Raw genomic sequence first — 56,515 nt, 5'->3', positions numbered from 1 at the left:
AAATAGTTAAGCCGCGTAAATCGACCCTCGTTTCTGCGCCTGTTGCGGCGATGGATTCCTCTCAAGATCCGGCGCATGAAAAGAAGTCGCTATCCGTGCGCCGCTTTTTCAGCGTGCCTGCCAGTCGCGTGGTGAAATACCTGACGGTGTTCGCCTCGTTACTGGTTATTTCACATTTTTCATATGTCCTGGGCAACCAAACCCGTCCGCCGGTGATCAATGATATTCAGAACAACACGCGCGTGGTGTTGACGCTGACGCTGAATAATCCCCATACCAACAGCCCGCAAACGCTGTTCTGTCTGTACCAGGGAGAGAACATGGATCAGGCCACCATCGAATGTGTCGATCCTAAACAAGGCCAGCTGAAATTGCCGGTAAAATATGAGACCTCTTCCTCCACCGGTAAAGGTCGGATTAATCTCATATTGCCGAATAAAACCTTGCAATATCAAGTTGCTTACGATGTTAAAAATTAGCGCTGAATGAGGTTTTATCTATAGCGATAATTTTACATTTGATGAAATCTTTTATTTCATTATTTGTTATTTGAAAGCCAGGTTCGATTTGTCCAGTCTGGAACTCATTACCTAACGCGTATTAGCGCCTGTCCCAATCGGGTGACGGGAATAATGAGAACCTGCTGAGTGACAAATTATGGATAAGCGTAAAGTAGCTATTATCGGGGGTTCCGGTTTTATCGGAACACGCCTGGCGAAACGTCTCAGTAAGCGCGATGATCTGACATTGGTCATCGTCGATAAGCAACCCAGTGCACATTTTCCATCCCTTTATCAGTATGGCGATGTGACTCAACCTCAGACTTTGCAAGAACCGCTGGCGGGCTGTGACGCCATCATTAATCTGGCGGCGGAGCATCAGGACAATGTCGATCCCATTTCGCTCTATTATCAGGTCAATGTCGAAGGCGCACGTCATGTCTGCATGACCGCCTCTGCATTGAATATCCGCCAAATCATTTTCACCTCCTCGGTCGCCGTTTACGGGTTCGTCAAGCAGGAAACCGGCGAAGAAGGGCGTTTCGAACCTTTCAACCATTACGGCAAGTCCAAGCTCGAGGCGGAATATGTTTATGAGGCCTGGCGCAAGGCAGACGCCGCAAATAAATTGACCATCATCCGTCCGACGGTGGTGTTCGGCGAAGGCAACCGCGGCAACGTGTATAACCTGTTCCGCCAGATCGCCAGCGGCCGTTTCGTGATGATTGGCAGCGGCAATAATATGAAGTCGATGGCTTACGTCGAGAATATTGCTGCACGGCTGGAGCATGCGTTGGATCAGCAGTCCAGTTATCAGGTCAGCAACTATGTCGATAAACCGGACTTTACGATGAATCAGCTGGTCGACGTTATTTCCTCTTCATTGGGCAGGGAAAATAAGACGATTCGCATTCCTTACGCCTTGGGAATATGCGGCGCAACCGCATTGGATGTCGTGAGTAAAATAAGTCGCAAGAAATTTCCAATCAGTCGCGTCAGAGTGCAGAAATTCTGCGCCAGAACGCAATTTAAAAGCAATGTGCAGAATAATTTCGTGGCGCCGGTCGAACTTGATTCGGCAATCGAAAGAACCATTAAACATGAGTTTTCTGATAGATAACTTAATCGCACGCTGACGTTATTTCGATATTTTCGCTGACAAGCGGATAAATCTGCATTTTCAGGATTAGCGCATGCTGACTTATATCCTGGCCGGATCAATTTTGTTTTTGTTAATAGCGCATTGGGAGCTGTAACTCAAGGGCGGTAGCGTGCTTATTCGCTGGAGGAACGATGTTATATCAACTGAGCGTGATATTTGTGCTGGCGGTGGCGTGGGTGCTTATTGCCCGCCGCGCCGCCTTGGTGGTGGGGTTAGTGGATAAGCCCAATGCGCGCAAGCAACATCTGGGGCACATTCCGCTGGTCGGCGGCATCGCCGTGTACCTGACGCTGATGCTGATGACGCTGTGGCAACCCGCCTGGCTGCCCGAAAGCACGATCTACCTGCTGTGCATAACGGCGCTGGTGGTGTTGGGCGTGCTGGATGACCGCTTTGATCTGCCCGTGGCGCCGCGCGTCATGGTGCAGGGAGGGATCGCGCTGGCGATGATGCTGGCGGCAGGGATGCAACTCTCCTCGCTGGGTTATGTCTGGGGGCATCAGGAAGTGATGCTCGGCTATGGCGCGTTGCTGCTCACGCCGCTGGCGGTATGGGGAGCGATCAATGCCTACAACATGGTGGATGGCATCGATGGGCAGTTGGGCGCTTTGTCCTGCGTCACCTTCGTCGCGCTGGCCATCGTGTTCGGGCTGGGCGGCCGGGAAGACCTGGCGCTGTGGTGTCTGGGCCTGATCGCCGCTCTGGCGGCTTATCTGCTGTTCAACCTGAGTCTGTTCGGTGCGCGTAGCAAGATCTTTATGGGGGACGCCGGCAGCATGGTGATCGGCTTCAGCGTGCTGTGGCTGGTGTTGCTGGCGACCCAGGGACCGCAGGCGGTGATGCGCCCGGTGACCGCGCTGTGGCTGATCGCCATTCCTCTGATGGACATGGTGACGGTGATGGTGCGCCGCCTGCTGCGCCGCCAAAGCCCATTCAAAGCGGGGCGCGATCATTTGCACCATATTCTGATGCGTCGCGGACTGAATGCGCGCCAGGCGCTGGCGATGAGCACCATGCTGGCGGTGACGCTGGCCAGCATCGGCATCTGCAGCGAAGTGCTGAAACTGCAAGAGAGTCTGATGCTGGTGGCGTTTCTGCTCTGTTTTTGCGGCTATTTCGCCCTGTTGCGTGAGCCGCGTCAGGCGACGGTGTTCAGCGATAATCCGACCGTCGGCCGTTAATCCCCTCACGGGCTGCGGCGGCAGCCCGTTTATCACGGTACTTCCATGAATTTTCATTTGCCTCTTTTGATGCCGTTGGCCTTTACCTCCGCGCTGTTGAGCGGGTGTACGGTGATTCCCGGCTCACATTTACCTACCAGCGGAAAAGCCGTCGTCGTGCAGCAAGACGACGGTTTTGATTTGAATAACCAGGTGCAGGTCTACCGCATGTCGCCGATGTTGCTGCAGAAAATGCGGCGCGTAGAACCGGTCGCCCGGCCGAACCCGGCGCTGGATCAGCGGCTGCAGAACTATCAATACCGTATCGGCGTCGGCGACGTGTTGAACGTCACCGTCTGGGATCACCCTGAGCTGACTACGCCGGCCGGGCAGTACCGCAGCGCCAGCGACACCGGTAACTGGGTCCATGCCGATGGCACGATTTTTTATCCCTATATCGGGCGAGTGGCGGTGGTGGGCAAAACCGTCACCGAAGTGCGCAGCCTGATCGCCGGCCGTCTGGCGCAGTATGTGGAAAGCCCGCAGGTGGATGTCAGCATCGCCGCTTTCCGTTCGCAGAAGGCTTATGTGACCGGTGAGGTGAAAACCTCCGGCCAGCAGGCGATCACTAACGTGCCGCTGACCATCCTGGATGCGATCAACGCCGCCGGCGGCCTGACGGAGAACGCCGACTGGCGCAACGTGGTGCTGACCCATCAGGGCAAGGATCGGGCCATCTCGCTGCAGGCGCTGATGCAGCGCGGTGACATCAGTCAGAACGCGTTGCTGCAGCCGGGTGACATCCTTTACGTCCCGCGCAATGACGAACTGAAAGTGTTCGTGATGGGCGAAGTGGGCAAGCAAGCGACGCTGAAGATGGATCGCAGCGGCATGACGTTGACCGAGGCCCTCGGCTCTTCCGAAGGGATCAGCCAGACGGTCGCGGATGCGACCGGGGTATTTGTGATCCGGCCGAGCGGCGGCAAAACGCCGCAGCGGCTGGCGACGCTGTATCAGTTCGATCTTTCCGACGCCAGCGCGCTGGCGATGGGCGCTGAATTTCAGCTGCAACCTTACGACGTCGTGTACGTCACTGCGGCGCCGGTCGCGCGCTGGAACCGTTTGATCAGCCAGCTGGTGCCGACCATCAGCAGCTTTAACGATCTCAGCGAGGCTACCTTGCGCGTGCGCAACTGGTAAATCCGCAGGATGAATAAGGAACAGAAGATGAAGAACAATGCGCTGTCCGTGATGGTGGCCGAACAAGATGAAAAGCTGGAGTGGGAGCGTCTGGTAGGGCCGCTTTGGGATAACCGCTGGCGGATCGCCGTCGTAACCGGCGTGGCCGGCGCGCTGGGCGTCGCCTATGCCCTGTTGGCGACCCCGGTGTATCAGGCCACGGCGGTGGTGCAGGTGGAGAAACAGCTGTCCGGCGACTCGCTGCTGCGCGAAACGCTGGACAGCTCGATGGGGCAGAATTCGGCGACGCAGGATGAAGTGACGCTGGCCAAGTCGCGCTACGTGCTCGGCAAAACGGTGGATGCCCTTGGCCTGACGGTGCGCGTCGAGCCGGACTATTTCCCGGTATTCGGTAAAGGTTTTGCCCGACTGAGCGGCGAAAAGGCGCCGGTGCTGGATATCGCCACGTTAACGACGCCGCCGGAAATGGAGGGCGAAGCGCTGACGCTGACGGTGCGCGATGGGCGGCATTACGAGCTGAGCCATGACGGCGCCAAACTGTTCAGCGGCGCGGTCGGGCAGCCGGTGGCGCAGGGCGGATGGAACATGGCCGTCTCGGCACTGGACGCGGCGCCGGGCGCCAGCTTCACGGTGGTCAAAGTCGCGCGCCAGAAAGCGGTGGACGATCTGCGCAAAAATCTTGACGTAGTGCCGGGCGGTAAAGACAGCGGCATCATGACCTTTACGCTGCCGAGCGAAGATCCGCAGCGCGCCGAGGCGGTGCTGAAGAACATCACCGACAACTACCTGCAGCAGAACGTGGATCGCAAAACGGAAGAGGCGCAGCGAATGCTGGCGTTCCTGCAAGAGCAACTGCCGCAAACGCAAACCTCGCTCAACAACGCCGAAACCCAGCTCAATCAGTTCCGTCAGCAAAACGACTCGGTGGATCTGTCGCTGGAAGCCAAATCGGTGTTGGACACGCAGGTGCAGCTCGAAGCGCAGCTCAATGAACTGACCTTCAAGGAAGCGGAGATCTCCAAGCTCTATACCCGCGCGCACCCGGCTTACCGGGCGCTGCTGGAAAAGCGCGCCACGCTGGAAGCGGAAAAGGCGCGGCTGGGCAAACAGGTGCAGACGCTGCCGAAAATGCAGCAGGAGATCCTGCGTCTCACCCGAGACGTGCAGGTGGATCAGCAGGTTTACATGCAGCTGATGAACAAGCAGCAGGAGCTGAGCATCAGCAAGGCCGGCACGGTAGGCAACGTGCGCATCATCGATGAAGCGGAAACCGCCATTCGGCCGATCCAGCCGCAAAAGATGCTGATCGTGCTGTTGGCGCTGCTGCTGGGCGCCGGGGGCGCCGCCGCGGTGGTGCTGTTGCGCGCGGCCTTCCACCGCGGCATCAATGATATCGATACGCTGGAGAAGCGGGGCATCAACGTCTACGCCACCGTGCCGCTGTCGCCGTGGCAGGTGAAGCGCAACCGCGAGCAGCGTCATCTGTTGCCCAAATCCGGCGGCCGGCGCCTGCCGATCCTGGCGGTGGCCGAGCCGACGGATCTGTCGGTGGAGGCAATCCGCAGCCTGCGTACCAGCCTGCATTTCGCCATGCTGGAAGCCAAAAACAATATTCTGATGGTCTCCGGCGCCAGCCCGGAAAGCGGCAAGAGCTTCACCAGCACCAACCTGGCGGTGGTAGTGGCGCAGGCCGGGCAGCGGGTGTTGCTGATCGACGCGGATATGCGCAAAGGCTTTCTGCATCGCTGGCTGGCCGAGGATGGACATCGCGGTTTGTCCGACATGCTGGTGGGCGACGTGATGGCGGAACAGGCGGTGCGAAAAACCGCCATCGCCAACCTGGACTTCGTGCCGCGCGGCCAGGTGCCGCCGAATCCGTCCGAACTGCTGATGCATCGCCGCTTCGCCGACTTCCTGCGCTGGGCCGGGCAAAACTACGATCTGGTGCTGATCGATACGCCGCCGATTCTGGCGGTGACGGATGCGGCGATCGTCGGTCATCACGCCGGCACCTCGCTGCTGGTGGTGCGTTTTGAAGTGAACACCGTCAAGCAGATCGAAACCAGCATGCGCCGTTTCGAACAGAATGGGGTGGCGATCAAAGGCGTGATCCTCAACGGCATGGTGAAAAAATCCGCCGCCGATGCGGGTTACTACGCCTTTGCCTATCCGAGCCATCAGGAAGAAAAGGTGCCGTAAGCGCATGAAAGCGATGCTGATGAACTCTTTGTGGCTAATGCTGGAGCGGGTATCGCTGAGTCTGTCGGGGATTTTCGTTTCGGTGTACGTCGCGCGCTATCTCGGGCCGGCGCAATACGGTTTGATTAACTACTTGCTGTCGGTGATCGCCATCGCCGTGCCGCTGGTGCAGCTGGGGGCGGACGCGGTGCTGTTCAACCGCGTCGCCAAACGGCGCCGGAGCGGCATGCGGCTGATGCTGGCTTCGATGCGCATCCGCCGCCAGCTGTTTGCGCTGATCGCGCTGCCGCTGATGGCCTGGACGCTGTTGACGCAGGATCGCACCAACCAAATCATGATGCTGCTGATGTTGATCAGCGCGTATTTCTCCGTGCAGGACGTCTACAAAATCTATTACGACGCGCTGCTGAAGTCGAAGTTGAACACGTTGATCAACAACGTTGCGCTGTTGCTGTCGATCGTGATGCGGCTCGGCCTTGTGTACGCGCAATTGCCGCTGGTGTGGTTTGCGCTGCCCTATGTGCTGAGCAGCCTGCTGCCTTATGCGGTGCGCTGGGTGCTGTTCCGTCGCGAGCAGGCGCAGATGCCGGCGATCAGCGGCAGACACAAACGGCGCTACGGCCGCTACCTGTTCAGCGTCGGCTTGCCGCTGGCGATCTCCAGCCTGTCGATCGTCATTTATACGCGCATCGATCAGATCATGCTGGGCAACTATTTGGGAGAACACAGCGTCGGGCTTTACAGCGCCGCCATCACGCTGAGCCAGGGGTGGGTATTCGTGCCCATCGCGCTGATCATGTCGATGATGCCAGGCGTGGCGAACGCCGGTTCGGAGCAGGAACAAGAGGCGCGCATTCGCCAGCTGTATCTGATGGTGCTGGTGCTTTCGATGCCGGTGATCGCGGTGCTGTCGCTGTTTCCGCAGCAGATAGTCGCGCTGATGTTCGGCGAAAGTTACCGGCAAACGGCGACCATTTTGGCGCTGTGCTCGGTGACGTCGCTGTTCTCGGTGATGGGAACGGTGTCTTACCGCGCCATCGTGCTGTTCAGCGGCTATCGATTCATCGCCATCAAAATGCCGCTGGCGGCGTTGGCCAACGTGGTGATGAATTTCATCCTGATCCCGCGCTACGGGATCATGGGCGCGGCGATATCGACGTTGATCACGGAGTTTATTTCATTCTTTGTGCTCAACAGCTTTTTCAGAGGAGGAAAAATTACGCGTTTGCAGGTGACTTGCTATCGGTGTTTTCCGCAATTAATAGGGAAGGTACGAGAAATATATGTTAAATAATCTGGTGAAAGGGTTATACCGACGTATGCCCGATGCAATATATCATCAGTTAAAATACGCAATGTTTTTCCGCAAGGTGCCGCATCTGGCCCATCCGGTGGGGTACAGCGAAAAACTGATGCGTAGGAAAGTTTATCCACTGGCGATATATACGCAGCTATCTGATAAATATCGGGTGAGAGAGTATATCGAACAGCTATGGGGTAAAGAGTATTTGATCGATCTTTACGCGCACGGCAACGAATTTACGGAAGAGATGTATCAGCAGCTGCCCGAGTCGTTTGTGATTAAAGCCAACCATGGCAGCGGATATAACAAGCTGGTATTTGATAAAAGCCAAACCGGTTATAACGAACTGCGGGTGTTGACCAACAGTTGGCTGCGGCAAAGTTTTTATCAGGTTTATCGCGAGCGGCATTATAAAGATATTCCACCTTGCATCATGGTGGAAAGAATGCTGATCGACGAAGGGCAAATACCGAACGACATCAAGATCCACTGTTTTAATCTTGACGGTGAGGTGCGCTTCTTTATTCAGATCGATTATCAGCGCTTTATCGATCATCGCCGCGATTTCTTTGATGCGGACTGGAACCGCACCGAGATCCGCATGGGCGTGCCGAACAGCGACGTGCCGATGTCGCGCCCCAGCGGGCTAAAGGAGATGCTGCGGCTGGCGCGCCAGGTGGCGGAACAATTCTCGTACGTACGCGTCGATTTTTATCAGGTGCAGGATCGCATTTATTTTGGCGAGCTGACTTTCACCCCGGGGGCCGGATTACAACGGCTGATGCCAGAAACAATTGAACAAGAATGGGGAGGGTATTTTCATACGTAGCTGAAACAGGCCGTTGGCTGCGCGTACTCGACCCGAGGCGGGGGGATAACCGGGCAGGGATATGCTGCGATAACAAACTTTTTCTCTGGCATCAGGCTGCACTCGCCAGTTGATAATAGCTTTTGAGGTATTAAATGGACTTATCAATTGTTATTCCCGCTTTTAATAATTCAAACCATCTCGCCGCCACGCTGGCGCGCATGACCCATTATTGCGCCGGTTTTGATTATGAAATTATCGTGGTCGATTATTCATCGGAAGCCGGTGAGTCGGAAAAGATACACGGACTGTTGGCGGCGAATCATCGCGCCAGACTGCATGAAAGCCGGGTGCGCGGCAATATCGCCGTCGCCTGCAATATCGGTTTTCGCCTGGCGCGTTCTGAGGTGGTTTTTTTTCTGGAACCGGAAGATATGTTTGGCACCAATTATATCATCCGGCGCTTGAGACGGCATGAGGACACGCGGATCGATATCGTGTTCGGCAATTACACCACGGTCAACGACAAGAATGTGCGCAGCTACGTGTTTAATTATCAAGAGGGCGTGGCCGGGGAAGATTTCTTATTTATCGAGATGGGGGATATTCGCACCTCGACCATCAGCGTGCGCAAGAAACAAGACCGGCGGTTTTTATTTCCGGAGTTTTTGGCCCGTTACCAGGACTGGGGGTTTTTGGTCAACGCCACCAACCTGGGCGCCCGGGTGGTTCACGATCAGGGCGGTGGGGTGTTCATCCGCTGCGGCGACGAGGATCTGAACCGCTGCCGATTGAACATCGACGCCAGCGAACGCTTTATCGATACCTATCTGCAGGCCAGCGGCCGTTATATCAGCGGCTTTGCCTGTAAACACCTGCTGGCTTCGCTGTACAGCGAAGATCTGCAGGCTTTCAACTACTACTCATCGCGCATGGAGCGCCACACCCTGAGCGGCAAATTCAAGGCGATCAAGCTGTATGGCGACTGTCTGGCCAGGCTGGGACTGTTTCCATTGGGGGGGAGGCTGCTGCGCACGGCCCGCGAGGGATTACGGAGGTGACATGCAACCGCGGAAAATCGCAATTGTAATCGAAGACATCGGCGGCAAAGGCGGCACCGAACGGGTGGCCAGCAGCCTGGCCAATGCGCTGACCACCCGCTTCGGCCACCAGGTCGAACTGATATCCATCTGCGGGGATCGGGCGTTCTATCCGCTGGAGCCGGCGGTGACGCTGCGCTTCATGCGCGGCAAGACGCTGCTCTGGCCGTGGCGCCTGGCGCTGTTCTTACGCCGCGGCCGCTATGACGCCATCATCACCGTCTCGATGGGGAAACTCTCGGTGATCATGGTGCCTTACCTACGGCTGTTGTGTCCCGGCAGCCGGTTGGTGCTGAGTGAACATGTCAGTTTCCACCAGTATCCGTGGCCGATGAAGTGGCTGAAGGTGCTGATCTACCGGCTGGGCGATCGCACCGTGCTGCTGACGCAAAAAGATCTGGCGAATATCGGCCGCTGGGTGCCCGCCCGCAAATGTCGGGTGATTGAGAACGTGTCGCCGTTTCCGCTGCGGGCGCCGCATCCGGAACAGCAACAGCCGGTGGCGCTGGCGGTCGGCCGACTGTGCCACCAGAAAGGCTTCGACCGGCTGATCGCCGCCTGGCGGCAGGTGGCGCAGCAGGCGCCGGAGTGGCGGCTGCACATCGTCGGCGATGGCCCGGATCGGGCGGCGTTGCAACGGCAGATCGCCGATTACGGGCTCGACGAACGGGTGCAGCTGCTGCCGGCCACCGCCGATATCGCCGGGCATTACCGGCAGGCGAGCCTGTTGCTGATGACCTCTCGCTACGAAGGCCTGCCGATGGTGCTGATCGAAGCCATGAGCTTCGGCCTGCCGCTGGTGGCTTTCGACTGTCTGACCGGCCCGGCGGAGCTGATCGACGATCGCGAAAACGGTTATCTGGTGACGGACGGCGACGTCGACACCTTCAGTCAGCGCGTCCTGGCGCTGATCGGCGACGGCGAACTGCGTCGCCGCTTCTCCCACCGTGCGTTGGAAAAGGCGCAGCGGTTTGTGCCTGAACGTATTTACCCCCAGTGGCAAGAGCTTATCGTCTGAGGTAATCATCATGGAAAAAGTGTCCGTCATTATGCCGGCTTATAACGCCGCCGGTTTTATCCGCGAGTCGATCCTTGGCGTATTGAATCAAACTTATCAGGACTATCACCTGTATGTGATTGACGACGCCTCCACCGACAACACCGCTGAGGTGGTCAAGCCGTTCATTCACGATCGGCTGACCTACATCCGCAACAACGCCAATCAGGGGGTGGCCGAAACGCGCAATATCGCCATCGAGGCGGCGCGCGGCGACTACATCGCGTTTTGCGACAGCGACGATGTTTGGCACCCGAATAAGCTGGCCCGCCAGGTCGGCATCCTTAAAACCCAGCGTTACGACGTGGTCTGCTCGCACTATTACACCTTCGAGAATGACCTGGCGCAGGTGAAAAATTACCGCGGCGCCGGGGAGATCATCGCCTACCGCGACATGTTGAAAAGCAACTGGATCGGCAACCTGACCGGCATGTACAACCAGCGCCGGGTCGGCAAGGTCTACCAGCGCAAGGTCGGGCATGAAGACTACGTGATGTGGCTGTCTATTCTGGAGCGCGCGCGCAATCGCCTGGCGTACTGCATTCCGGAGCCGCTGGCGTTTTACCGGCTGTCCGCCAATTCGCTGTCCGGCAACAAGATCCGCGCGGCGGACTGGCAGTGGCAGATCTACCGTCGTCATCTGGGGCTCTCTTATCAAAAATCCTGCTATCTGTTCTTCTCCTACCTGTACAGCGCGGTGATGAAAAGACAATGACCAGCAAAATCTTGAACGCAGCCTGCGTGCTGATCGGATGCGGGCTGGCGGCTCAGGCCGGGGCGGCGGGCTGCGAGACCAATCTGCTGACCAACCCCGGCTTTGAGCAGGGACAGACGGGCTGGTCGCTGCCGCCGGCCAAGGTGGTCTCCGGCGGCCGCAGCGGCCGTGCCAGCCTGTACTACAGCAATCCTGACCCGGCGGAGTATCACCAGATGCTGCAAACGCTGCAGGTGAAAGCAGGGCAGACGATCGCGTTCGGCGTGTGGGTGCGCGGCGATAACCTGCGCGGCAAAGGCGATCAGCCGGGCGCCGGGGTGTACGTCGAAAGCTATGACGCCAAGGGGCGCCACCTGGCCGGCAGCTACCCGCAAGGCCTGCTGGGCAGCAGCGGTTGGCAGCCGGTGGAGGGCAGCTTCACCGTGCCGGCAGAGGCCACCACCACCGTACTGGGGCTGTATATGCGCAAGGGCACGACCGGCAACGCCTGGTTCGACGATGCCTACGTTTGCAGCCAGCCGACGGCGCCGGCGTTGTATCAGATGCGCGCCGGCGGGCAATCGGCCTCCAGCCTGATTGAAGTGCAGCAGCCTCAGGAAGTGCAGGTGGAAAGTACGCTGCTCGATAGCCAACGCACCGCCGTGCGGCAGGAGAGCCGCCGCTACCATGTCGCCGAGCGTCAGCGCGTAGAGTTCTCGCTGCCGGCCAACCTGGCCGCCGGCGAGTACCGCCTGCAGCAGCAGGTGACGGACGTGGCGTCGAAGCACAGCCGGAGCAGCGAAATGCCGGTCAGCATCGGCGAGGCGCCGCCGAAAGTGGCGCTGGACGAGCAGGGCTATACGCTGCGGCAGGGCAAGCGCTTCTTTCCGCTGGGCATCTACATGTACGGCAACATGGCGACCGATGAGCATCTGGCGCGCATCCGCGACGCCGGTTTCAACACCGTGCTGAATTACAACTACGGCGCAGGGCGCGACCCGTACGCCTATTTCCGCAAAACGCAGCAGTACGGGCTGCAGGTGATTTTCTCGCTGAAGGATTTCTACCCCGGCCTCGACTCTGCGCCGAAAACGCGCCTGAGCTACCCGCAGGTGACGGCGTCTTATGTGGAGAAGTTTAAAACTCAGCCGAACCTGCTCGCCTGGTACATCAACGATGAGCTGGCGCCGAAGTACGCGCCGCAGATAGAGCAGATGCATCTGCAGGTGAAGCAACAAGACCCTGACCATCTGACCTTTCAGGCGCTGAACCAGACCGGCGCGCTCAACGCCTATTTCAACAGTTCCGATGTGTTGGCCAGCGATCCTTATCCGGTCGGACGCGATGCCGATATGACGCGCACGCTGGAATACTCGCGCCTGACGGTGCAGGTGGCGCGTCAGGCGAAGGGCGCCTGGCTGGTGATGCAGATCATGGATCACGCCGCCTATGAGCCGCACCGCAAGCCGCGCCAACCGAGCGAAGCGGAGATCCGCAACCAGGCCTGGCTGGGGCTGATCGGCGGCGTCAAAGGGCTGCTGTTCTACTCCTATACCGACCTGTTCTACAAGCGCCGCAGCGGTGATTTCAACCAACAGGAATTCGACGGTATTTGGCAAGGGGTTGCCCGCGTGGCGCAACAGATCGACAGCTTCACGCCGTACCTGCTCTCGGGCGAAAGCGCGACGCTGTCCGGCAACAACACTGCCGTACCGGCGCGGCTGTTTATCGACGGCGAGCGCGGCCTGGTGCTGATCGCCAACCCGTACTATCGGCCGATGGCCGCCCGTTTTGACCTGCCGCCCGGCTGGCGCTGGCAGGGGCAGCCGCAGATCGACGCCAAATTGCCCGCGGTGGGCAGCAGCGCGCTGTGGGTGCAACGAGACACTAGCAATCAATAAGGATACCCGTTCATGACTATCACGCTAAGCCTGATCGTCCCGGTGTATAAGGTGGAAGCCTACATCGAAGCGTGCCTGGACTCGGTGCTGAGTCAATTGCCCGACTGGGCGGAAGTGATCCTCGTCGATGACGGCAGCCCGGACGGCTCCATCGCCGTCGCGCAAGAGGTGCTGTGCCGTTATCCGGCGTTGAAAACGCAGGTCAGCATCCTGCGCCAGGATAACCAGGGGTTGAGCGCCGCGCGCAACGCAGGGATCGCCCATGCCGAAGGCGAATATCTCGGTTTTCTGGACTCCGACGACGTGCTGCTGCCGGGCTATTTCAGCATTTTGGGGCGCCTGCTGGCGGATAACCCGCAAGTGGAGATCGTGGCGTTCAACGCCCAGCGCTTCTCGCGGCTGAAAAACGGCAAGATAGAACCGGATGGCCTGATGGCGATCGTGCCCGGCAACGCCGCGCCACAGGAGCGCGAGCCGCATATGGCGCTGCTGGCGGACAGTTTTAACCGCAGCCTGTGGTACGCCTGGGCGCGGATTTATCACCGTTCGCTGTTCAACGACGCCGCGTTTCCGGCGGGGCGCAACTTCGAGGATATCCAGCTGATCCCGCAGCTGTATCTGAAAGCGAACCGCATCGTGGTGTGCGACACGCCGTTGGTAGGATATCGCGCTAACCCCAACGGCATCACGCGCGCGCCGAAGCGGCGGGATTTGGACGATCTCGATTACGCCATCGAGCGCGCTGACAGCGGGCGTCGCCGCGAGGGGGGGAAGGGATTCCACTCGGTGCTGTTCGTCACCACGCTGAAGGCGCGCCTGCTGGTCGGGCTGGACTTCTTCGGCCTGCGTGACGCGCTGCGGGAAACCGCCGAGCTGAAACGGCGCTATGCCCGGCTGCGGGCGGAGGAGCGGCAAATGCTGAGCCGCAAGAACCGCCTGTTCTACCGCAGTCCGCTGGTCTACTACCTGATGGCCAGTCTCTACAACCGTTTCGGGTGAATCTGACCGTGCCCGAACGAAGATAAACCCGTGTGGAAGCCCATTATGAGTATCAAAGTCAGCGTCATTATTCCGACCTATGGCCGCAGCGAACTGCTGGCGCGCGCCATCGACAGCGTCCTGGCGCAAACCCATCAGCCGGTGGAGATCGTGGTGGTGGACGATAATCCGCCGGACCATCCGCAGCGCCAGGCCACCCGCGAACGGCTGGCCGGCTATATTGCCGCCGGGCAGATCGTCTATTGCCCGCGCGCGCGCAACGGCGGCGGGGCGCGGGCGCGCAACAGCGGCATCCTGCGCGCCACCGGGGAATACCTCACTTTTCTGGACGACGACGATTACTACCACCCGGAGAAGATCGCCCGTCAGCTGGCCTTTATGCAGCGCGGCGATTACCCCGTCAGCCTGTGCGATATGGATATTCTGCAGGATGGCCAAATCAGCGCCGAGCGCTATTACCGCGCCCGCTGCCACGGGCTGGAGGACTTCATGCTGGCCGGCGTCGCTTACACGCCGATGATCATGCTGCGCCGCGAGGCGGCGATCGCGGTGCGCGGGTTCTTCAATACCCCGCGTTATCAGGATCATATCTTCATTTATCGCCTGCTGGCGGCGGGCATGCGCATCGGCACGTTGCACGAGCGCCTGGCGGTGCATAACGATCACGACGGTGAGCGTATTACCTCCAGCCCGAAAGGCATCATCGGCTATCACAACAAAATGCAGTTCGAGCGCCGGTTGATGCCGCAGATTTCGCCGCGGGCGCGCAAGGTGATGCGGCTGCGCCACACCTGTATCACGTCGCGCATCATCACCGACAGCCGAAGCCGTCTCGGCGGCGTGCTGCACGGCATGAAGGGCATCATCTACGTCAACAGCGGAGTTATGGCCGGCGTTTACATGAAGAACATTCTGCGCAACGTCTTCTTCCGCGGCGTCCCTTTCTGAAACCCGACGCGGGGTTTTCCCCCGCGTCCTACCCCCAAATACCCCGTCTTGCCTCCCGCCCGTTCGCCTTCATCTTGATATTCTGATTTATTCATTTTAATTCAAACAATTAATCCTATTTCTCACCCCTATACTTTGGTGGTATTTCCCGCCCGGCGCACGCGTCGCCCGCCGCTTTCTCTTGATCGCAATCAATTTGCCGCCGGTTGGCCGTCAGTAGGCTGGCGGCAGATTGAGCATGTCTTCTTATAACGACAAGAGCCTTCAGGAGCATTCCGGATGAGCAAATTTTTAGACCGTTTCCGCTATTTCAAGCAGTTGGCGGAGCCTTTTTCTGGCGATCACGGCCAGACCTTGAACACCAACCGCGACTGGGAAGACGGCTACCGCAGCCGTTGGCAGCATGACAAAGTGGTGCGTTCCACCCATGGCGTGAACTGCACCGGTTCCTGCAGTTGGAAGATCTACGTGAAGAATGGTCTGGTGACCTGGGAAACCCAGCAAACCGACTATCCGCGCACCCGCCCCGATCTGCCCAACCATGAACCGCGCGGCTGCCCGCGCGGCGCCAGCTACTCCTGGTACCTGTACAGCGCCAACCGGCTGAAATACCCGCTGATGCGCAAGCGGCTGCTCAAACTGTGGCGCGAGGCGAAAGCGCAGCACAGCGATCCGGTCGAGGCCTGGGGATCGATCGTCGGCGATGCGGAAAAAGCCAAAAGCTACAAGGTGGCGCGCGGCCGCGGCGGTTTCGTCCGCTCCAGCTGGCAAGAGGTCAATGAACTGATCGCCGCCGCCAACGTCTATACCGCCAAAACCTTCGGCCCTGACCGCATTATCGGCTTCTCGCCGATCCCGGCGATGTCGATGGTGTCCTACGCCGCCGGCGCTCGGTACCTGTCGCTGATCGGCGGCGCCTGCCTGAGCTTCTACGACTGGTATTGCGATTTGCCGCCGGCTTCGCCGATGACCTGGGGCGAGCAGACCGACGTGCCGGAGTCCGCCGACTGGTACAACTCCTCCTACATCATCGCCTGGGGCTCCAACGTGCCGCAGACGCGCACCCCGGACGCCCACTTCTTTACCGAAGTGCGCTACAAGGGCACCAAAACCGTGGCGGTGACGCCGGACTACGCCGAAGTCGCCAAGCTGTGCGACCACTGGCTGAATCCGAAGCAGGGCACCGACAGCGCGATGGCGCTGGCGATGGGCCATGTGATGCTGAAAGAGTTCCATCTCGATCGCGAAGTCGGCTACTTCCGCGACTACGTGCGCCGCTATACCGACATGCCGATGCTGGTGCTGCTGGAGCCGCGTGAAGGCGGCCACTACGCCGCCGGCCGTCTGCTGCGCGCCGCCGATCTGGTGGACGGACTGGGCCAGGAAAACAATCCCGAGTGGAAAACCGTCGCTATCGACAGCCGCAGCGGCGAGCTGGTGGCGCCGCAGGGCTCCATCGGTTTCCGCTGGGGCGAGAAGGGCAAGTGGAACCTGGAGCAGCGCGAAGGCAAGTCGCAACAGGAAGTCGAGCTGCAGCTCAGTCTGCTGGGCATGCATGACGACGTTGCCGAGGTGGGCTTCCCGTACTTCGGCGGCGCCGACAGCGAGCATTTCAACAGCGTGGCGCTGGACGAAATCCTGCTGCACAAGCTGCCGGTGAAACGACTGCGGCTGGCGGACGGCAGCGAAGCGCTGGTGACCAGCGTGTATGACCTGCTGCTTGCCAACTACGGCCTGGAGCGCGGGCTGGACGACGCCAACTGTGCCGCCGACTATGACGAGGTCAAGGCTTACAGCCCAGCCTGGGCCGAGCAGATCACCGGCGTGTCGCGCCACAACATCATCCGCATTGCCCGCGAGTTCGCGGAAAACGCCGAGAAGACCCACGGCCGTTCGATGATCATCGTCGGCGCCGGCGTCAACCACTGGTATCACATGGACATGACCTACCGCGGCCTGATCAATATGTTGATCTTCTGCGGTTGCGTCGGCCAGAGCGGCGGCGGCTGGGCGCACTACGTCGGCCAGGAAAAACTGCGGCCGCAAACCGGCTGGCTGCCGCTGGCGTTCGGCCTTGACTGGCAACGCCCGCCGCGCCATATGAACAGCACCTCGTTCTTCTACAACCATTCCAGCCAATGGCGCTATGAAACCGTCAGCACCGATGAGCTGCTGTCGCCGCTGGCGGACAAATCGCGCTTCGGCGGCAGCCTGATCGACTTCAACGTGCGCGCGGAGCGCATGGGCTGGCTGCCGTCGGCGCCGCAACTGGGCGCTAACCCGCTGCGCCTGGCGGAGCAGGCCCGCGCCGCCGGCCAATCGCCGGTCGAGTTCACCGTCGACAGCCTGAAGAGCGGCGCGCTGGGCTTTGCCGCCGAGCAGCCGGACAATCCGCAGAATTTCCCGCGCAACCTGTTCGTCTGGCGCTCCAACCTGCTGGGTTCTTCCGGCAAGGGCCATGAATACATGCTCAAATACCTGTTGGGCACCGAGAATGGTATCCAGGGGAAAGATCTCGGCCAGCAGGGCGGCGTGAAGCCGCAGGAAGTGGAATGGCGCGAGCAGGGCGGCGAAGGCAAACTGGATCTGGTGGTGACGCTCGATTTCCGCATGTCGAGCACCTGCCTGTATTCCGACGTGGTGCTGCCGACCGCCACCTGGTACGAAAAAGACGACATGAACACCTCCGACATGCATCCGTTCATTCATCCGCTGTCGGCGGCGGTCGATCCGGCCTGGGATTCGAAGAGCGACTGGGAAATCTACAAGGGCATCGCCAAAGCCTTCTCCGAGGTGTGCGTCGGCCATCTGGGCCAGGAAACCGACGTGGTGACCTTGCCTATTCAGCACGACTCCGCCGCCGAGCTGGCGCAGCCTTACGGCGTGCAGGATTGGAAGAAAGGCGAGTGCGAACTGATCCCCGGCAAAACCGCGCCGCACATCATCGCGGTGGAGCGCGATTATCCGGCCACCTACGAGCGCTTTACCTCCTTGGGGCCGTTGATGGACAAACTGGGCAACGGCGGCAAGGGCATCAGCTGGAACACCCAGACCGAGGTCGATTTCCTCAAGCAGCTTAACTACGTCAAGGCCGATGGCCCGGCGGCGGGGCGGCCGAAGATCGAGAGCGCGATAGACGCGGCGGAAGTGATCCTGTCGCTGGCGCCGGAAACCAACGGCCAGGTGGCGGTGAAAGCCTGGGAAGCGCTGAGCAACGTCACCGGCCGCGATCACCGGCATCTGGCGCTGAACAAGGAAGACGAGAAAATTCGCTTCCGCGACATTCAGGCGCAGCCGCGCAAAATCATCTCCAGCCCAACCTGGTCCGGCCTGGAAGACGAGCACGTCTCCTATAACGCCTGCTACACCAACGTGCACGAGCTGATCCCGTGGCGCACCCTCAGCGGCCGTCAGCAGCTGTATCAGGATCACGAGTGGATGCGCGCCTTCGGCGAAAGCCTGCTGGCGTATAGGCCGCCGATCGACACCCGCGCCGCGCAGCCGCTGCTCAACAGCAAACCGAACGGCAACAAGGAGAAGGCGCTGAACTTCCTGACGCCGCACCAGAAGTGGGGCATCCACTCCACCTACAGCGACAACCTGCTGATGCTGACGCTGTCGCGCGGCGGCCCGATCGTCTGGCTGAGCGAAGACGACGCCAAAGATCTGGGCATCGCGGACAACGACTGGATCGAGGCCTTCAACGCCAACGGCGCGCTGACGGCGCGCGCGGTGGTCAGCCAGCGTATCCCGGCGGGGATGACCATGATGTACCACGCGCAGGAGCGCATCGTGAATCTGCCCGGCTCGGAGATCACCAGCCAACGCGGCGGCATCCACAACTCGGTGACCCGCGCTTGCCCGAAGCCGACCCACATGATCGGCGGCTATGCGCAGCTGGCCTACGGCTTCAACTACTACGGTACCGTCGGCTCCAACCGCGACGAGTTCGTGGTGGTGCGCAAGATGAACCGTATTGATTGGTTGGACGACGAAGGCAACGACTACGCGCAGGGCAGTCAGCAGGAGAACAACAAATGAAAATTCGTTCGCAAGTCGGCATGGTGCTGAATCTGGACAAGTGCATCGGTTGCCACACCTGTTCGGTCACCTGCAAGAACGTCTGGACCAGCCGCGAAGGCATGGAATACGCCTGGTTCAACAACGTGGAAAGCAAACCCGGCGTCGGCTATCCGCACGCCTGGGAAGATCAGGAGAAGTGGAAGGGCGGTTGGATCCGTAAAATCAACGGCAAGCTGGAGCCGCGCATGGGCAGCCGCGTCGGCGTGCTGGCGAAAATCTTCGCCAACCCGGACGTGCCGGCGCTGGATGACTACTACGAGCCATTCGATTACGACTACCAGCACCTGCACACCGCCAAACAGGGCAAACACCAGCCGGTGGCGCGCCCGCGCTCGGTGATCACCGGCCGGCGCATGAACAAGATCGAAAACGGCCCGAACTGGGAAGAGATCCTCGGCGGAGAGTTCGAAAAACGTTCGCAGGACAAGAACTTCGACAACCTGCAGAAGGTGATGTACGGCCAGTTCGAAAACACCTTCATGATGTATTTGCCGCGCCTGTGCGAGCACTGCCTCAACCCGGCCTGCGTCGCCACCTGCCCGAGCGGGGCGATCTACAAGCGCGGCGAAGACGGCATCGTGCTGATCGATCAGGACAAGTGTCGCGGTTGGCGCATGTGTCTGACCGGTTGCCCGTACAAGAAAATCTACTTCAACTGGAAGAGCGGCAAGTCCGAGAAGTGCATTTTCTGCTACCCGCGCATCGAAGCCGGGCAGCCGACGGTCTGTTCGGAAACCTGCGTCGGCCGCATCCGCTATCTCGGCGTGCTGTTGTACGACGCCGATCGCATCGAGCAGGCGGCGGCGGTGGAAAACGACAAGGATCTGTACCAGAGCCAGCTCGATATTTTCCTCGATCCGCATGACCCGAAGGTGATTGCTCAGGCGCTGGCGGACGGCGTGCCGCAGGGCGTAATTGAAGCCGCTCAGCAGTCGCCGGTGTACAAAATGGCGATGGACTGGAAGCTGGCGCTGCCGCTGCATCCGGAATACCGCACGCTGCCGATGGTGTGGTACGTGCCGCCGTTGTCGCCGATTCAGTCGGCCGCCGACGCCGGCGAGCTGGCGCACAGTGGCGTATTGCCGGACGTCGAGAGCCTGCGCATTCCGGTGCAGTATCTGGCGAACCTGCTGACCGCCGGCGATACCGAGCCGGTACTGCTGGCGCTGAAACGCATGCTGGCGATGCGCCACTACAAACGGGCGGAAACCGTCGACGGCGTGGTGGACATCAGCGCGCTGGAGCAGGTCGGTCTGAGCGAAGCGCAGGCGCAGGAGATGTATCGCTACCTGGCGATCGCCAACTATGAAGATCGCTTCGTGGTGCCGTCGAGCCACCGCGAGCTGGCGCGCGAAGCCTTCCCCGAAAGCAAAGGCTGCGGTTTCAGCTTCGGCGACGGCTGCCACGGCAGCGACGGCAAGTTCAATCTGTTCAACAGCCGTCGTATCGACGCCATCGACGTGACCGCGAAAACCGCGCGGTCGGAGGATGCCTCATGATCAGCCTGAAAGTGATCGCCCGCCTGCTGGATTACCCGGAGCAGGCGCTGTTTGACCATCAGCAGGCGCTGATTGAAGCGCTGGAACCGGCCAGCGAGCTGGATCTGCACCACAGCGCGCTGCTGATTCTGTTTATCCGCCGCCTGTGCGCGCGCCCGTTGCTGGACGCGCAGGCCGACTATTGCGAGCTGTTCGATCGCGGCCGCGCCACCTCGCTGCTGCTGTTTGAGCACGTGCACGGTGAGTCGCGCGATCGCGGCCAGGCGATGGTTGACCTGATGGCGCAGTACCGCGCCGCCGGGCTGGAGATCGACAGCCGCGAGCTGCCTGATTTCCTGCCGCTGTACCTGGAGTATTTGGCCAGCCGCAGCGCGGCACAGGCGCGGGAAGGGCTGCAGGACATTGCGCCGATCCTGGCGCTGCTGGGCGCGCGCTTGCAGCAGCGCGAAAGCCCGTACGCGGTGCTGTTCGATCTGCTGTTGGCGCTGTCCGGCAGCGATGCGCAGGCGCAGGCGCTGAAGACGCAGGTGGCGCAAGAGGCGCGCGACGATACGCCGCAGGCGCTGGATGCGGTATGGGAAGAGGAGCAGGTCAAATTTCTCGGCGAGCAGGGCTGCGCCTCCGCCCAGCAGACGGCGCACCAGCGGCGATTCGCCGGCGCGGTGGCGCCACAGTATCTGGACCTGACGGATGCGTTAACCGGAACCAAAGGACGCTAATTATGCAATTTTTGAATCAGTTCTTCTTCGACATCTACCCTTATCTGGCCGGCGCGGTGTTCCTGATCGGCAGCTGGCTGCGCTACGACTACGGGCAGTACAGCTGGCGTGCCGGCTCCAGCCAGATGCTGGATAAAAAGGGCATGCGGCTGGCGTCCAACCTGTTCCACATCGGCATTATCGGCATCTTCGCGGGCCACTTCCTCGGCATGCTGACGCCGCACTGGATGTATGAGGCCTTCCTGCCGATCGACGTGAAGCAGAAGCTGGCGATGATCGCCGGCGGCGCCTGCGGCCTGATGACGCTGATCGGCGGCGCGCTGCTGCTGAAGCGCCGGTTGACCAACCCGCGGGTGCGCGCCACCAGCAGCGTCGCCGACATCCTGATCCTGACATTGCTGGTGGTGCAGGTGTGCCTGGGGTTGCTGACCATTCCGTTCTCCGCCCAGCATATGGACGGCAGCGAAATGATGAAGCTGGTGGCCTGGGCGCAGGCGGTCGTGACCTTCCACGCCGGCGCTTCTGCGCACCTAGAAGGCGTGGCGCTGATCTTCAAGCTGCATATGGTGCTGGGCATGACGCTGTTCGTGCTGTTCCCGTTCTGCCGCCTGGTGCATATCTGGAGTGCGCCGGTAGAGTACCTGACCCGCCGTTACCAGCTGGTGCGCAACCGCCGCTGAGCCTGACCCCGCCGCCGCCGATCGCCAGCGGCGGCGCTATTCCGATAATTCCCCCGCCGTCTGCCCATTCTCGTCGCCTTGTCGTAAACTCACTATCTCAGTTATGTTACGTTTATGCTTCCGCCGACGGACGTCGGCCTGTGGTAGCCGATAACAAGAGATACCGCCTTGATGAAAGGCATTTTGGGACATAAAAACCGGGGATGATCCGTGTGGCCTGCGCGCCGTACGGGAGAATCGCTTTATGGATAGTCAGGTTAATCAATAACAATAATGACCACACAATTACGCTCACCCGAGCTGCTGCCTCTGAAAATCATCGCCACCGGGGCCGCGTTGCCGCCTAACCGCGTGGCGTCCTCTGCACTCGACGCTCGGCTGGGGAAACCGGCCGGCTACGTTGAAAAACGCTCGGGCATCGTTTACCGCTATCACGCCGCCGACGATGCCAGCCAGGCTGAACTCGCCGCCGCCGCGCTGCAAGATGCGCTGGCTCGCCGCGCCATGCCGGCGGACTCGATCGATCTGCTGATCTCCGCCTCGGCGATTTCGGTGCAGGCGCTGCCGTGCACCGCCGCGCACATTCTCAAGGTGGCGGGGCTGGCGCCGGGCACGCCGGGCTTCGACATCAACAGCAGCTGCGTTAGCTTTATCTCTGCGCTGCAGGTGGCGGCGGGGCTGCTGAACGCCGGGACGTATCGACGCATCGCCATCGTCTCGGCGGATCTCGCTTCACGCGGCATCGACTGGCAGCACGAAGAGTCGTCGCTGATCTTCGGCGACGGCGCGGCCTGTGCCATCGTGGAGCGCGGCGACGGCGGCAGCGGCATCCTCGCCAGCCTGGTGGAAACCTACCCCGCCGGCAGCGAACTGTGCGAGATCCGCGCCGGCGGCACGCGTCGCAACCCGCGCGCCGGCATGTGTGAGCAAGACTTCCTGTTTCATATGCAGGGCAAGCCGCTGTTCCGCCAGGCGTCGGCGCTGATTGAGGGTTACCTCGATCGGCTGTTGAGCGCCAGCGGCCTGACCCTGGCGCAGATCGCCACCGTGGTGCCGCATCAGGCCAGCCATCTGTCGCTCGAACATATGCGCAAACGGCTGCACGTCTCCAGCGAGGCGCTGGTCGATATCTACCGCCATCATGGTAATCAGGTGGCGGCGTCTATCCCGACGGCGCTGCATGCCGCCGTGACCACCGGGCGCTTCAATCCCGGTCAGCCGGTGATGCTGATCGGCACTGCCGCCGGGCTGGCGCTGGCCGGCATGGTGTTGCTGCCATGAGGGTGCTGGTCACCGGGGCGACCAGCGGGCTGGGACGCAACGCGGCGCAGTGGTTGCTGGAGGCCGGACATCAGGTGCGCGCTACCGGCCGCGATGAACGGGCCGGCGCAACGCTGCGTCAGCTGGGCGCCGAGTTTTGCGCGCTCGATCTGGCGCAGGCCACGCCGCAGCAGTGTCGGGAGCTGGTGACCGACTGCGAGTGGGTCTGGCACTGCGCGGCCAAGTCTTCGCCCTGGGGCGGCAAAGCGGAGTTTCACCGCATCAACGCCGCGGCGACGGATAAGCTGGCGGAGGCGGCCGGGCGCTGCGGCGTGCGGCGCTTCGTGCATATCTCCACGCCGGCAATCTACTTCGATTTTCAGCCGCATTACGACCTTGACGAAGGTTACCGGGCGCGGCGCTTCGCCAATCACTATGCCGTCAGCAAGCACGCCGCCGAACAACGCCTGTTGGCGCAGGCGAAGATCTATCCGCAAACCACCTACATTATGCTGCGGCCACGCGGCCTGTTTGGCCCGCACGATCGGGTGATCGTGCCGCGGCTGTTGCAGCAGCTCGAACGCGATCGCGGCGTATTGCGATTGCCCGGCGGCGGACAGGCGCTGCTGGATCTGACCTTTGCCCCCAACGTGGTGCACGCGATGGATCTGGCCAGTCGGCAGCGCGGATTGCCGTCCGGCGCCGTGTACAACATCACCAACCACCAACCGCAGCGGCTGGCGGAGATGCTGGATGCGCTGCTGCGTCAGGAGCTGGGGCTGAGTTACCGGCTGCAGGCCGTGCCCTATCCGCTGCTGCATACGCTGGCCGGCGGCATGGAGCTGTGGGCGACGCTGAGCGGCAAGGAACCGCTGCTGACGCGCTACAGCGTGGCGGCGGTGCATTTTGACATGACGCTGAACCAGACTCGTGCGATCGAAGAGTTGGGCTATCGGCCGCGTTATTCGATGGAAGAGGGCATTCGTCTGACCGGCGAGTGGCTGCGGCGGCAAGGAGGCGGACAGCATGGCTAAGGTCACCGTGTTTGAAGTGGGCTATTGCACGCATATCGGCTGCATGGCGCTGCGCGGCGCCGGATTCCGGGTGTGCAAATTCCCGGCGCGCGCCTATCTGCTGGAGGTGGGGGAGCGCCGCTGGCTGTGGGATACCGGCTACGCGCGTTATTTTCAGCAGCACACGCAGTCGGGGCTGTTCAGCCTTTACCGCCGCATGACGCCGGTCTATTTCGATCCGGCCGAGTCGTTGGCGCATCAGCTGCGCGAAGCCGGTTATGCCGAGGGGGATATTCAGGCGCTGATCGTCTCGCATTTTCACGCCGATCACATCGCCGGGCTGCAGGATTTCAGCCAACTCGACTTTATTTGCTCCGGCGAGGGCTGGCAGCAAACCCGTGGGCTGCGCGGTTTCGCGGCGCTGAAGCGCGCCTTTATTCCCGGCCTGATCCCGGCGGATTTCGAGAGCCGTCTGCAGTTTATGGAGTCTTTTCCTGCGGTGGCGTTGCCCGCGCTGTTGGCGCCGTTCGATCGCGGTTACGCGCTGCCGGGCAGTGAAGGGCAGATCGTGCTGGTGCCGTTGCCGGGGCATGCGGCCGGCCATATCGGCGCCTTTATTCTCACCGACGCCGGCTGGACGCTGCTGGCCAGCGACGCCGCCTGGTCGCCGCAGAGTTACCAGACGCTGCGCGGGCCTTCGCGCCTGGCCAATCTGGTGATGGACGACGCGGCGGCTTACACCCGCACCCTGGAGCGGCTCAACCAGCTGTGGGCGGGCGGCCAGGTCAACATTTTGCTGTGCCACGAGGGAGACCTGTGATCCCCTTCATGACCCTTTGGCACTATTTCCGCGCCCGGCGCCTGCGCTTTGGCGATCGTGCGGCGCTGGAGGCGCATCAGGCCCGACAGCTTGAGGGTTTTGCCCGCCGGGTGCTGAGCAAGAGTCCCTATTTTCAAGGCTTCAGCCGCCGGCCGTTCGCCGAATGGCCGCAGATGGACAAGGCGCTGATGATGGCGCAGTTCGACCGCATGAACACCGCCGGGTTGCGGTGCGATGCGGTGCTGGCCTGCGCGCAGCGCAGCGAGGCGGATCGCGATTTCACGCCGAAGATCGGGCGCTACAGCGTCGGATTGTCGTCCGGCACTTCCGGGCAGCGCGGCGTGTTTGTCGTCAGCCCGCGGGAACAGCAGGTGTGGGCCGGCGGCATGCTGGCGAAAATGCTGCCGGACGGGCTGTCGGCGGGCGAGCGCGTCGCACTGTTTCTGCGCGCGGACAATAATCTCTATCACAGCGTGAACAACCGTTGGCTGAGCCTGGCGTTTTACGATTTGCTCGCGCCGTTCAGCGGCCATTTGCCGGCATTGGAACGGCAGGCGCCCAGCATCATCGTAGCCCCGGCGCAGGTGCTGCGCGCATTGGCGTTGGCGGTGCTGGCTGGGCAGGTGACGCTGTCGGTCAAAAAAGTGATCTCGGTCGCCGAGGTGCTTGAAGAACAGGATCGCCGCCTGCTGCAGCAGGTGTTTCCGGCGGTCGGCGAAGTGTATCAGGCTACCGAGGGGTTCCTCGCCGCCACCTGCGCGCACGGCACCTTGCACCTGAACGAGGAGTTTTTGCATATCGAGCCGCAGTGGATCGACGAACTGCGCTTCACGCCGCTGATCACCGATTTTACCCGCAGTACGCAGCCGATCGTGCGCTATCGGCTGGACGATGTATTGGTGCTGCGCAAGGAACCCTGCCCATGCGGGCAACCGACGCGGGCGATCGCGCGTATCGAGGGGCGGCGCGACGATCAGCTGATGCTGCCCGATGCGCAGCGGCAACCGCAGGCGGTGTTCGCCGATGCCTGCAGCCGAACGATCGCCAATGCGTTGCCGCTGACTAGCGATTACCGCTTGATCCAGCATGGCGAACGGCGGTTGGAGCTGATTGCCGATTGCAGCCCGGCGGCGTTGGCGCACTGTCAGGCGCAGCTGATGGCGCTGTTCGCTCGTCAGGGCATCGCCACCGATCGCCTCGAATGGCGGTTGACGGCGCAAGCGGTGCTGCCGCAGTTCGATCGCAAGCGGCGGCGCATCGTGCGCCGGGCGGAGGAGGCATGAAAAGCGCACTGTTCAGGCTATGGCACATGCTGCTGGGATGGGGCACGGTCGGCGTGGTGTATAGCCTGACCGATCGCCTGCAGGGGGCGGGAACCCTGTTGCCGCCGTCGGCGCTTGATCGGGCGATCCCGTTCAGCCCCACGGCCATCTGGCTCTATCTGTCGTTCTTCCTCATCGTCCCGGCGGGCTATCTGCTGGCGCCGCTGCCGCGGATCAAATGGCTGACGCTGGCGATGCAGCTGACCGCGCTGGGCGCCGGGGCGGTTTATCTGCTGTGGCCGACCGCCATGGCCTATCCGCAGAACGATGGCGTCGGGATCAGCGCGCAACTGCTGGCGGCGTTAACCCGGGTGGACTCGCCGCAAAACTGCCTGCCTTCGTTGCATATGGCGCTGACGGTGCTGGCGGTGTGGGCGCTGAGCGACGGCGAGCGCAAAGTGCGCACGGCGCTGTGGATGCTGTGGGGCGTGGCGATCGCGTTCTCGATTCTGCAACTGCGTCGGCATTTGTTTGTCGATTTGGCCGGCGGCGCGCTGCTGGCGCTGTTCGCCGGCTGGCTGGCCCTGCGCATGAAAACCCTGCGCAGGCGCGTCGTTAAAGGAGAAATGGGATGAGCGATCTGGCATTGCCGATAGTGTTCATGCTGTTCATCGTGGTGGCCGAGGCGGTGGCGCTGCAGTGGGGGCGTCGCGAGCCGGTCAACTGGCACGATCTGGTGTTCAACCTGAATTCCGGCCATATCATGCTGTGGTTGTTCCGCGGGTTGGAGATCACCTGCTACGGCTACGTGGCCGCGCATTTCAGCCTGGGGCTGCTGGATGCCTGGCCGCCGCTGCTGATGTGGCTGTTCGCCCTGCTGGCGTGGGACTTCGGTTTCTACTGGCTGCACCGTCTGCACCATCGTTTCCGCCTGCTGTGGGCGGTGCACGTGGTGCACCATCAGGGCGAGCACTTTAATCTGTCGCTGGGGGTGCGCAACTCCTGGTATTCGTCGCTGACGTCGATCCCGTTCTTTTTGCTGCTGGCGCTGGCGGGGGTGCCGCTGTCGGTGTTCGTTGCGGTCTCTATTTTTCATTACAGCATTCAGCTGTTTAACCACAATGCGCTGACGCCGAAGCTCGGCGTGCTGGAAAACATCCTGGTCACGCCGGCGCATCACCGGGTGCATCACGTCAAGGACATGGCGTATTCCAATAAGAACTTCGGCGGCAGCTTTATCTTCTGGGACAAGCTGTTCGGCACCTTTTGCCCGGCATTGCCGAGCACGCCGTTCAGCTATGGCGTCGGCGGCGACAGGCCGTCCGCCAACCCATTCTGGGCGAGCAATCTGCCGTTCCTGCGCTATTTGCGCCTGGCATGGCGCCCGGCGCCGGGCCGGCAACGCGACCGCCGTTCGGCGCTCAGCGTTTTCAGCGGCGCCATGCTGTTGTTCTCGCTGGTGGTCGGTTACGTCTACCAATACGGTTACGGCTATAGCGACATCAGCTGGCCGCAAATGGCGCTGTTGGCGCTGCTGGCGTTGGGATCGGTGGCGCTGGGCGGCATGACGGAAGGGCGGCGGTGGGCGAGCGCCGTCTGGCTGCTGATCGCGCTGGGCATGCCGCTGCTATTTATCGGCTATCTCGGTTGGCCGCAGCGCTATTGGCATATCGCCATGGCCGCCGTGGCGTTGCATGCCCTGTGCGTCGCGTTGGGCTGGGGAAGAGTAGCCGCACCGGCCGCCGTGGAGGAACCGCATGGCTGAATCATTGCCGCCGCTGCGTTTTCCCGCCGATGGCGAACAGGCCTTCCACCGCGATCTTAAGCGCGCGGCCCACGCCTGTCTGGCGGGCGATCATCGCTATGCCGATGCCGCGAGATTGGCCAAGGCCGCGCTGTTGCTGGCGTTGTGCGTCGGGTTTTACGCGCTGAGCCTGCTGCAGCATCAGCCCTGGGCGTTTTTCCTCTGCTATTTCCTGTTCGTGACCATGGGCATGCTGCTCAATGTCAACGTCAACCACGATGCTTCGCATAACGCTTTCCTGCGTGCGCCCTGGGCCAATCGGCTGGTGGGGCGGTTGGTGACGCTGCCGCTGGGCGTCGATCCGGACTACTGGCGCACGCGGCATGTGGATTACCACCACGTTTACGCCAACGTCGAACATTACGATCTGGATACCGAAGAGAACGGCTTTTTCCGCCAGACACCGTTCCAGCGCTGGCGGCCCCATATGCGCTATCAGCATCTGTACTGGCCGCTGATCGCCGCGCTCTCGCTGCCCTATATCGCCTGGATTTTCGATTGGTCCGATCGGCTCGATAAAACGCCGCTGCGGGAAAAACGCGTGCTGGCGGGGCGCGGCGGTTGGGCGCTGTTCGTGCTGTGCAAGCTCGCGCATCTGGCGCTGGTGCTGGTGGCGCCGCTGGTCGTGGGCCACTTGCACGGCATCGGCTGGGGCTGGGTGTTGCTGGCTTACGCGCTCAGCCAGATGTGCGCCTCGCTGCTGGTGGTGTTCTTGCTGCTGGGCACCCATTGGGCGCAGGCCGAGTTTTACCCGGCGCCGACGGGCGACAGCATGCCGCAAGGCTGGTATCGGCACAATTTCGCCACCGCCTGCGACTGGCAGCCCGAACCGCGCTGGCTGGAGCATCTGACCGGCGGGCTAAACTATCACCTGACCCATCACCTGTTTCCCGGCTGGAATCATCGCCACTATCCGGCCCTGGCTGCCGCGGTGGCGGAGGTCGCGCAGCGGCACGGCATGGCGTACCGCTGCATTGGCTATCGTGAACTGCTGGCGCAACAACAGCGCTTCTTACGCCGGATGGGACAACCATGAAACCGCTGCGTCCGTTAGCCTATCGGCGCGACGACAATGGGTTGCACCGCGCGCTGATGCAGGCTGCACAGCATTATCTGGCGGCCCACGGCGATCACCGCTTCGCCGACGGCGGCATGCTGGCGAAGGTCGCGCTGCTGCTGGCGCTGTGCGGCCTGTGTTACGGGTTGAGCCTGCAGCAGCAAAACGTCTGGGCGTTTTTCGCTTGTTATTTCGGCTTTATCTTTATCGGCATGTTCCTGACGGTGAACGTGGTGCACGACGCCTCGCACAACGCGTTTTTCCGCCGCCCCTGGGCCAACCGCTGGCTGAACGCCCTGGTGAGCGTGCCGCTGGGGCTGGATCCCGACTGTTGGCGCGTGCGGCATGTGTTGTTCCACCATGCCCATAACAACATCGAACATTACGATCCCGATATCGACGCCAACGGCGTGCTGCGGCAAACGCCGTTCCAGCGCTGGCGGCCCTTTATGCGCGCGCAGCGTTACTATTGGCCGTTGGTGGCGGCGCTGACTTTTCCGTACTACATCTGGCTGTTCGATTGGTTGGACAGGGCGGGCCGCACCCGCGTGGCGGCGCGCATGGCGCAGCAGGGCGTACGCGGCTGGAGCGGGTTTCTGGCGGGGAAGGCGGCGCACCTGCTGCTGGCGCTGGCGATCCCATGTTGGCTGTTGCCGCCGGCTATCGGCATCGGGCAAATTCTGCTGGTCTATTTGCTGAGCCAGATGCTTTCTTCATTGCTGTTCGTGATGTTGATCATCGGCACCCACTGGGCCAAGGCCAACTTTTATCAGGCGCCGGCGCAGGGCGCGATGCCGCACGGTTGGTATCACCATGTGTTCGCCACCACGTTCGACTGGCAGACTCGGCCGCGCTGGCTGGGATACTGGCTCGGCGGGGCGAACCTGCATTTGACGCATCATCTGTTCCCGCACTGGAGCCACCGCCATTACCCGGCGCTGAGCCGCATCATCGGCGAGGTGGCCCCGCGTTTCGGCATCGACTACCGCCTGCTGGAACTGGAGGAGCTGTTGCGCCTGCAGCAACGCTTCCTCAGCGCGATGGGGCGCAAGCCGCAATAGCGTTGCATGCGGATTGTGCGAGGCGTTACGCAGTTCACTAATTGAACGATATTTGCCCTTCCAGTAGACTTTCCCCCTGTGAATCAACGGCCACAGGAGGTGGACTATGCGCAGCTTGCCGATTCGGTTATCCAATGAAATCGACGACAGTTTGAACGATATTGCCCGGCGTCACGGGATGGCAAAAACCGACGTCATTCGCCTGGCATTTTCTTTAATGACGATTGCCGACCGTGAGTGGATGAAAAAAGACGGTTCCCGTCTTGGGATCGTGCGTGAAAGCGGCGAGGGGCTGGAGGCGGTCGCCGTGGTGGTGGGGATTTTTCCATGAAGCCGCAAAATGAGCGCCCGCAGGTTGATGCTGAAACGTTGTATTTGGATCCTTCGCTGGTCTTCGACGAAATGGAGCGGCTGCGCCTGGCACGCCAGGTGCTGTGCGGGATATTCGCGGTCAGCGTGGGCGTATTCGCCGCCCACGCGTATTGGGAGAAAAACGAAGCGCTGAATCAGGTGTTTGAGCTGGTGAAGATCGGCGCCTTGCCGCTGGTCACGCTGGTGGTCTCTTTTTACTTTCCCAACAGCGCGTCCAGATAAGGCGCCGTGTCAATGCGACTTCATGCCCGCCGCAGTCATCAGCAGGCGGAACAGCGAGGCAACCACGAACAGCCCCAGCACGCTGGCGCTCCAGATGATCACCAGCCAACCGATGCGTTTCCACCAGGGCGCCGGAGCGGCGGCTGCCGTTTTATCTTGCATAGCGTCCTCCTTCCTCAGTGATAGCCGTGTTCATGGCTGATCTTGCCGCGGAACACGTAGTAGCTCCAGAAGGTGTAGACCAGAATGATTGGGATGATGAACAGCGCGCCCACCAGCATAAAGCCGAGGCTCTGCGGTGGTGCTGCGGCGTCCCATAGGCTGATGGCCGGCGGGATCAGGTGCGGCCAGATGCTGATGCCAAGCCCGCTCAGGCCGAGGAACACCAGCAGCAGCGTCAGCATAAACGGCGAGTAGTGCGCGCCGCGTTTCACTCCGCGTTGAATTCCCCAGGCGCTGAGCAGCACTAGCAGCGGTACCGGCAGCAGCCAGAACAGGTTAGGCAGCGTAAACCAGCGCGCGGCGATTTCGGGATGCGCGATCGGCGTCCAGATGCTGACCGCAGCCAGCACCAGCAGCAGGATCGCCAGCAGCGGCGTCGCCAGGTGATACATGCGCGCCTGCAGGTCACCGGCGGTTTTCATCACCAGCCAGGTACAGCCGAGCAGGGCGTAGGTCACCACCAGCCCCAGCCCGCAGAACAGCGCGAACGGCGTCAGCCAGTCCAGTGCGCCGCCGGCGTAGGTGCGGCCTTCTACCGGGAAGCCGTTGATCACGGCGCCCACCACCACACCCTGGCTGAAGGTGGCGAAGAGAGAGCCCCAGATGAACGCTTTATCCCAGATATGGCGCTTCTCCGGCGTCGCCTTGAAGCGAAACTCGAAGGCCACGCCGCGGAAAATCAGCCCGATCAGCATCAGCGTCAGCGGGATCGCCAGCGCGTCGAGGATCACCGAGTAGGCCAGCGGGAAGGCGCCGAACAGCGCCGCGCCGCCCAGCACCAGCCAGGTCTCATTGCCGTCCCACACCGGGGCGACGGTGTTCATCATCAGATCGCGGTCGCCGCTCGCCTTCACCCACGGAAACAGAATGCCGATGCCCAAATCGAAACCGTCCATCACCACGTACATCATGGTGCTGAACACGATGATGACAAACCAAATCAGCGGAAGATCGATACCCATGTTCAGCTCCTGTCGTCCAGAGTGTCGTTGACCGCGGACAGCGGACGCGCCGGGCGGCCCTCGGTATTGTCTTCTTGGTGTTCATGCGGCTGCGGCCCTTTGCGGATCAGGCGCATCATGTAGGAGTAGCCCACGCCGAACACCGAGCAGTAGACGATGATGAACGCCAGCAAGCTGATGCTCATGTGCAGATCGCCGTGCGCGGACACCGCATCCTTGGTGCGCAGCAGGCCGTACACCACCCACGGCTGGCGGCCGATCTCGGTGGTGAACCAGCCCGCCAGCAGCGCCAGCAGCCCGGAAGGGCCCATCCACAGGATGAAATACAGGAACGGACGCGACTGATACAGCCCGCCGCGCCAGCGCAGCCACAGGCTCCACACCCCGGCCAGGATCATCAGCATGCCCAGCCCGACCATGATGCGGAACGACCAGAACACCACGGTGGAGTTGGGGCGATCTTCCGGCGGGAACGATTTGAGCGCCGGCACCTGCTCGGTCAGGCTGTGCGTCAGGATCAGGCTGCCGAGATAGGGCACTTCCAGCTTGAAGCGGGTCTCTTCACGCTGCATGTCCGGCCAACCGACCAGGATCAGCGGCGTGGCTTCGCCCGGCGGGTTTTCCCAGTGGCCTTCGATGGCGGCGATCTTCGCCGGCTGATGTTTCAGCGTATTCAGGCCGTGCGCATCGCCGATCAGCGCCTGCACCGGCGCGACGATCAGCGCCATCCACATCGCCATCGACAGCATCTTGCGCATTGCCGGCGTGTCGCGGCCGCGCAGCAGATGCCAGGCGGCGGACGCGCCGACGAAGAACGCCGAGGAGAGGAAGGCGGCGGTGGACATGTGCAGCAGGCGATACGGGAAGGACGGGTTGAAGATGACCTTCAGCCAGTCAACCGGCACCACTTGGCCATTGATGATCTCATGCCCCTGCGGGGTCTGCATCCAGCTGTTGGAGGCCAGGATCCAGAAGGTGGAGATCAGCGTGCCGAGCGCCACCATGCAGGTGGCGAAGAAGTGCAGGCCGGGGCCGACGCGGTTCCAGCCGAACAGCATCACGCCGAGGAAACCGGCTTCGAGGAAGAAGGCGGTCAGCACTTCATAAGTCAGCAGCGGCCCGGTAATGCTGCCGGCGAACTCGGAGAAGAAGCTCCAGTTGGTGCCGAACTGGTAAGCCATCACCAGCCCGGATACCACGCCCATGCCGAAGTTAACGGCGAAAATCTTTGACCAGAAGTGATAAAGCTCACGATAGGCTTCATTGTGCGTTTTCAACCATAATCCTTCCAGCACCGCCAGATAGCTGGCTAAACCGATGGTGATGGCGGGGAAAATGATATGGAAAGACACGGTGAAGGCGAACTGTATTCTGGCAAGTTCCAGTGCATCAAGACCCAGCATGGCGCCTCCTAGGGTTGAACATAAATTAACCTCTTGAGTATAGCTGTCATTTTTATGTGAAATGCTTGGCGTTAAGTTAAGCACGGAGTACAGTGCCTATAATAGTGACAGTTATTTTACTTTTTCATATAACAGTTAATGGTTATGACCCGATACGAGCAGCTTGCGCAGCAGATTAGAGAACAGATCCAGAACCGGGTGTGGCGGGCGGGCGACAAGCTGCCTTCGCTGCGCGAGAGCGGCAAACGCGCCGGATTGAGCCTGATGACGGTGGTGCAGTCTTATCAACTGCTGGAGAGCCAGGGGTGGATCGTCGCCCGGCCGCAGTCGGGCTACTATGTGGCGGCGCGTCCGCAGCCGCTGCCGCAGCCTTCGCGCGGCGAGAAACTGCTGCTGAGCGAGCAGGTGGACATCAACGCCTTTATTTTCGACGTGCTGCAGGCCTGCAAGGATCCGGACATCGTACCTTTCGGTTCGGCGTTTCCCGACGCCACGCTGTTCGCCCAGCCGAAGCTGGCGCGGGCGCTGAGCAGCGTAGCGCGCAAGTTCACGCCGCACAGTTCGCTGGTCAACCTGCCGCCGGGCAACGACGCGCTGCGGCGGCACATTGCCCAACGCTATGCGCTGAGCGGCATGCAGGTCGCGCCGGACGAGATCGTCATCACCGCCGGGGCGATGGAGTCGCTCAGCCTCAGCCTGCAGGCGGTGACCCAACCGGGCGACTATGTGGCGATCGAGTCGCCGGCGTTTTACGGCGCGCTGCAGGCGCTGGAACGGCTGCGGCTGAAGGCGGTGGCGATCGCCACGCATCCGCAGGACGGTATCGATCTGGACGCGTTGCAGCAGGCGGTGGAGCAGTATCCGATCAAAGCCTGCTGGCTGATGACCCACTTCCAGAACCCGCAGGGCGCCACCCTGCCGGAGGCCAACAAGCAGCGTCTGGTGGCGCTGCTGCGCGAACGGCAGATCTCGCTGATCGAAGACGATGTCTACGGCGAGCTGTACTTCAGCGCCGAACGGCCGTTGCCGGCGAAGGCGCTCGACAGCGGCGGCCAGATCCTGCACTGCTCGTCATTTTCCAAATGTCTGGCGCCGGGCTTTCGCGTCGGCTGGGTGGCGGCGGGGCGTTATGCGCAACAGATCCAGCGTTTGCAGCTGATGAGCACCGTTTCCACCAGCGTGCCGACCCAGATGGCGCTGGCGGATTATCTGCTGCACGGCGGCTACGACACCCATCTGCGGCGGCTGCGCCGCCTGCTGGCCCAGCGCCAAAGCGCAATGCGTCAGGCGATCGCCCACCATTTCCCGCCGACGGTGAAAGTCAGTCAGCCCGACGGCGGGTATTTCCTGTGGCTGGAACTCGATCCGGCGCTGTCGTCGATGGAGCTGTATCGGCGCGCACTCGCACGGGGCATCAGCATCGCGCCGGGGCGCATGTTTACCACCGGCGACCATTTCAACCACTGCTTCCGTCTCAACGCCTCGTTTGAATGGAATGACCGCTTTGAAGAGGCGATAAAAACCTTAGCCAAACTTATCCGGGGGCTGGCGGCGGCCGGCTGAACCGCGTTTTTCCCGCCGCTTCGCCCCAGAAAAATTCATAATGCTTTTTTCGGCAATGGAATGCCGGTTTCGTTGTTAGACAGCCCTCCAGCCGCCCATTACTCTGCGATAAATTTTGTCACATTTTTATCAACGGGTAGACGAGGGGCAGTGGGTGAGTGGAATAAAAAATAAGCTAAACAAACTGTTGCGCTATCGGCTGACGCCGCTGGCGTTGGTCTGCGCGCTGGGATTGAGCGCCGCCGCGCAGGCGGAAACGCTGGCCGAAGGCATTACGCCGGCCAGCGACGCCGCTCGGGTGCCGGCCGCCGCCAAACTGCGCAAAGATACCGTCGTGGCGGGCATCTCGGAGCCACAGGGGATTTTCAATCCGTATCTGTTCACCAACGGCTGGGACGAGAACGTGACCGACGTGATCTTCAGCCGGCTGATCGGCCTGGACAGCCAGGGCAAACCGGAAGGGCGCCTGGCGGAGTCCTGGCAGGTCAGCCCCGATAATCTGACCTACACCATCAAGCTGCGGCCGAATCTGGTCTACAGCGACGGCTCGCCGCTGAAGGCCGACGATATCGCCTTTACCCTGACGCTGCTGCATGACCCGGCCTATGACGGCGATACCGATATCACGCCAGCGCACATTCAGGGCGGCGCCGAGTATAAAAACGGCACCGCGGCCGGCATCAGCGGGCTGAAGGTGATCGACGATCGCACCATTCAGATCGTCACCACCCAACCGGGCGCGACCACGTTGCAACTGATTGGCGGGCCGGTATTGTCGCGGGCTTACTACGGCAAAGACTATCAGCGCGGCAAGCTCGACGGCGTGCGCGCCTTGAACGGCAAGCCGCTCGGCAACGGCCCCTACATTTACGACAAGTACGTGCCGGGGCAGGAAATCCGCTTCCACGCCAACCCGAACTTCTACCTCGGCCCGCCGCCGATGGCGCGCTTTATCTATCGCGTCACCAACCCGGCCACCAACTTCCAGCTGTTCCAGACCGGTGAGACCGACTACGACGCCTTTACCGCCAAGCCGGACGATATCGAACAGCTCAAGCTGCTCGGCTTCGCCAATATCAACCTTTACAGCTCGAGCGATTACAGCCGGGTTGATTTCAACCTCAGACGCCCGGCGCTGCAGGACAAGCGGGTGCGTCAGGCGCTGATCTACGGCCTCGATCGGCAAAAACTGATCGCCGTGGTGTACCAAGGGTACGGCAAGGTCGCCAACCAGCCGATTTCGCCGATCTCCTGGGCTTACGACGCCAACGGCATCAATCCTTACGCTTACGATCTCGATAAGGCCAAAAAGCTGTTGGACGAGGCGGGCTGGCAGGTGGGCGCTGACGGCATCCGGCAGAAAGACGGTAAAAAGCTGGAGCTGACGCTGCTGGTGACCAAAAAGCTGATCAACGACGCGCTGGTGCCGATCGCCAAGGATAACTACCGCCGGCTCGGCGTGGTGCTGAAACCGCAGGTATTGGATTTCAACGCGCTGCTGGCGCAGCGCAAGGCGGGCAATTACGACCTGGCGTCTCTCAGCACCAGCACGCTGAACGATCCGCACGACGGCGTACGCGACTTCATCAGCCGCGAGAGCGAGACCGGCTACCACAACCCGCAGGTGGACGCGCTGATCGCCAAAGCCAATGCCACGCTGGATATCGCGCAGCGTAAGCCGCTGTACCATCAGCTGTATCAGGTGCTGGCGGACGATCCGCCGGTGATCCTGCTCGGCAACCGCGAAATCTTGAGCGCCAGCAGCGCGCGCGTCACCGGCTTTAAACCGGATATCTACAACGGACTGGTCGGCAGCCTGCCGAACGTCAAACCGGCGCCGTAACGCCCCGATGCCGCCGCGCCATTCCGGGCGGCGGCGATGGAATTCGCGATGAGAAATTTTATCCTGCGCCGTTTGTTGCAGACTATCCCGATGCTGTTGCTGGCTTCATTGCTGATTTTTTGCATCTTCGCCCTGGCGCCCGGCGACTTTATCGACGGCAATATCAACCTGACCGCGCAACGCGCCGCCGAGCTGCGGGCGCTGTATGGGTTGGATCAGCCCTTGTTCAGCCGTTACCTGCATTGGCTTGGCCGGCTGTTGCAGGGCGATCTCGGCTTCTCGCTGCAGTATCAGATCCCGGTCAGCACGCTGCTGAACCAATACATCTGGAACTCGTTCCTGCTGGCGGCGGTGGCGATGGTGCTGTATTGGGGCATCGCGCTGGCGGTGGGAGTGATCTCGGCGATGAAACCCTATTCGCTGTTCGATCATCTGATCACCGTGGCGGTGTTCGCCGCCATGTCGTTTCCGACGTTTTTCCTTTGCCTGTTGCTGATCAAATGGTTCGCCGTCGATCTGCACTGGTTGCCGGCGGGCGGCATGTTGCGCACCGGCAGCGAAGCGAGCGGGCTGGCCTGGGCGCTGGAGGTGGCGGCGCACCTGCTGTTGCCGGTGCTGGCGCTGGTGATGCTGCAGGCCGGCAGCCTGACGCGCTATTTTCGCGCCAGCATGCTGGAGGTGATCCGCATGGACTATATCCGCACCGCGCGCGCCAAAGGGCTCAGGGAGAAAACGGTGATCCTCAAACACGCGCTGCGCAATGCGCTGTTGCCGATCATCACCCTGCTGGGGTTCGAGCTGCCGGGATTGTTCTCCGGCGCGCTGATCACCGAAAAAATCTTCAACTGGCCGGGCGCCGGGCATATCCATATCGATTCGCTGGCGGCGCGCGATTATCCGGTATTGATGGGGTTCACGCTGTTTCTGGCGGCGTTGACCATTCTCGGCAATCTGCTGGCGGACATTCTGTACGCCTACGCCGATCCACGCATTCGCTTGAGGTAACACGATGTGGGTAACGCTGTTTTTCGGGCGCCGTCGCCGCTGGCGCCAGGCGCAGTTGCCGGCGCTGGCGCAGCTGTCTCCGCCGCCCGCCGCGCAGGCATGGCGCCGTCTGCGTCGCCACCGACCGGCGATGATCTCGCTGGCGCTGCTGGTGCTGTTGGCGCTGCTGTGCCTGATTGGGCCGTCGCTGTCGCCGTGGCCTGACGACGCCGGCGATGTGCTGAACATCAATCAGGCGCCGAGCGGCGCGCATTGGTTGGGCACCGACTTTCTCGGCCGCGATATTTGCACCCGGCTGCTGCTGGCGGGGCGAATATCGCTGACCATCGGCCTGGTGTCGATGCTGCTGTCGGTGACGCTGGGTTATGTACTGGGGGCGTTCGCCGGTTATCTGGGGGGCGTGGCGGATCGGCTGATCATGCGCTTCGCCGATCTGTTGATGACCATTCCTGGCCTGCCGCTGCTGATCATCATGGGGGCGATGCTGACCGAACTCGACGTGTCGCCGGACTACCGTATCTACATGGTGATGATCATGCTGAGCCTGCTGGGCTGGCCGTCGCTGGCGCGGCTGGTGCGCGGCCAGATCCTGTCGCTGCGCGAGCGGGATTTCATGTTGGCCACCGAAGTGCTGGGGCTCTCCACTCGGCGGCGCCTCTTCGGCCATCTGTTGCCCAATACCGTGCCGATTTTGGTGGTGGTCGCCACCATGGCGGTGGCCAACGCCATCCTCAGCGAGTCGGCGTTGAGCTACCTTGGGCTGGGCGTGGTGCCGCCGACGCCGTCGTGGGGCAACATGATGGACGCCGCCAATAGCCTGATCGACTTTCAGCGCCGCCCCTGGCTGTGGATGCCGCCGGGGCTGGCGATCTTCGTCACCGTGGTGGCGATCAATATCTTGGGCGACGGCCTGCGGGACGCGCTCGATCCGAAAATGAGCGGGGTAAAACGATGAGTCAACCGCTGGTGGCGTTCGACCGGCTGTCGGTGTCGTTTCATGGCGAGCAGGGGCCGGTGCGGGCGGTGCAACAGGTCAGCCTTGAACTGCAGGCCGGGCAAACGCTGGGGATCGTCGGCGAATCGGGCTGCGGCAAAAGCGTGACCGCCATGGCGCTGATGGGGCTGTTGCCGCAGCCGCTGGCGCAGATAGACGGCGGTGAGATTCGCTTTGAAGGGCAAAACCTGCTGTCGCTGCGGGCATCCAAGATGGCGGATCTGCGCGGCAACCGGCTGGCGATGATCTTTCAAGAGCCGATGAGCGCGCTGAATCCGGTGTTGACCCTCGGCGAACAGCTGGTGGAGCCGCTGATTCGCCACCTGACCCTGTCGCCGAAAGCGGCCTGGCGCCAGGCGATTCAACTCTTGATGGAAGTGGGGTTGGCGCGCGCGGAGGCGCTGATGCGCTGCTATCCGCATCAGCTTTCCGGCGGCATGCTGCAGCGCGTGATGATCGCCATGGCGATCGGGTGCCGCCCGGCGCTGTTGATCGCCGACGAACCGACCACGGCGCTCGACGTCACGGTACAGGCGCAGATCCTGGCGTTGCTGCGTGAGCAGAGCCGGCGACACAACATGGCGATGATCTTGATCACCCACGATCTCGGGGTGATCGCCCAGATGGCCGATCGGCTGGCGGTGATGTACGCCGGGCGCGTCGTCGAGCAGGGAACGACCCGGGAAGTGCTGGACGAGCCGCGACATCCCTATACGCAGGGGCTGATCGCCTCGCGGCCGGTGCCGGGGCAGCGGCGACGCCGCTTGTACTCCATTCCCGGTCAGGTGCCGGATCTGGCGCGGCTGCCGGAGCATTGCGCTTTCGCCGAGCGCTGCGCGCAGGCCTCCGCTCGCTGCCGCGACGGCATTCCGCCGCTGTACGGCTCCCGTCAGCGTCAGTCCGCCTGTTTTCTCAATGCCGGAGGGCATCCGTATGTCGACTGAACCTTTGGTGGAAGTGAAAGGATTAAAGAAATATTTTCCGCTGCGCGACGGGCTGTTCGGGCGCACCACCGGCCAACTGAAGGCGGTGGATGATGTCAGCTTCAGCATCCGCAAGGGGCGCGTTTTCGGGCTGGTGGGCGAGTCCGGCAGCGGCAAAACCACCGTTGGCCGCACGCTGCTCGGCCTGCACGACAAAACCGCCGGTGAGGTGCTGTTCAAAGGGCAGGCGTTGGACGGCCTGAGCAAGGACGCGTTGCGCGCCCTGCGGCCGAAAATGCAGCTGGTGTTTCAGGATCCTTACAGCTCGCTGAATCCGCGTCTGCGCATGGGCGACGCCATTGGGGAAGCGCTGTTGCAACACGGTCTGGCGAGCAAGGCGGAACTGCGCGAACGGGTGCTCGATACCCTGGCGATCTGCGGGTTGTCCTCACAGCATTACGGGCGGTTTCCGCATGAGTTTTCCGGCGGCCAGCGGCAGCGTATCGGCATTGCGCGCGCGCTGATCCTGCAACCGGAATTTATCGTCGCCGATGAGCCGATATCGGCGCTCGACGTGTCGATTCAGGCGCAGATCATCAATCTGTTTTCCGATTTACAGGAGCGGCAGGGGGTGACGCTGCTGTTTATCTCGCACGATCTCGGCGTGGTGGAGCATCTGTGCCAGGATGTGGCAGTGATGTATTTGGGGCAGATCGTTGAGAGCGCCGATCGCGATGCGCTGTTCCGACAACCGCTGCATCCTTACACGCAGGCCTTGTTGGCGGCGGTGCCGACGCTGGATGCGCAACGCGCGCCGGCGTGGGTGGCCGGCGGCGAGCCGCCGAACCCCGCCAACCCGCCGCGCGGCTGCCGTTTCCATCCCCGCTGCCCGCTGGCCACGGCGCAGTGCCGCGAACAGGCGCCGCAGCTGCGCAGCGTGGCGCCCGGTCATCAGGTGGCTTGCCACCTGGTCGGTTAGCGTCAGGACAGGTAGTGTTTCAACGCGCGCCCGGCCTGGTGGATCGCCGAATGCACCGCCGGGACGTGGGCGAGCGGGTTCAACAGGCCGTAGTCGTGGATTAGCCCGTTGTAGCGGGTGGAGGTGACCTCGACGCCGGCGGCGTCGAGCAGACGCGCGTAGGCTTCGCCCTCATCGCGCAGCACGTCCAGCTCGGCGGTCTGCACCAGCGCCGGCGGCAAGCCCCGCAGCTGTTCCGGCGTAGCGTTGAGCGGCGAGGCGTAGATGTCTTTGCGCTGCGCTTTATCGGGCGCATAGCTGTCCCAAAACCACTTCATCATATTGCGGGTCAGGAAATGGCCTTCGGCGAACTGATGGTAGGAATCGGTATCAAAATGGGCGTGCGTAACGGGCCACAGCAGGATCTGGCAACGCAATGCCGGTAGGCCTTTTTCTTTGGCCATCAGGCTGACCACCGTCGCCATATTGCCGCCGACGCTGTTGCCGACCACCGCCAGCCGTGAACCGTCGACGTTGATTTTTTCGCCATATTCGGCCACCCATTCCGTGGCGGCGTAAGCCAGATTGATCGCCTGCGGATAGTGCGCTTCCGGTGAGCGGGGGTAGTTGACGAACACCGCCGCCGCGCCGGAACTGTAAACCAGATCGCGCACCAGCCGTTCATGGGTGGGAAAATCGCCCAGCACCCAGCCGCCGCCGTGAAAGAACATGAATACCGGCAATGTCTCCTTGACCCTGGCCGGCCGCACCAGCTGCAGCAGAATATCCTGGCCTTCTACGTGAATGGTTTTCTCGCTGATCTCCACCTCGCGCAGCGGCACGTCTACGCTGCGCTGCGCCGCTTCCAAAACTCTGCGCGCCTCTTTGGGCTTCATTTGTTCCATAGGTTTACCGCCGGCGGCATTCAGCGTCTCGAGAAACGCGCGGATGTCGTGCTGGAGGAGAGGCCGGCTGAGATCGACGGTTCGTTTGGGCATGGTGACTCCTTGTGCGCAGAAGAAAAAGTGCGGTCAGAATCACAGTGTAGTCGTTGGCGCATAAAGCGGGAGCCGCGGCCGGCGGCGATCGGCGCGGTTCGTTTTCCGGGGTGCTGCCGATGGAATAGGCGCTTCGTCGCCGCATTGCCCGATCCTGGCGCAGCGCTGCACCGGGTTGGGGCAAAAAGTGTGATGGCGAGCAAATCGGATGAAATTATTTTTGCGAGCGCGATCAGAAATCCTGAAGTTTTTCGCAATTGAATAGGATTTCGCGAGCAATGATGATTTTAGGCCTTATTTTTTAAATTATGCATTGCAAATGCATATAAAATGAATAAATATGCATTATAAGCCGTTGTTTTAACGTAAAAAATAGCAAAATCCGGCAAAAATCCCGTTTTGGCACGATAGCTGCTCTACACTCTTTATCAAACGACATGTATTTTAACTGCTCGTTAACATTTACTCCCCGCTCAGGGACCGGATAAGCGCCATAAATAGTGAAAAACCGATTTTATGTAACAGATTTGTTTCTAAATCAGCGGTGAGAGACAGCATTTTCTCCGCCGGGAAAGTCGGTTTTGAACAGCGGTTTTTTTGCATTGTGGCGGCCTAGCCGGGCTTGCGCGGTCCTTACAGTCAAAATTCAGCCTTTGCTGAGATTATGAGGTCACTATGGAACAGCCAATCGCAGTTACCCGCCAGTCTTTTGATGACTGGATGGTCCCGGTTTATGCCCCTGCCGATTTTATTCTGGTGCGGGGTGAAGGATCGCAGGTGTGGGATCAACAGGGTAAGTCCTACATCGATTTCGCCGGCGGCATCGCGGTTAACGCGTTGGGCCATGCGCACCCGGCGGTCAAGGCGGCGCTGGTGGAGCAGGCGGGCAAACTGTGGCATCTGGGCAATGGCTATACCAACGAACCGGTGCTGCGCCTGGCCAAAAAACTGATCGACGCCACGTTCGCCGACAAGGTGTTTTTCTGTAACTCGGGCGCAGAAGCCAACGAAGCGGCGCTGAAACTGGCGCGCAAACATGCGCATGACCAGCACGGCGCCGGTAAAGATCAGATTGTGGCGTTCAACAACGCGTTCCACGGCCGTACGCTGTTTACCGTGTCCGCCGGCGGCCAGCCAAAATATTCGCAGGACTTTGCGCCGCTGCCGGGCGGTATCACCCATACGCCGTATAACGATCTGGCCGCGGCGGCCGAGCTTATCAACGATCGCACCTGCGCGGTGATCGTCGAGCCTATCCAGGGCGAAGGCGGCGTGCTGCCGGCGGAAGCCAGTTTCCTGCAGGGGCTGCGTGAACTGTGCGATCGCCATAACGCGCTGCTGATCTTCGACGAAGTGCAGACCGGCGTCGGCCGCACCGGCCACCTGTATGCCTATATGCAGTACGGCGTGGTGCCGGACGTGCTGACCACCGCGAAAGCGCTGGGCGGCGGCTTCCCGATCGGCGCCATGCTGACCACCGATGCGCTGGCGAAAACGCTGGGCGTCGGCACTCACGGCACCACCTACGGCGGCAACCCGCTGGCGACGGCGGTGGCGGGGGAAGTGTTCTCCATCATCAATACCCCGGAAGTGCTGGAAGGCGTCAAGCAGCGCCACCAGTGGTTCATCGACGGGTTGAACGACATCAACCGTCAGTATCCGATCTTTGCCGAGATTCGCGGCGGCGGTTTGCTGATCGGCTGCCAACTGAAGAAAGACTATGCCGGCAAAGCGAAGCAGATCACCCAACTGGCCAACGAAGAAGGCGTTATCGCGCTGATCGCCGGCCCGGACGTGGTGCGTTTCACGCCGTCGCTGATCATCCCTGAGCAGGATGTGAAAGAGGGGCTGGCGCGATTCGCGCGCGCCGTGGCGCGCATTTGCAGCTAATCAGCGGGCTGCGCCTTCACCGGCGCAGCCTGATTCAGAAGAGGTTCGCATTATGATGATTATTCGCCCTATAGAGCGCCGCGATTTGGCGGATTTGCTGACGCTTGCCGGCAAATCCGGTATCGGTCTCACGTCGCTGCCGCAAAATGAAGATACCCTGTCGGCACGCATTGAGCGGGCGTTAAAAACCTGGCAAGGCGAACTTCCGCAAAGTGACCAGTGTTATTTGTTCGTGTTGGAAGACAGCGAGCGCCGGCAGGCGGTGGGGGTCTGCGCGATCGAAGTGGCCGTCGGCCTGGCGGAACCCTGGTACAGCTTCCGCGTCGGCACGCAGGTGCACGCTTCCAAACAGCTGAACGTCTATAAATCGGTGCCGACGCTGTTCCTCAGCAACGACCATACCGGGCATTCGGAACTGTGCACGCTGTTCCTCGATCCGGACTATCGTCACGGCGAGAACGGCAAGCTGCTGTCGAAGGTGCGTTTCCTGTTTATCGCCGCGTTCCGTGAACGCTTCTCCCGCCGTCTGATCGCCGAGATGCGCGGTTTCTCCGATGAAAACGGCCGTTCGCCGTTCTGGGAGAGCGTCGGCCACCGTTTCTTCTCCATCGAGTTCGCCAAGGCGGACTACCTGAGCGGCACCGGACAAAAAGCGTTTATCGCCGAACTGATGCCGAAACATCCGTTGTATGTCGATTTCCTGGCCGAAGACGCGCAGAAGGTGATCGGTGAAGTGCACCCGCAAACCCTGCCGGCGCGCCGCCTGCTGGAGGCGGAAGGCCTGAGCTATCAGGGCTACGTCGATATCTTCGACGGTGGCCCGACGCTGGAAGCCGAAATCGACCACATCCGTGCGGTGAAGCAGAGCCGCCTGGTCAAAGTGGTGCTGGATGACACGCCGATGCGCGCCGATGCGCCGGTCCATCTGGTCGCCAACGACAACTATCAGAATTACCGCGCACTGCTGGTCAATGCCGATCTGTATGACGATCGCCTGCATATCAACGCCGCCACCGCTGCGGCGCTGGGCGTCGAGCAGGGCAGCCCGGTGCGGGTACTCCCCCTTATTGCACAGGAGAAAGCATGATGTCCCATCCTGCACTGTTGATTAACGGCGTCTGGCGGCAGGGCCGCGGCGCGGAGTTCGGCAAGGCCGATCCGGTCGGCAATCAGCCGCTGTGGCGCGCCAACGCCGCCGACGCCGATGACGTCGCCGCCGCCTGCGAAGCCGCGCGCGCCGCATTTCCCGGCTGGGCGCGTACGCCGTTCGAGCAGCGCGAACAGCTGGTGAAACGCTTCGCCGCTTTGCTGGAAGAACATAAACAGTCGCTGGCGGAAACCATCAGCCGCGAGACCGGCAAACCGCGCTGGGAAACCCTGACCGAAATTCAGGCGATGATCGGCAAGGTGGGCATTTCACTGCAGGCCTATCAGGCGCGCACCGGTTTTAGCCAGACGGCGATGGCCGACGGCGCTTCGGTGCTGCGCCATCGCCCGCACGGCGTGCTGGCGGTGTTCGGGCCTTACAACTTCCCCGGCCATCTGCCGAACGGCCATATCGTGCCTGCGCTGCTGGCCGGAAACTGCGTGGTGTTCAAGCCGAGCGAACTGACGCCGCTGACCGCCGAGGAGACCCTGAAGCTGTGGCTGAAGGCCGGTCTGCCGGACGGGGTGATCAATCTGGTGCAGGGCGGCCGGGAAACCGGCGAGGCGCTGGCGGCCAGTGCGAATATCGACGGCCTGTTGTTCACCGGCAGCGCCGGCACCGGTTACCACCTGCATCGCCAATTGGCGGGGCAGCCGGAGAAGATCCTGGCGCTGGAGATGGGCGGCAACAACGCGCTGATCGTCGATGGTTTCGAGGATCGCGACGCGGCGGTCAACCTGGCTATCCAGTCGGCGTTTATCTCCGCCGGCCAACGCTGCACCTGTTCACGCCGCATTTTGGTGAAGCAGGGGGCGGAAGGCGACGCCTTTATCGCGCGTTTGGTTCAGGTGGCGGGCGAGCTGCGCGTCGGCCGTTGGGATGCCGAACCGCAGCCGTTCATGGGCGGCGTAGTGTCGGCGGCCGCGGCGGAAAACATGCTGAAAGCGCAGCAGCGCTTGCTGGCGCTGGGCGGTAAATCGCTGCTGGCCATGCGTCTGCTGGAGCCGGGCAGTTCGCTGCTCAGCCCGGGCATCATCGAGCTGACCGGCGTGGCCGGCGTGCCGGACGAAGAGTACTTCGGGCCGTTGACCACGATCGTGCGTTACCGCGATTTCGACGAGGCCCTGCGGCTCGCCAACCAGACGCGCTACGGCCTGTCGGTGGGATTGGTCTCGCCGCAGCGCGAGCTGTTCGAGAGGCTGCTGCTGGAAGCGCGCGCCGGCATCGTCAACTGGAACAAGCCGTTGACCGGGGCGTCCAGCGCGGCGCCGTTCGGCGGCGTGGGGGCTTCCGGCAACCATCGCCCAAGCGCCTTCTATGCGGCGGACTATTGCGCCTGGCCGATGGCGTCGCTGGAAAGCGAAAGCCTGTCGCTGCCGGCGACGCTCTCGCCGGGCTTGTCGTTCCGTTAATCGTCTGCGGCGGCGTCATGGCGTCGCCGCAGGCCATCCCCAGGGGATAGCCATGTCAGGATATGAAGTCAATTTCGACGGTTTGGTGGGGCCAACGCACCACTATGCCGGGCTGTCGTTCGGTAACGAGGCCTCTACGCAGCATCAAAACAGCGTATCGAACCCGCAGCTGGCGGCGAAGCAGGGGCTGCTGAAAATGAAGGCGCTGGCCGATCTCGGTTTCCAGCAAGGGGTATTGCCGCCGCAGGAGCGGCCGCATTTGCCGATGCTGCGTCGCCTGGGCTTCAGCGGCAGCGATGAGGCGGTGCTGGCGCAGGCGATGCGTCAATCGCCGCGTTTGCTGTCGGCGCTCAGCTCGGCGTCCTGCATGTGGACCGCCAATGCGGCCACGGTGTCCCCCTCGGCGGACAGCGCAGACGGCAAGGTGCATTTCACCGCCGCCAACCTGAACAATAAATTCCACCGCGCCATTGAAGCGGAAACGACCACCGACGTTTTGCGGGCGATGTTTAACGACGACCGGCATTTCGCCCACCATGAAGCGCTGCCGCAGGTGGCGTTGTTTGGGGACGAAGGGGCGGCCAACCATAACCGGCTGGGCGGCGATTATGCCAGGCGCAGCGTGCAGGTGTTCGTTTACGGTCGCCAGGAGTTTGGCGGCGAAACGGCGCCGGCGCGTTATCCTGCGCGCCAGACGCGCGAAGCCGGTGAGGCGATCGCTCGCCTGCACCAATTGGACGAGCAGCATACGGTCTTCGTGCAGCAAAACCCGGCGGTGATCGACCAGGGCGTGTTCCATAACGACGTGATTGCGGTCAGCAACCAGAACGTGCTGTTCCACCACCAGCAGGCGTTTTACCGCCAGCAACAGGCGCTGGATGAAGTGCGCCGCAAGATGGCGACGCTGGACAGCGAGCTGGTGGCGATCGAAGTGCCGACGGAGCGCGTCTCGGTGGCGGACGCGGTGGCGACTTATCTGTTCAACAGCCAAATTCTCACCAAGCCGAACGGCAAGATGATGATCGTGGTGCCGGAAGAGTCGCGCCAGCATGCCGGCGTGTGGCGTTATCTCAACGACATGGTCGGCAGCGGCGGCCCGATCGATGAAATCCGCGTGTTCGATCTGCGCGAAAGCATGCGCAACGGCGGCGGCCCGGCCTGCCTGAGGCTGCGGGTGGCGCTCAACGATCAAGAGCTGCGGGCGGTGAATCCGCGCGTCATGATGAACGATCGGCTGTTCGCGACGTTGAACGAGTGGGTGGATCGTCATTACCGCGATCGCCTGACGCAGGATGACCTGGCCGATCCGCTGCTGCTGCGCGAAGGGCGCGAGGCGTTGGATTCGCTGACGTCGATCCTCGGTCTCGGGTCCATTTATCCGTTCCAACGCTAAGGGAGGCGGCATGATCGATCTACTGCCTCTGACATTGGAAGGGAGCGAACCCGTCGAATGGCAAGGTGAAACCCCGCAGCTGCGCTGGCGCTGGCAGGGGGAAGGGGTGCTGGAGCTCACGCCGCGGCGGCCTTACCGCCAGGCGATGGTGATGTCGGCGGGCGTGCACGGCAACGAAACCGCGCCGATTGAACTGCTCAATCAGCTGGTCGGCGACCTACTGATCGGCCGATTGATGCTGACGGTGCGGCTGTTGGTGGTGCTGGGCAACCCGGCGGCGATGCGGGCGGGCAGGCGCTATGTGCATAGCGACATGAACCGCATGTTCGGCGGCCGCTACCGCAACTTCGCCGCCAGCGGCGAGACCGTGCGCGCGCAGCAGCTGGAGCGTGCGCTCGCCGCCTTTTTCGATGGGGAACCGGCGGCGCGTTTCCATTACGATTTGCACACCGCCATTCGTGAATCGCGATTGCCACGTTTCGGCATTCTGCCCTTCCAGAAACGCCCGTACAGTGAGCCCATGTTGAAGCTGCTGGATGCCGCCGATTTGGATGCGCTGGTGGTGCACAGCGCCCCGGGCGGGACTTTTAGCCACTACTCCAGCGAACATCTCAATGCGGCGAGCTGTACGCTCGAGCTGGGTAAAGCGCGGCCGTTCGGCAGCAACGATCTGCAGCAGTTTGCCGCCATCGATCGCGCTTTGCGGGCGGCGGTCAGCGAGGGGCCGTTGCCGGAGCGCGCGGGCGAGGCGATCCGGGTATTCCGTGTGATGCATTCGTTGATCAAACACAGCGAGGATTTCAAGCTGTACCTGGATGATGACACGGCCAACTTCACCGAGTTGAAACCGGGGATGTTGCTGTGCGAGCAGCCGCAGGAAGACTATCGCGTTGGCCAAGAGGGCGCGTGGATTCTGTTCCCTAACCCCACTGTGGCGCTGGGCTTGCGTGCTGGAATGCTGTTGAGCGAAGTTTCCCGTTCTACGCTGTATTGATTTATCCTCGGTGGCGCCGTCAGCGCGCCGCCGTTATTCTCCCCATTATTTCATTCTGCTATTTCCCGCTATTTTAATTGCCGTAAGGCGAATTTTATTCGTTCCGAATACCGCCCTTTATACGCGTGAATAAAAGGTTGTGTCAGGCCGTTATCTGAAAGCCTTAATTGCCCGGTGAGATTGTTAATATAAAAATGTGAAATAAGTAACGTTTTTAATAACCATGCTAATCTTATTGTTACTTTTGAATCGCGCAGAAAGCACGCAAAACGAAACCAAAATGCACCAAAATAGTGCGGTGCACCATTTTGGTTATAAGTTATGTGATAAAAAATTCTTATATTCAATAGGTTATGCGCTTTCATTTTTGACATATTTAGTTACAAATAAACATGCTTTCTCCTCGTTGTTTCATGAACTTTTTGATTTTAAGTTTTGATTCATGATGCTAATGTCACATCACCCCACATTAGGGGGGCTCATAAAATACCAAAAGATAAAATCACAGCCCAAACTATAAATTGGGCGTGACGGGCAGGGTTCTAATTATAATATCTAGGAAAATAAATGATGAAACGCAGTGTATTAGCCTTAGCTGTCGCCCTCGGGGCGATCACCTCCTTCGCCAACGCGGCTGAAATCTACAATAAGGATGGTAATAAACTCGACCTGTACGGCCGCGTTAACGCCAAGCATTATTTCAGCGACAGTAAGTCCAATGACGGCGATATGACCTATGTTCGCCTGGGCTTCAAAGGCGAAACGCAAATCAATGACCAGTTGACCGGTTACGGTCAGTGGGAATACAACGTCCAGGCCAATCACGACGAAGCGCAGGGCACCGCCGGCACCAAAACGCGTCTGGGCTTTGCGGGGCTGAAATTCGGCAACTATGGTTCTTTCGACTACGGTCGTAACTACGGGGTGGTGTATGACGCCGAGGCATATACCGACATGCTGCCGGAATTCGGCGGTGACTCCTACAGCTATACCGATAACTTTATGACCGCCCGTTCCAACGGTTTGGCCACCTACCGTAACCGTGACTTCTTCGGTTTGGTGGAAGGTCTGAACCTGGCGGTGCAGTATCAGGGTAAAAACGACGGCGACGGTCGCAGCGTGACCAAGCAAAACGGCGACGGTTACGGCCTGTCTCTGGACTACCAGGACATCGGCGGTTCCGGCATCGGCGTAGCGGCGGCGTTCTCTGATTCTAACCGCACCAGCAAGCAGAAAGAGCTGCAATATGGCAAGGGCGACAGCGCCACTGCATGGACCACCGCAGTGAAATACGATGCCAACCAGGTTTACCTGGCTGCGATGTATGCGGAAACCCGTAATATGACGCCGATCAGCGTCAATGGCACTTCCGGCTTCGCCAACAAAACGCAAAACTTCGAAGTGGTGGCCCAGTATCAATTCGAGAACGGCCTGCGCCCTTCCGTGGCCTATGTGCAGTCCAAAGGCAAGGATATCGAAGGGATCGGTGATGCCGACCTGGTGAAATACGTGGAAGTGGGGGCGACTTACTACTTCAACAAAAATATGTACACCTACGTTGATTATCAAATCAACCAGCTGAGCGACGATAACAAACTGAAACTGGCCAACGATGATATCGTTGCCGTCAGCTTGACGTATCGCTTCTAAGCGGCAATTCCATTACCTTCATCCTGTGTCGGGATTGGTAATCAGGCAGGGCGTAAGCCCTGCCTTTGTTTTATCGGGAGCTCAGCCTTTGGGCGCCAACCCGACCAGCTCAATGGCGGAACGCAGCGCGGCGAAACGTTGCTGATCCTGCTCACGCTCTATTTCGGTCACCAACTGTGAAAGAATATTGCCGCCGGATACTTTTTTATGGTTTTTGATTAACTGCAACACTGCGTCGCCTAACGCCAGGCTGACGTCGCGCAGCAGAGTTTCATATTGCTCGTTGGAATGAGCTGATGCTGGCATGACCTTTCTCTGTCTCTCTCTTCTTCGGGAGCCGCAATTTAGCAAAACAGCGGCCTTATGCCTCGGAGGAAGACGAAGTTTCTGATGAAATCAGAAATTCCTCAGCATCGCGCGGGAAGGGAATTAAAAATCCGAATATTCGCTGGCTGGCAACCAGAAGCCGTCGATAAACTCTTCCATGGGATAACAACCGGCGTGTCGCAAGTTCTGTTCCTTCATCGCGACCAGGCATTGTGGCTCGTCGCGCAATATGTCGACCACCATTTCACTGCAGCCACCATCCAGATAACAGACAAACATCACCAATGCGTACATCGTTGCACGCCTCCTTCGTCGAGTCGCCTTGTCTGCAACAGTGTAGGTAAAAAAGCAATATTTTTCAGCATCATTGCGCGATTAATCACCGTTGAAACGCCGCTGACGACACTTTCGGAATACTCTAACCGTTTCTGGCGCCGTGAGCGGATGGCATATCCTTTTGACGATGCTAAGCTTAACAAGCCTTACATCAACGCATTAGTGCAACCATCAAAAGGAGTGAATATGGGCTTGTTTAACTTTGTCAAAGAAGCGGGCGAAAAACTGTGGGACACAGTCACCGGCAATGCCTCCGCCGAAGATCAAAGCGCCAAACTCAAGGAGCATCTCGATAAGAGCGGCCTGCCGGGCACCGACAAAGTCGATGTGCAGGTGGTCGATGGGAAAGCGGTGGTGACCGGCGATGCCGTCAGCCAGGAGCTGAAAGAGAAGATTCTGGTGGCGATCGGCAACGTAGCGGGCATCAGCGGTGTGGAAGACAAGGTGGCGGTAGCGCAATCCGACGCCGAGAGCCGCTTCTATACCGTGAAGAAGGGCGATACGCTGAGCGCAATCTCCAAAGAGATGTACGGTAACGCCAATCTCTACAACAAAATTTTCGAAGCCAACAAGCCGATGCTGTCGAGCCCGGACAAGATCTATACGGGACAGGTGCTGCGTATCCCGCAATAACGCCTCTGTCTCCCCTGGCCCGGCGATGTGCCGGGCTTTTTTTTGCCTCCGCTATAAGCATCTCTTATTTCCCTTCCCTCTAAATAAAAGTTACACATACCGTGTGCCTGCGCTCGCCGGCCCGCGGCGGCGGTGTTGACCCTGGGGGGGAAAGTTGGTAGCGTCATGGCCCGGTTGCGGACTGAGCAGCCGAAGGGGGATTTCGCTCCCCCATTCTGAGGGGGTGTCTTGCCCCATCAAACAGCAATGCAGCAGTTGAACGAGTGAAAGCCGATTTAGTGAAACAGCAGCGTAACGCCTTGACGGATAAAAACTACAGAGAAACCTTGGGTGATGCGCAATTTGCGATCGTCGTTTTGGCGATTGCGTCCTGCTCACTGATCATTTTTACGTTGGCGGTCACGCTGTGGCTGACCTGACGTCATTAACTAGGGGAGAGAAAATGGAGCCCAATCTCCACGATGAAACCAAACTGTTGGCGATTATCGGCCTGTTGGTTTCTGTACTGCTGGTCGTGTCGATTCTCTTCGGAGTGACTTATTTCTCCGATCTCAGGCATGCCCACGACGATATCGATATTAAAAGCTGCTACATCAAAACACCTTAATCCGCGTGAGCGCGGCTGAGCGTCGTCGCTCTCCAGGGGGCGTTGTCCTGTGCTAAGCTGGGGCGATTATCCTTGGCGAATCGGCGCCATTCAGGAGGTCTTTGCGATGAGTCAGTCACGTCCTACGCGCTTTTCACCCTCACGCGAGTGCCCTGTCGTTGACGGCGCGCGCCAGATCCAGCGTATTGCCGTGCGCAATGCTGAAGTGGGCGGCATTCCTATCAACCGCGCGTTGCCAACCCGGGAGCGGCGCACCGTCGGCGCCTGGTGTTTTCTCGATCACGCCGGCCCGACGGTATTCAACGGCACCGCGCCCGGCATGGACGTAGGGCCGCATCCGCACACCGGTCTGCAAACCTTTACCTGGATGATCGAGGGTGAGGTGCTGCACCGCGATAGCCTCGGCAGCGAACAGTTGATCCGTCCGGGGCAGGTCAATCTGATGACCGCAGGGCACGGCATCGCGCATACGGAACAGTCGGTGGGCGAGGACCGACGACTGCACGCCGCACAATTGTGGATTGCGTTGCCGGCCGAATATGCCGACATGGCGCCGCGATTCGATCATTATCCCGATTTGCCGCAGTGGCGGAATAACGGCGTGAATCACCGTTTGCTGGTCGGGGAATTTGGCGCTTATCGTTCACCGGTGTTTACTCTTTCGCCATTAATCGCCATTGATATGGAATGGCAAGAGGCGGCGACGGCGCAATTGCCGCTGCGCGATGATTATGAAATCGGCTTTTTGCCCCTGATTGGTGCATTTGAACTTAATGGTGAAACATTTTCACCTGACGCATTCGCCTATTTAGGCATGGGTAATAACTCTATTGAGTTAAATGCAGAGAAGGGCAGCCGGGGATTATTAATCGGTGGAGCGCCGTTAAATGAAGAGATCCTTATCTGGTGGAACTTCGTTGGCCATACCAAAGCGGAAATTATTCAGGCTCAGCGCGATTGGGAGCAGGAAACGGATCGTTTTCCGGCGGTCAGCGGTTATTCCGGTGAGCGCATGGCCGCGCCACGCCTGCCGTGGAGCGAAGTTTGATAGCGTTAGGATATAATCACCGAGATTATTCGACTTATTTCGCTCTAATAACGCGCAATAAATGTGATCGCGGCTCCAGCTTCACGACAATATAAAGTTTCTCAACGAAATAGTGATCTGACGCATATAATGATAAACGGAAGAAGATTAGGATAATCCTCAGGAAGTCAGGTTGTCTCCCGTTAGTCTGATGTCAGTGAGGTCATTATGAGCCAAGTTCTTTATCGTGCAAGACTGTCCCATGTCGTGGTTGCCACGGCGCTGTTTTGGGTCTCTGTCGCGGCATTGTTGGTTGCCGTATTACACTAACCTCAAAAAATGACTCCTGCATAAACCCGCTTCGGCGGGTTTTTTTATCTTGGATGGTGAGCGATATTCACCCATCACTTATACTTGACGGCATTCCCATTCCGCTATTTGGATAATCATGAAGCTCATTGCCGACATTGTTCTGCTGCTTATCGCGGCGCTCCACCTTTATATCCTGGTATTGGAAATGTTCCTGTGGCGCGCGCCGATCGGCAGGCGAGCATTCGGGACGACGGCGGAGTTCGCCGCAGCCACGCGGGTCTTGGCCGCCAACCAGGGGCTGTACAACGGTTTTCTGGCGCTGGGCCTGGTATGGGGCTATTGGCGTGAAGATGTGGCGCTGCAGCTGTTCTTTCTCGGCTGCGTGCTGGCGGCCGGCGTGTTCGGCGGGCTGACCGCCAGCCGCAAGATCCTGTGGGTGCAGGCGTTGCCGGCCGCGATCGCGCTGCTGGCGGTCTGGGGCGCGCGTTAACCCGCCGGTTGACGGCGGGCGAAAATCAGGCGGATTTTTGGTGAATGACGTGCAGCGGCGGATCGATGTACAGATCGACGCTCAGATCCTGGCGGAAATCGTAAGGCGTGATATTAAAACGCTTTCTGAACATGTAGGTGAAGTGGGACTGTGAGCCGAAGCCAAAGTCCAGGGCGATATCGAAAATCGACGCTTCACTGCTGCGCAGTTGATAGACCGCGCCGGCCAGACGGCGTTCACGAATGTATTTGCCCAGCGAAATCCCTGTCGCTTCTTTGAACAGCTTCTGCATGTGCCACAGCGAGTAGCCGGAGTACTCGGCCAGCTCTTCGAGATGGATCACTCGTCCGAGGTGAGTTTCGACCCATTTGCTGAGGGCGCAGACCAATGAGAGATGGTGTTCTTGTATCATCAGTGCGTCAGTGTGAGATCTACATAGCGGTGAAGTATACACAACTTGCCGCCGCGGACAAAAAACGCCGCCGATGACGGGGCATGATTCGGAAAAACCGTTGAACCGCCGCTTGTCAGCCGAAAGGAAAAACGGCTAATCTGAGACTGTCGCCGCCGCGGTGGGTGACGCGGAGCAGACCGCAGCAAGAACCGCCAAAACAGAGTCAGCCGTAACAACTCAACGTTGATGGGGTGATCGCATGTTAATGACAGTGGTTATTACTCTGGTTGTAATCGTGGGCGTCGGCGCTTTTATGGCGACGCCGGTGATGAGCATGAAAAATGCGGAAGGTGTGGGAGGTGAAGAACCGTGAGAGCAAGCAGAGATGCACGCCGCTGAGCGGGGTGAACGCTAATCGGGAAAGCCTGGGCCAGAAACCCGGGCTTTTTGTTGCCTGGCGGCTTAAACGTTTTTACGCTCGACGGTTTCCTCTCCCCAATAAAGTTGGTCGGCGGTGGTTTTGGCAAAAGCCTTTTCCAGCGCTTCATCGCTGCCTTCTTCCCAGATCTTCTGCGCCAACACTTCATCGTTCCCTGCCAGTTCAAAAATAGCTTCGGCAATTTCCACCGAAGTTTCACGCACTGTTGCCCAGGATTTCACATTGTGATTCGCCATAACTATCTCCTGTTGGTTGTGGCTTAGGTTACGGATGTTTTTATCACCGTCATGCTGCAAGTATAGGCTAATCTGCCGCGGGCTTTTGCCCGGCGGTGCGCAGAATGGGGAAAAAGGCGGGGAGGGCGGGCAATGGCGCAGGCGGCATGCTATTCTGTGCGGCGTTTGAATCAAGAGGGAAAGTTATTATGTCTGACATGCTGAGCAACGAGCAGGAATTGGCTTCCGATCTGGTCGCTTGCCAACTGGTCATTAAACAGATTCTGGACGTTATCGACGTGATTGCGCCGACCGAAGTGCGCGACAAGATGGCGGGCCAGCTCAAAAGCATCGATTTCTCCACGCATCCCGCCGGCGCCGATCCGGTGACCCGCAGAGCGATTGACAAGGCGATTGCGCTGATCGAGTTGAAGTTTACCCGCGATTGAGGCGGAGCCGCCGCAGAGCGACGGCGTCGGGCGGTGGCGGTTAATCCACCACCGTTTCGATTTTCTTGAACAGCGGGCAGTCGGTCACGCCGATGAAACCGTTGTCGCCATTGACGTACTGGGCGATCGCCACGTTGCGCGCCGTCAGGTATTTGCACTGCAATCCCAATCCGCCGACGTTCTTGTTGCTGCCGATCAGCACGCCGTAGCCCGAGATCAAAAAGCCGCCGTAAATGACCGCCAATACCAGTACCCACTTAATCAGTCTGCTCATTGCGTTTCCTCGTTATCCCTGAGGGTTCATCTAGCCACGGCGCCAGCGCGAGGGCAAGGGTAACAGTCTGAAAATCGGGCGATAGCCAGAAATCTAAACGACAAGTTAAACTTCGTTTAACTTTGCTGTGATAACATGCGCGATAGACCATCCTGATAACAATGAGGCTGCTAAATTTGTTGCGAAAAAAAATCCTCGTGATAATGACGGCCGTCGCTGCCTGCCTGTTTTTCTACCTGTTGGCGCTGGACAGTTATTGCGACGATGGTGGAAATTTTGCGCTGGGCATCTGTTCGGTGACGCGCTTCGTACCCTGGTAAGCAATTTTTGGCAGGGATGTTCGCCCGGCCGCCGCGAGTGTTAAGATGGCGGCCTGAATTTCGCAGTAGATAGGGTTGTCCATGTACGATTTAGGTTTTGGCCAGAACGGCCTGTTGTCGTTGGCTCTCGCCGCCGTGGCGTTGCTGGTGGGGCTCTGGGTTTGGTTCCTTGTGAACCGCGCCAGCGTGCGCGCCAACGAGCAGATTCGCCTGCTGCAGGAAATTGCCGAGCAGCAACGTCAACAAACGGCGCTGTTGAAGCGTTTGGCGCACAGCGCTCGCGCCGACGGCGGCGATGCTGATGACGACGATCTCAGCCCCGCGCTGGATTTCAAAGGTTTTATCCCCGAACGTTGAACACCTTGCTCCGGCCGGCGCTGCGCCGCCGGGGCGCTTCAGTAAAATACCATGCCCTGATACGGTTTTTCCCGGCATGCCGCCAGGCGGCTGGC

57 protein-coding genes (2 of these 57 cut by a window edge) are annotated in these 56,515 nt (G+C 60.5%); 47 read left to right on the top strand and 10 right to left on the bottom strand.

What is annotated here, in order from left to right; all coding sequences use genetic code 11:
* The 27 genes from ACUTQY_RS02110 to ACUTQY_RS01980 form a co-directional block, all read left to right on the top strand.
* A protein-coding gene (locus tag ACUTQY_RS02110; RefSeq protein ID WP_342188168.1) for a transcriptional regulator crosses the window boundary here: on the top strand, positions 1-479 show its 3' portion. The gene continues 421 nt to the left of window position 1, outside the view; only the last 479 of its 900 coding nucleotides appear in the window; the start codon falls outside the window, past its left edge; it ends in the stop codon at positions 477-479.
* 178 nt (positions 480-657) lie between these two features.
* On the top strand, positions 658-1,620 hold the full coding sequence (locus tag ACUTQY_RS02105) for an NAD-dependent epimerase/dehydratase family protein (protein WP_033643442.1): 963 nt from the start codon (positions 658-660) through the stop codon (positions 1,618-1,620).
* A 173-nt stretch (positions 1,621-1,793) separates the two neighbouring features.
* Positions 1,794-2,843: a UDP-N-acetylglucosamine--undecaprenyl-phosphate N-acetylglucosaminephosphotransferase gene (gene wecA / locus ACUTQY_RS02100; protein ID WP_046687283.1), complete on the top strand. Its 1,050-nt coding sequence runs from the start codon at positions 1,794-1,796 to the stop codon at positions 2,841-2,843.
* Between the two features lie 45 nt (positions 2,844-2,888).
* Positions 2,889-4,022: a polysaccharide export protein gene (locus ACUTQY_RS02095; RefSeq protein WP_033650895.1), complete on the top strand. Its 1,134-nt coding sequence runs from the start codon at positions 2,889-2,891 to the stop codon at positions 4,020-4,022.
* A gap of 27 nt (positions 4,023-4,049) precedes the next feature.
* Entirely contained in the window at positions 4,050-6,221 is a 2,172-nt protein-coding gene (locus tag ACUTQY_RS02090) for a polysaccharide biosynthesis tyrosine autokinase (RefSeq protein WP_033650896.1), read from the top strand.
* Positions 6,222-6,225: 4 nt separating this feature from the next.
* Positions 6,226-7,515 carry a flippase gene (locus ACUTQY_RS02085; protein ID WP_033643437.1) on the top strand — a complete coding sequence of 430 codons (1,290 nt, stop codon included), beginning with the start codon at positions 6,226-6,228 and terminating at the stop codon, positions 7,513-7,515.
* Positions 7,505-8,353, top strand: coding sequence for an ATP-grasp fold amidoligase family protein (locus ACUTQY_RS02080; RefSeq protein ID WP_033643436.1), 849 nt, complete (start codon positions 7,505-7,507; stop codon positions 8,351-8,353). The genes ACUTQY_RS02085 and ACUTQY_RS02080 overlap by 11 nt, the downstream gene beginning before the upstream one ends.
* A gap of 134 nt (positions 8,354-8,487) precedes the next feature.
* Positions 8,488-9,393: a glycosyltransferase family 2 protein gene (locus ACUTQY_RS02075; RefSeq protein WP_033643435.1), complete on the top strand. Its 906-nt coding sequence runs from the start codon at positions 8,488-8,490 to the stop codon at positions 9,391-9,393.
* A 1-nt stretch (position 9,394) separates the two neighbouring features.
* On the top strand, positions 9,395-10,450 hold the full coding sequence (locus ACUTQY_RS02070) for a glycosyltransferase family 4 protein (protein WP_033643434.1): 1,056 nt from the start codon (positions 9,395-9,397) through the stop codon (positions 10,448-10,450).
* Positions 10,451-10,460: 10 nt separating this feature from the next.
* Positions 10,461-11,204, top strand: coding sequence for a glycosyltransferase family 2 protein (locus tag ACUTQY_RS02065; RefSeq protein WP_033643433.1), 744 nt, complete (start codon positions 10,461-10,463; stop codon positions 11,202-11,204).
* Positions 11,201-13,084: a carbohydrate-binding protein CenC gene (locus ACUTQY_RS02060; protein ID WP_342188169.1), complete on the top strand. Its 1,884-nt coding sequence runs from the start codon at positions 11,201-11,203 to the stop codon at positions 13,082-13,084. The genes ACUTQY_RS02065 and ACUTQY_RS02060 overlap by 4 nt, the downstream gene beginning before the upstream one ends.
* Before the next feature lie 12 nt (positions 13,085-13,096).
* Positions 13,097-14,083: a glycosyltransferase family 2 protein gene (locus ACUTQY_RS02055; RefSeq protein ID WP_033643431.1), complete on the top strand. Its 987-nt coding sequence runs from the start codon at positions 13,097-13,099 to the stop codon at positions 14,081-14,083.
* Positions 14,084-14,128: 45 nt separating this feature from the next.
* Positions 14,129-15,031 (top strand): glycosyltransferase family 2 protein, encoded by a 903-nt coding sequence (locus ACUTQY_RS02050; RefSeq protein ID WP_342188170.1) that lies wholly within the window; start codon positions 14,129-14,131, stop codon positions 15,029-15,031.
* Positions 15,032-15,310: 279 nt separating this feature from the next.
* On the top strand, positions 15,311-19,072 hold the full coding sequence (locus ACUTQY_RS02045; RefSeq protein ID WP_128868476.1) for a nitrate reductase subunit alpha: 3,762 nt from the start codon (positions 15,311-15,313) through the stop codon (positions 19,070-19,072).
* Positions 19,069-20,613, top strand: a complete 1,545-nt coding sequence (gene narH / locus ACUTQY_RS02040) for a nitrate reductase subunit beta (RefSeq protein ID WP_046687280.1) — start codon at positions 19,069-19,071, stop codon at positions 20,611-20,613. The genes ACUTQY_RS02045 and narH overlap by 4 nt, the downstream gene beginning before the upstream one ends.
* The gene (gene narJ / locus ACUTQY_RS02035) at positions 20,610-21,332 is read left to right on the top strand and encodes a nitrate reductase molybdenum cofactor assembly chaperone (RefSeq protein ID WP_033650904.1); all 723 of its coding nucleotides are present in this window, start codon (positions 20,610-20,612) and stop codon (positions 21,330-21,332) included. The genes narH and narJ overlap by 4 nt, the downstream gene beginning before the upstream one ends.
* A gap of 2 nt (positions 21,333-21,334) precedes the next feature.
* Complete coding sequence (gene narI, locus ACUTQY_RS02030; RefSeq protein WP_033643426.1) at positions 21,335-22,012, top strand: respiratory nitrate reductase subunit gamma; 678 nt, start codon at positions 21,335-21,337, stop codon at positions 22,010-22,012.
* Between the two features lie 273 nt (positions 22,013-22,285).
* Complete coding sequence (locus ACUTQY_RS02025; protein ID WP_046687279.1) at positions 22,286-23,293, top strand: 3-oxoacyl-[acyl-carrier-protein] synthase III C-terminal domain-containing protein; 1,008 nt, start codon at positions 22,286-22,288, stop codon at positions 23,291-23,293.
* The gene (locus tag ACUTQY_RS02020) at positions 23,290-24,306 is read left to right on the top strand and encodes an NAD-dependent epimerase/dehydratase family protein (RefSeq protein ID WP_046687278.1); all 1,017 of its coding nucleotides are present in this window, start codon (positions 23,290-23,292) and stop codon (positions 24,304-24,306) included. The genes ACUTQY_RS02025 and ACUTQY_RS02020 overlap by 4 nt, the downstream gene beginning before the upstream one ends.
* Positions 24,299-25,105 (top strand): MBL fold metallo-hydrolase, encoded by an 807-nt coding sequence (locus ACUTQY_RS02015; RefSeq protein WP_033643422.1) that lies wholly within the window; start codon positions 24,299-24,301, stop codon positions 25,103-25,105. The genes ACUTQY_RS02020 and ACUTQY_RS02015 overlap by 8 nt, the downstream gene beginning before the upstream one ends.
* Positions 25,102-26,388, top strand: a complete 1,287-nt coding sequence (locus tag ACUTQY_RS02010; protein WP_046687277.1) for a F390 synthetase-related protein — start codon at positions 25,102-25,104, stop codon at positions 26,386-26,388. Before ACUTQY_RS02015 ends, ACUTQY_RS02010 begins: the two co-directional genes overlap by 4 nt.
* Positions 26,385-27,002 carry a phosphatase PAP2 family protein gene (locus ACUTQY_RS02005; protein WP_046687276.1) on the top strand — a complete coding sequence of 206 codons (618 nt, stop codon included), beginning with the start codon at positions 26,385-26,387 and terminating at the stop codon, positions 27,000-27,002. Before ACUTQY_RS02010 ends, ACUTQY_RS02005 begins: the two co-directional genes overlap by 4 nt.
* The gene (locus tag ACUTQY_RS02000) at positions 26,999-28,132 is read left to right on the top strand and encodes a sterol desaturase family protein (protein WP_046687275.1); all 1,134 of its coding nucleotides are present in this window, start codon (positions 26,999-27,001) and stop codon (positions 28,130-28,132) included. Before ACUTQY_RS02005 ends, ACUTQY_RS02000 begins: the two co-directional genes overlap by 4 nt.
* Complete coding sequence (locus tag ACUTQY_RS01995) at positions 28,125-29,207, top strand: fatty acid desaturase family protein (RefSeq protein WP_033650911.1); 1,083 nt, start codon at positions 28,125-28,127, stop codon at positions 29,205-29,207. The genes ACUTQY_RS02000 and ACUTQY_RS01995 overlap by 8 nt, the downstream gene beginning before the upstream one ends.
* On the top strand, positions 29,204-30,289 hold the full coding sequence (locus tag ACUTQY_RS01990) for an acyl-CoA desaturase (RefSeq protein ID WP_342188171.1): 1,086 nt from the start codon (positions 29,204-29,206) through the stop codon (positions 30,287-30,289). Before ACUTQY_RS01995 ends, ACUTQY_RS01990 begins: the two co-directional genes overlap by 4 nt.
* A gap of 106 nt (positions 30,290-30,395) precedes the next feature.
* Complete coding sequence (locus ACUTQY_RS01985) at positions 30,396-30,620, top strand: hypothetical protein (protein ID WP_046687272.1); 225 nt, start codon at positions 30,396-30,398, stop codon at positions 30,618-30,620.
* Positions 30,617-30,883 (top strand): hypothetical protein, encoded by a 267-nt coding sequence (locus tag ACUTQY_RS01980; protein ID WP_046687271.1) that lies wholly within the window; start codon positions 30,617-30,619, stop codon positions 30,881-30,883. Before ACUTQY_RS01985 ends, ACUTQY_RS01980 begins: the two co-directional genes overlap by 4 nt.
* Positions 30,884-30,892: 9 nt before the next feature.
* On the opposite strand, the gene ACUTQY_RS01975 is transcribed toward ACUTQY_RS01980, so the two are convergent.
* Genes ACUTQY_RS01975 through ACUTQY_RS01965 form a run of 3 tightly spaced genes read right to left on the bottom strand, consistent with a single transcriptional unit; the run spans position 30,893 to position 33,470 of the window.
* Positions 30,893-31,045 carry a DUF2474 domain-containing protein gene (locus tag ACUTQY_RS01975; RefSeq protein ID WP_004934619.1) on the bottom strand — a complete coding sequence of 51 codons (153 nt, stop codon included), beginning with the start codon at positions 31,043-31,045 and terminating at the stop codon, positions 30,893-30,895.
* A 14-nt stretch (positions 31,046-31,059) separates the two neighbouring features.
* A complete protein-coding gene (cydB, locus tag ACUTQY_RS01970) occupies positions 31,060-32,067 on the bottom strand; it encodes a cytochrome d ubiquinol oxidase subunit II (protein WP_033643414.1) in 1,008 nt (335 codons plus the stop codon).
* Between the two features lie 2 nt (positions 32,068-32,069).
* Positions 32,070-33,470: a cytochrome ubiquinol oxidase subunit I gene (locus ACUTQY_RS01965; protein WP_004934615.1), complete on the bottom strand. Its 1,401-nt coding sequence runs from the start codon at positions 33,468-33,470 to the stop codon at positions 32,070-32,072.
* Positions 33,471-33,614: 144 nt separating this feature from the next.
* Between ACUTQY_RS01965 and ACUTQY_RS01960 the strand changes: the two genes are divergently transcribed.
* The 6 genes from ACUTQY_RS01960 (at position 33,615) to ACUTQY_RS01935 (ending at position 40,777) form a co-directional block, all read left to right on the top strand.
* Complete coding sequence (locus ACUTQY_RS01960) at positions 33,615-35,033, top strand: aminotransferase-like domain-containing protein (protein ID WP_042784770.1); 1,419 nt, start codon at positions 33,615-33,617, stop codon at positions 35,031-35,033.
* A 154-nt stretch (positions 35,034-35,187) separates the two neighbouring features.
* Positions 35,188-36,876 carry an ABC transporter substrate-binding protein gene (locus tag ACUTQY_RS01955; RefSeq protein ID WP_033650918.1) on the top strand — a complete coding sequence of 563 codons (1,689 nt, stop codon included), beginning with the start codon at positions 35,188-35,190 and terminating at the stop codon, positions 36,874-36,876.
* A gap of 48 nt (positions 36,877-36,924) precedes the next feature.
* Positions 36,925-37,881: an ABC transporter permease gene (locus tag ACUTQY_RS01950; RefSeq protein WP_004934604.1), complete on the top strand. Its 957-nt coding sequence runs from the start codon at positions 36,925-36,927 to the stop codon at positions 37,879-37,881.
* A 4-nt stretch (positions 37,882-37,885) separates the two neighbouring features.
* Positions 37,886-38,836, top strand: coding sequence for an oligopeptide ABC transporter permease (opp4C, locus tag ACUTQY_RS01945; RefSeq protein ID WP_046687269.1), 951 nt, complete (start codon positions 37,886-37,888; stop codon positions 38,834-38,836).
* Positions 38,833-39,819 carry an ABC transporter ATP-binding protein gene (locus ACUTQY_RS01940; protein WP_046687268.1) on the top strand — a complete coding sequence of 329 codons (987 nt, stop codon included), beginning with the start codon at positions 38,833-38,835 and terminating at the stop codon, positions 39,817-39,819. Before opp4C ends, ACUTQY_RS01940 begins: the two co-directional genes overlap by 4 nt.
* Entirely contained in the window at positions 39,809-40,777 is a 969-nt protein-coding gene (locus tag ACUTQY_RS01935; protein ID WP_128868475.1) for an ABC transporter ATP-binding protein, read from the top strand. The genes ACUTQY_RS01940 and ACUTQY_RS01935 overlap by 11 nt, the downstream gene beginning before the upstream one ends.
* A 2-nt stretch (positions 40,778-40,779) precedes the next feature.
* On the opposite strand, the gene ACUTQY_RS01930 is transcribed toward ACUTQY_RS01935, so the two are convergent.
* Complete coding sequence (locus ACUTQY_RS01930) at positions 40,780-41,754, bottom strand: alpha/beta hydrolase (protein ID WP_046687266.1); 975 nt, start codon at positions 41,752-41,754, stop codon at positions 40,780-40,782.
* Between the two features lie 675 nt (positions 41,755-42,429).
* Between ACUTQY_RS01930 and ACUTQY_RS01925 the strand changes: the two genes are divergently transcribed.
* The 6 genes from ACUTQY_RS01925 to ompC all read left to right on the top strand — a co-directional run bounded on the left by ACUTQY_RS01925 (position 42,430) and on the right by ompC (position 50,240).
* Entirely contained in the window at positions 42,430-43,644 is a 1,215-nt protein-coding gene (locus ACUTQY_RS01925; protein ID WP_015378175.1) for an aspartate aminotransferase family protein, read from the top strand.
* A gap of 52 nt (positions 43,645-43,696) precedes the next feature.
* Positions 43,697-44,731 carry an arginine N-succinyltransferase gene (gene astA, locus ACUTQY_RS01920; RefSeq protein ID WP_004934585.1) on the top strand — a complete coding sequence of 345 codons (1,035 nt, stop codon included), beginning with the start codon at positions 43,697-43,699 and terminating at the stop codon, positions 44,729-44,731.
* A complete protein-coding gene (astD, locus tag ACUTQY_RS01915; protein ID WP_046688497.1) occupies positions 44,731-46,203 on the top strand; it encodes a succinylglutamate-semialdehyde dehydrogenase in 1,473 nt (490 codons plus the stop codon). The genes astA and astD overlap by 1 nt, the downstream gene beginning before the upstream one ends.
* Positions 46,204-46,255: 52 nt before the next feature.
* Entirely contained in the window at positions 46,256-47,596 is a 1,341-nt protein-coding gene (astB, locus tag ACUTQY_RS01910) for an N-succinylarginine dihydrolase (protein WP_046687265.1), read from the top strand.
* A gap of 10 nt (positions 47,597-47,606) precedes the next feature.
* Positions 47,607-48,590: a succinylglutamate desuccinylase gene (gene astE, locus ACUTQY_RS01905; protein ID WP_046687264.1), complete on the top strand. Its 984-nt coding sequence runs from the start codon at positions 47,607-47,609 to the stop codon at positions 48,588-48,590.
* Positions 48,591-49,157: 567 nt separating this feature from the next.
* Positions 49,158-50,240 (top strand): porin OmpC, encoded by a 1,083-nt coding sequence (gene ompC, locus ACUTQY_RS01900; protein WP_046687263.1) that lies wholly within the window; start codon positions 49,158-49,160, stop codon positions 50,238-50,240.
* Positions 50,241-50,321: 81 nt separating this feature from the next.
* Here the strand turns inward: ompC and ACUTQY_RS01895 are convergent, their stop codons facing one another.
* On the bottom strand, positions 50,322-50,546 hold the full coding sequence (locus tag ACUTQY_RS01895) for a biofilm development regulator YmgB/AriR family protein (protein ID WP_016927388.1): 225 nt from the start codon (positions 50,544-50,546) through the stop codon (positions 50,322-50,324).
* Between the two features lie 123 nt (positions 50,547-50,669).
* The gene (locus tag ACUTQY_RS01890) at positions 50,670-50,861 is read right to left on the bottom strand and encodes a YdfD/YebW family protein (protein WP_004934567.1); all 192 of its coding nucleotides are present in this window, start codon (positions 50,859-50,861) and stop codon (positions 50,670-50,672) included.
* Positions 50,862-51,089: 228 nt separating this feature from the next.
* On the opposite strand from ACUTQY_RS01890, the gene lysM reads away from it, so the two are divergent.
* The 5 genes from lysM (at position 51,090) to ACUTQY_RS01865 (ending at position 53,972) form a co-directional block, all read left to right on the top strand.
* Positions 51,090-51,536 (top strand): peptidoglycan-binding protein LysM, encoded by a 447-nt coding sequence (lysM, locus tag ACUTQY_RS01885; protein ID WP_033643402.1) that lies wholly within the window; start codon positions 51,090-51,092, stop codon positions 51,534-51,536.
* A 263-nt stretch (positions 51,537-51,799) separates the two neighbouring features.
* Positions 51,800-51,955, top strand: a complete 156-nt coding sequence (locus ACUTQY_RS01880) for a hypothetical protein (protein WP_162882310.1) — start codon at positions 51,800-51,802, stop codon at positions 51,953-51,955.
* A gap of 23 nt (positions 51,956-51,978) precedes the next feature.
* Entirely contained in the window at positions 51,979-52,143 is a 165-nt protein-coding gene (locus ACUTQY_RS01875; RefSeq protein ID WP_162837199.1) for a hypothetical protein, read from the top strand.
* A 106-nt stretch (positions 52,144-52,249) separates the two neighbouring features.
* Positions 52,250-53,191 (top strand): pirin family protein, encoded by a 942-nt coding sequence (locus ACUTQY_RS01870; protein WP_033643401.1) that lies wholly within the window; start codon positions 52,250-52,252, stop codon positions 53,189-53,191.
* Positions 53,192-53,618: 427 nt separating this feature from the next.
* On the top strand, positions 53,619-53,972 hold the full coding sequence (locus ACUTQY_RS01865) for a DUF1304 domain-containing protein (protein ID WP_046687262.1): 354 nt from the start codon (positions 53,619-53,621) through the stop codon (positions 53,970-53,972).
* Between the two features lie 25 nt (positions 53,973-53,997).
* Here the strand turns inward: ACUTQY_RS01865 and ACUTQY_RS01860 are convergent, their stop codons facing one another.
* Together ACUTQY_RS01860 and ACUTQY_RS01855 are read right to left on the bottom strand one after the other, a co-directional pair.
* Positions 53,998-54,384: a helix-turn-helix domain-containing protein gene (locus tag ACUTQY_RS01860; protein WP_046687261.1), complete on the bottom strand. Its 387-nt coding sequence runs from the start codon at positions 54,382-54,384 to the stop codon at positions 53,998-54,000.
* A gap of 444 nt (positions 54,385-54,828) precedes the next feature.
* Entirely contained in the window at positions 54,829-55,041 is a 213-nt protein-coding gene (locus tag ACUTQY_RS01855) for a YccJ family protein (RefSeq protein WP_004927694.1), read from the bottom strand.
* A 188-nt stretch (positions 55,042-55,229) separates the two neighbouring features.
* On the opposite strand from ACUTQY_RS01855, the gene ACUTQY_RS01850 reads away from it, so the two are divergent.
* Positions 55,230-55,469, top strand: a complete 240-nt coding sequence (locus tag ACUTQY_RS01850; protein WP_033643399.1) for a DUF2766 family protein — start codon at positions 55,230-55,232, stop codon at positions 55,467-55,469.
* Between the two features lie 40 nt (positions 55,470-55,509).
* On the opposite strand, the gene ACUTQY_RS01845 is transcribed toward ACUTQY_RS01850, so the two are convergent.
* The gene (locus ACUTQY_RS01845; RefSeq protein WP_033643398.1) at positions 55,510-55,743 is read right to left on the bottom strand and encodes a YobH family protein; all 234 of its coding nucleotides are present in this window, start codon (positions 55,741-55,743) and stop codon (positions 55,510-55,512) included.
* 161 nt (positions 55,744-55,904) lie between these two features.
* Between ACUTQY_RS01845 and ACUTQY_RS01840 the strand changes: the two genes are divergently transcribed.
* A complete protein-coding gene (locus ACUTQY_RS01840; RefSeq protein WP_004927688.1) occupies positions 55,905-56,063 on the top strand; it encodes a PhoP/PhoQ regulator MgrB in 159 nt (52 codons plus the stop codon).
* Positions 56,064-56,144: 81 nt separating this feature from the next.
* A complete protein-coding gene (locus ACUTQY_RS01835) occupies positions 56,145-56,420 on the top strand; it encodes a YebO family protein (RefSeq protein WP_033643394.1) in 276 nt (91 codons plus the stop codon).
* A gap of 38 nt (positions 56,421-56,458) precedes the next feature.
* Here the strand turns inward: ACUTQY_RS01835 and fos are convergent, their stop codons facing one another.
* Positions 56,459-56,515: the end of a fosfomycin resistance glutathione transferase gene (gene fos / locus ACUTQY_RS01830; RefSeq protein WP_033643393.1), read on the bottom strand. It continues 351 nt past the right edge of the window; 57 of the gene's 408 nt are visible here — the last part of the coding sequence; the start codon falls outside the window, past its right edge; the stop codon is at positions 56,459-56,461.

It is taken from the genome of Serratia sp. TSA_130.1, from assembly GCF_052691795.1.
This window is presented reverse-complemented; position numbering and strand designations above follow the sequence as displayed.

Coding starts and splice junctions, on each gene's coding strand:
- ACUTQY_RS02105 (WP_033643442.1), top strand. CDS start 658: ATGGATAAGCGTAAAGTAGCTATTATCGGGGGTTCCGGTTTTATCGGA.
- wecA (WP_046687283.1), top strand. CDS start 1,794: ATGTTATATCAACTGAGCGTGATATTTGTGCTGGCGGTGGCGTGGGTG.
- ACUTQY_RS02095 (WP_033650895.1), top strand. CDS start 2,889: ATGAATTTTCATTTGCCTCTTTTGATGCCGTTGGCCTTTACCTCCGCG.
- ACUTQY_RS02090 (WP_033650896.1), top strand. CDS start 4,050: ATGAAGAACAATGCGCTGTCCGTGATGGTGGCCGAACAAGATGAAAAG.
- ACUTQY_RS02085 (WP_033643437.1), top strand. CDS start 6,226: ATGAAAGCGATGCTGATGAACTCTTTGTGGCTAATGCTGGAGCGGGTA.
- ACUTQY_RS02080 (WP_033643436.1), top strand. CDS start 7,505: ATGTTAAATAATCTGGTGAAAGGGTTATACCGACGTATGCCCGATGCA.
- ACUTQY_RS02075 (WP_033643435.1), top strand. CDS start 8,488: ATGGACTTATCAATTGTTATTCCCGCTTTTAATAATTCAAACCATCTC.
- ACUTQY_RS02070 (WP_033643434.1), top strand. CDS start 9,395: ATGCAACCGCGGAAAATCGCAATTGTAATCGAAGACATCGGCGGCAAA.
- ACUTQY_RS02065 (WP_033643433.1), top strand. CDS start 10,461: ATGGAAAAAGTGTCCGTCATTATGCCGGCTTATAACGCCGCCGGTTTT.
- ACUTQY_RS02060 (WP_342188169.1), top strand. CDS start 11,201: ATGACCAGCAAAATCTTGAACGCAGCCTGCGTGCTGATCGGATGCGGG.
- ACUTQY_RS02055 (WP_033643431.1), top strand. CDS start 13,097: ATGACTATCACGCTAAGCCTGATCGTCCCGGTGTATAAGGTGGAAGCC.
- ACUTQY_RS02050 (WP_342188170.1), top strand. CDS start 14,129: ATGAGTATCAAAGTCAGCGTCATTATTCCGACCTATGGCCGCAGCGAA.
- ACUTQY_RS02045 (WP_128868476.1), top strand. CDS start 15,311: ATGAGCAAATTTTTAGACCGTTTCCGCTATTTCAAGCAGTTGGCGGAG.
- narH (WP_046687280.1), top strand. CDS start 19,069: ATGAAAATTCGTTCGCAAGTCGGCATGGTGCTGAATCTGGACAAGTGC.
- narJ (WP_033650904.1), top strand. CDS start 20,610: ATGATCAGCCTGAAAGTGATCGCCCGCCTGCTGGATTACCCGGAGCAG.
- narI (WP_033643426.1), top strand. CDS start 21,335: ATGCAATTTTTGAATCAGTTCTTCTTCGACATCTACCCTTATCTGGCC.
- ACUTQY_RS02025 (WP_046687279.1), top strand. CDS start 22,286: ATGACCACACAATTACGCTCACCCGAGCTGCTGCCTCTGAAAATCATC.
- ACUTQY_RS02020 (WP_046687278.1), top strand. CDS start 23,290: ATGAGGGTGCTGGTCACCGGGGCGACCAGCGGGCTGGGACGCAACGCG.
- ACUTQY_RS02015 (WP_033643422.1), top strand. CDS start 24,299: ATGGCTAAGGTCACCGTGTTTGAAGTGGGCTATTGCACGCATATCGGC.
- ACUTQY_RS02005 (WP_046687276.1), top strand. CDS start 26,385: ATGAAAAGCGCACTGTTCAGGCTATGGCACATGCTGCTGGGATGGGGC.
- ACUTQY_RS02000 (WP_046687275.1), top strand. CDS start 26,999: ATGAGCGATCTGGCATTGCCGATAGTGTTCATGCTGTTCATCGTGGTG.
- ACUTQY_RS01995 (WP_033650911.1), top strand. CDS start 28,125: ATGGCTGAATCATTGCCGCCGCTGCGTTTTCCCGCCGATGGCGAACAG.
- ACUTQY_RS01990 (WP_342188171.1), top strand. CDS start 29,204: ATGAAACCGCTGCGTCCGTTAGCCTATCGGCGCGACGACAATGGGTTG.
- ACUTQY_RS01985 (WP_046687272.1), top strand. CDS start 30,396: ATGCGCAGCTTGCCGATTCGGTTATCCAATGAAATCGACGACAGTTTG.
- ACUTQY_RS01980 (WP_046687271.1), top strand. CDS start 30,617: ATGAAGCCGCAAAATGAGCGCCCGCAGGTTGATGCTGAAACGTTGTAT.
- ACUTQY_RS01975 (WP_004934619.1), bottom strand. CDS start 31,045: ATGCAAGATAAAACGGCAGCCGCCGCTCCGGCGCCCTGGTGGAAACGC.
- cydB (WP_033643414.1), bottom strand. CDS start 32,067: ATGGGTATCGATCTTCCGCTGATTTGGTTTGTCATCATCGTGTTCAGC.
- ACUTQY_RS01965 (WP_004934615.1), bottom strand. CDS start 33,470: ATGCTGGGTCTTGATGCACTGGAACTTGCCAGAATACAGTTCGCCTTC.
- ACUTQY_RS01960 (WP_042784770.1), top strand. CDS start 33,615: ATGACCCGATACGAGCAGCTTGCGCAGCAGATTAGAGAACAGATCCAG.
- ACUTQY_RS01950 (WP_004934604.1), top strand. CDS start 36,925: ATGAGAAATTTTATCCTGCGCCGTTTGTTGCAGACTATCCCGATGCTG.
- opp4C (WP_046687269.1), top strand. CDS start 37,886: ATGTGGGTAACGCTGTTTTTCGGGCGCCGTCGCCGCTGGCGCCAGGCG.
- ACUTQY_RS01940 (WP_046687268.1), top strand. CDS start 38,833: ATGAGTCAACCGCTGGTGGCGTTCGACCGGCTGTCGGTGTCGTTTCAT.
- ACUTQY_RS01935 (WP_128868475.1), top strand. CDS start 39,809: ATGTCGACTGAACCTTTGGTGGAAGTGAAAGGATTAAAGAAATATTTT.
- ACUTQY_RS01930 (WP_046687266.1), bottom strand. CDS start 41,754: ATGCCCAAACGAACCGTCGATCTCAGCCGGCCTCTCCTCCAGCACGAC.
- ACUTQY_RS01925 (WP_015378175.1), top strand. CDS start 42,430: ATGGAACAGCCAATCGCAGTTACCCGCCAGTCTTTTGATGACTGGATG.
- astA (WP_004934585.1), top strand. CDS start 43,697: ATGATGATTATTCGCCCTATAGAGCGCCGCGATTTGGCGGATTTGCTG.
- astD (WP_046688497.1), top strand. CDS start 44,731: ATGTCCCATCCTGCACTGTTGATTAACGGCGTCTGGCGGCAGGGCCGC.
- astB (WP_046687265.1), top strand. CDS start 46,256: ATGTCAGGATATGAAGTCAATTTCGACGGTTTGGTGGGGCCAACGCAC.
- astE (WP_046687264.1), top strand. CDS start 47,607: ATGATCGATCTACTGCCTCTGACATTGGAAGGGAGCGAACCCGTCGAA.
- ompC (WP_046687263.1), top strand. CDS start 49,158: ATGATGAAACGCAGTGTATTAGCCTTAGCTGTCGCCCTCGGGGCGATC.
- ACUTQY_RS01895 (WP_016927388.1), bottom strand. CDS start 50,546: ATGCCAGCATCAGCTCATTCCAACGAGCAATATGAAACTCTGCTGCGC.
- ACUTQY_RS01890 (WP_004934567.1), bottom strand. CDS start 50,861: ATGTACGCATTGGTGATGTTTGTCTGTTATCTGGATGGTGGCTGCAGT.
- lysM (WP_033643402.1), top strand. CDS start 51,090: ATGGGCTTGTTTAACTTTGTCAAAGAAGCGGGCGAAAAACTGTGGGAC.
- ACUTQY_RS01875 (WP_162837199.1), top strand. CDS start 51,979: ATGGAGCCCAATCTCCACGATGAAACCAAACTGTTGGCGATTATCGGC.
- ACUTQY_RS01870 (WP_033643401.1), top strand. CDS start 52,250: ATGAGTCAGTCACGTCCTACGCGCTTTTCACCCTCACGCGAGTGCCCT.
- ACUTQY_RS01865 (WP_046687262.1), top strand. CDS start 53,619: ATGAAGCTCATTGCCGACATTGTTCTGCTGCTTATCGCGGCGCTCCAC.
- ACUTQY_RS01860 (WP_046687261.1), bottom strand. CDS start 54,384: ATGATACAAGAACACCATCTCTCATTGGTCTGCGCCCTCAGCAAATGG.
- ACUTQY_RS01855 (WP_004927694.1), bottom strand. CDS start 55,041: ATGGCGAATCACAATGTGAAATCCTGGGCAACAGTGCGTGAAACTTCG.
- ACUTQY_RS01850 (WP_033643399.1), top strand. CDS start 55,230: ATGTCTGACATGCTGAGCAACGAGCAGGAATTGGCTTCCGATCTGGTC.
- ACUTQY_RS01845 (WP_033643398.1), bottom strand. CDS start 55,743: ATGAGCAGACTGATTAAGTGGGTACTGGTATTGGCGGTCATTTACGGC.
- ACUTQY_RS01840 (WP_004927688.1), top strand. CDS start 55,905: ATGAGGCTGCTAAATTTGTTGCGAAAAAAAATCCTCGTGATAATGACG.
- ACUTQY_RS01835 (WP_033643394.1), top strand. CDS start 56,145: ATGTACGATTTAGGTTTTGGCCAGAACGGCCTGTTGTCGTTGGCTCTC.